The 43,598-nt window shown below is 61.9% G+C and carries 44 protein-coding genes and 1 pseudogene; 20 read left to right on the top strand and 25 right to left on the bottom strand.

Going from position 1 to position 43,598, the window contains the following annotated elements:
* Positions 1-109: 109 nt before the first annotated feature.
* The 5 genes from ACIQCS_RS22815 to ACIQCS_RS22795 all read right to left on the bottom strand — a co-directional run bounded on the left by ACIQCS_RS22815 (position 110) and on the right by ACIQCS_RS22795 (position 4,006).
* Entirely contained in the window at positions 110-373 is a 264-nt protein-coding gene (locus ACIQCS_RS22815) for a DksA/TraR family C4-type zinc finger protein (RefSeq protein ID WP_024310576.1), read from the bottom strand.
* A 127-nt stretch (positions 374-500) separates the two neighbouring features.
* The gene (locus ACIQCS_RS22810) at positions 501-1,397 is read right to left on the bottom strand and encodes a bestrophin family protein (protein ID WP_017980832.1); all 897 of its coding nucleotides are present in this window, start codon (positions 1,395-1,397) and stop codon (positions 501-503) included.
* Between the two features lie 67 nt (positions 1,398-1,464).
* Positions 1,465-1,581, bottom strand: coding sequence for a DUF2474 domain-containing protein (locus tag ACIQCS_RS22805; RefSeq protein ID WP_017980833.1), 117 nt, complete (start codon positions 1,579-1,581; stop codon positions 1,465-1,467).
* Positions 1,581-2,591 carry a cytochrome d ubiquinol oxidase subunit II gene (gene cydB / locus ACIQCS_RS22800; protein ID WP_017980834.1) on the bottom strand — a complete coding sequence of 337 codons (1,011 nt, stop codon included), beginning with the start codon at positions 2,589-2,591 and terminating at the stop codon, positions 1,581-1,583. Before cydB ends, ACIQCS_RS22805 begins: the two co-directional genes overlap by 1 nt.
* Positions 2,588-4,006 (bottom strand): cytochrome ubiquinol oxidase subunit I, encoded by a 1,419-nt coding sequence (locus ACIQCS_RS22795; RefSeq protein ID WP_017980835.1) that lies wholly within the window; start codon positions 4,004-4,006, stop codon positions 2,588-2,590. Before ACIQCS_RS22795 ends, cydB begins: the two co-directional genes overlap by 4 nt.
* A gap of 318 nt (positions 4,007-4,324) precedes the next feature.
* Between ACIQCS_RS22795 and ACIQCS_RS22790 the strand changes: the two genes are divergently transcribed.
* Both ACIQCS_RS22790 and ACIQCS_RS22785 read left to right on the top strand, forming a co-directional pair.
* A complete protein-coding gene (locus ACIQCS_RS22790) occupies positions 4,325-4,615 on the top strand; it encodes a metal/formaldehyde-sensitive transcriptional repressor (RefSeq protein WP_017980836.1) in 291 nt (96 codons plus the stop codon).
* Positions 4,616-4,880: 265 nt separating this feature from the next.
* The gene (locus ACIQCS_RS22785; protein WP_017980837.1) at positions 4,881-5,801 is read left to right on the top strand and encodes a LysR family transcriptional regulator; all 921 of its coding nucleotides are present in this window, start codon (positions 4,881-4,883) and stop codon (positions 5,799-5,801) included.
* A gap of 44 nt (positions 5,802-5,845) precedes the next feature.
* Here the strand turns inward: ACIQCS_RS22785 and ACIQCS_RS22780 are convergent, their stop codons facing one another.
* The gene (locus ACIQCS_RS22780) at positions 5,846-6,520 is read right to left on the bottom strand and encodes an SDR family NAD(P)-dependent oxidoreductase (protein ID WP_024310570.1); all 675 of its coding nucleotides are present in this window, start codon (positions 6,518-6,520) and stop codon (positions 5,846-5,848) included.
* Between the two features lie 402 nt (positions 6,521-6,922).
* On the opposite strand from ACIQCS_RS22780, the gene ACIQCS_RS22775 reads away from it, so the two are divergent.
* From ACIQCS_RS22775 to ACIQCS_RS22725, 11 genes are all read left to right on the top strand, one after another.
* Positions 6,923-8,134 (top strand): glutathione-independent formaldehyde dehydrogenase, encoded by a 1,212-nt coding sequence (locus ACIQCS_RS22775; RefSeq protein ID WP_020486678.1) that lies wholly within the window; start codon positions 6,923-6,925, stop codon positions 8,132-8,134.
* Positions 8,135-8,478: 344 nt separating this feature from the next.
* Positions 8,479-9,588, top strand: coding sequence for an S-(hydroxymethyl)glutathione dehydrogenase/class III alcohol dehydrogenase (locus tag ACIQCS_RS22770; protein ID WP_017980840.1), 1,110 nt, complete (start codon positions 8,479-8,481; stop codon positions 9,586-9,588).
* Between the two features lie 51 nt (positions 9,589-9,639).
* Entirely contained in the window at positions 9,640-10,038 is a 399-nt protein-coding gene (locus ACIQCS_RS22765; RefSeq protein WP_017980841.1) for a VOC family protein, read from the top strand.
* Positions 10,039-10,185: 147 nt separating this feature from the next.
* A complete protein-coding gene (gene fghA / locus ACIQCS_RS22760; RefSeq protein ID WP_017980842.1) occupies positions 10,186-11,016 on the top strand; it encodes an S-formylglutathione hydrolase in 831 nt (276 codons plus the stop codon).
* Complete coding sequence (locus ACIQCS_RS22755; RefSeq protein WP_017980843.1) at positions 11,013-12,368, top strand: NAD(P)/FAD-dependent oxidoreductase; 1,356 nt, start codon at positions 11,013-11,015, stop codon at positions 12,366-12,368. Before fghA ends, ACIQCS_RS22755 begins: the two co-directional genes overlap by 4 nt.
* Positions 12,365-13,687 (top strand): DUF3422 family protein, encoded by a 1,323-nt coding sequence (locus ACIQCS_RS22750; RefSeq protein WP_021233328.1) that lies wholly within the window; start codon positions 12,365-12,367, stop codon positions 13,685-13,687. The genes ACIQCS_RS22755 and ACIQCS_RS22750 overlap by 4 nt, the downstream gene beginning before the upstream one ends.
* Before the next feature lie 62 nt (positions 13,688-13,749).
* On the top strand, positions 13,750-15,726 hold the full coding sequence (uvrB, locus tag ACIQCS_RS22745; RefSeq protein WP_017980845.1) for an excinuclease ABC subunit UvrB: 1,977 nt from the start codon (positions 13,750-13,752) through the stop codon (positions 15,724-15,726).
* A 22-nt stretch (positions 15,727-15,748) separates the two neighbouring features.
* Positions 15,749-18,403 (top strand): excinuclease ABC subunit UvrA, encoded by a 2,655-nt coding sequence (locus ACIQCS_RS22740; protein ID WP_017980846.1) that lies wholly within the window; start codon positions 15,749-15,751, stop codon positions 18,401-18,403.
* 144 nt (positions 18,404-18,547) lie between these two features.
* On the top strand, positions 18,548-19,633 hold the full coding sequence (locus ACIQCS_RS22735; protein ID WP_026151879.1) for a Dyp-type peroxidase: 1,086 nt from the start codon (positions 18,548-18,550) through the stop codon (positions 19,631-19,633).
* A complete protein-coding gene (locus tag ACIQCS_RS22730) occupies positions 19,626-20,447 on the top strand; it encodes a family 1 encapsulin nanocompartment shell protein (RefSeq protein ID WP_017980848.1) in 822 nt (273 codons plus the stop codon). Before ACIQCS_RS22735 ends, ACIQCS_RS22730 begins: the two co-directional genes overlap by 8 nt.
* Before the next feature lie 52 nt (positions 20,448-20,499).
* Positions 20,500-21,081: a PRC-barrel domain-containing protein gene (locus ACIQCS_RS22725; RefSeq protein ID WP_017980849.1), complete on the top strand. Its 582-nt coding sequence runs from the start codon at positions 20,500-20,502 to the stop codon at positions 21,079-21,081.
* 11 nt (positions 21,082-21,092) lie between these two features.
* On the opposite strand, the gene ACIQCS_RS22720 is transcribed toward ACIQCS_RS22725, so the two are convergent.
* The 17 genes from ACIQCS_RS22720 to ACIQCS_RS22640 form a co-directional block, all read right to left on the bottom strand.
* Positions 21,093-21,389: a type II toxin-antitoxin system RelE/ParE family toxin gene (locus tag ACIQCS_RS22720; protein ID WP_021233331.1), complete on the bottom strand. Its 297-nt coding sequence runs from the start codon at positions 21,387-21,389 to the stop codon at positions 21,093-21,095.
* Positions 21,386-21,664 (bottom strand): type II toxin-antitoxin system ParD family antitoxin, encoded by a 279-nt coding sequence (locus ACIQCS_RS22715; protein ID WP_021233332.1) that lies wholly within the window; start codon positions 21,662-21,664, stop codon positions 21,386-21,388. The genes ACIQCS_RS22720 and ACIQCS_RS22715 overlap by 4 nt, the downstream gene beginning before the upstream one ends.
* A 116-nt stretch (positions 21,665-21,780) precedes the next feature.
* Positions 21,781-23,700, bottom strand: coding sequence for a type IV secretory system conjugative DNA transfer family protein (locus ACIQCS_RS22710; RefSeq protein ID WP_017980852.1), 1,920 nt, complete (start codon positions 23,698-23,700; stop codon positions 21,781-21,783).
* A 21-nt stretch (positions 23,701-23,721) separates the two neighbouring features.
* Entirely contained in the window at positions 23,722-24,732 is a 1,011-nt protein-coding gene (gene virB11 / locus ACIQCS_RS22705) for a P-type DNA transfer ATPase VirB11 (protein WP_024310571.1), read from the bottom strand.
* A gap of 3 nt (positions 24,733-24,735) precedes the next feature.
* Positions 24,736-26,025, bottom strand: coding sequence for a type IV secretion system protein VirB10 (virB10, locus tag ACIQCS_RS22700; RefSeq protein ID WP_017980854.1), 1,290 nt, complete (start codon positions 26,023-26,025; stop codon positions 24,736-24,738).
* Between the two features lies 1 nt (position 26,026).
* Positions 26,027-27,034 (bottom strand): TrbG/VirB9 family P-type conjugative transfer protein, encoded by a 1,008-nt coding sequence (locus ACIQCS_RS22695; protein ID WP_017980855.1) that lies wholly within the window; start codon positions 27,032-27,034, stop codon positions 26,027-26,029.
* Between the two features lies 1 nt (position 27,035).
* On the bottom strand, positions 27,036-27,713 hold the full coding sequence (locus ACIQCS_RS22690; RefSeq protein ID WP_017980856.1) for a virB8 family protein: 678 nt from the start codon (positions 27,711-27,713) through the stop codon (positions 27,036-27,038).
* A gap of 443 nt (positions 27,714-28,156) precedes the next feature.
* Positions 28,157-29,206, bottom strand: a complete 1,050-nt coding sequence (locus ACIQCS_RS22685; RefSeq protein WP_017980857.1) for a type IV secretion system protein — start codon at positions 29,204-29,206, stop codon at positions 28,157-28,159.
* Positions 29,207-29,259: 53 nt separating this feature from the next.
* Entirely contained in the window at positions 29,260-29,496 is a 237-nt protein-coding gene (locus ACIQCS_RS22680) for an EexN family lipoprotein (protein WP_020486680.1), read from the bottom strand.
* A 3-nt stretch (positions 29,497-29,499) separates the two neighbouring features.
* Entirely contained in the window at positions 29,500-30,222 is a 723-nt protein-coding gene (locus ACIQCS_RS22675; RefSeq protein ID WP_017980858.1) for a type IV secretion system protein, read from the bottom strand.
* 1 nt (position 30,223) lies between these two features.
* Positions 30,224-32,590: a VirB4 family type IV secretion/conjugal transfer ATPase gene (locus ACIQCS_RS22670; protein ID WP_017980859.1), complete on the bottom strand. Its 2,367-nt coding sequence runs from the start codon at positions 32,588-32,590 to the stop codon at positions 30,224-30,226.
* Positions 32,583-32,915 carry a type IV secretion system protein VirB3 gene (locus tag ACIQCS_RS22665; RefSeq protein WP_017980860.1) on the bottom strand — a complete coding sequence of 111 codons (333 nt, stop codon included), beginning with the start codon at positions 32,913-32,915 and terminating at the stop codon, positions 32,583-32,585. Before ACIQCS_RS22665 ends, ACIQCS_RS22670 begins: the two co-directional genes overlap by 8 nt.
* Position 32,916: 1 nt before the next feature.
* Entirely contained in the window at positions 32,917-33,240 is a 324-nt protein-coding gene (locus ACIQCS_RS22660) for a TrbC/VirB2 family protein (RefSeq protein ID WP_017980861.1), read from the bottom strand.
* 20 nt (positions 33,241-33,260) lie between these two features.
* The gene (locus ACIQCS_RS22655) at positions 33,261-34,784 is read right to left on the bottom strand and encodes an LPD7 domain-containing protein (protein WP_017980862.1); all 1,524 of its coding nucleotides are present in this window, start codon (positions 34,782-34,784) and stop codon (positions 33,261-33,263) included.
* Entirely contained in the window at positions 34,781-35,383 is a 603-nt protein-coding gene (locus tag ACIQCS_RS22650; protein ID WP_017980863.1) for a lytic transglycosylase domain-containing protein, read from the bottom strand. Before ACIQCS_RS22650 ends, ACIQCS_RS22655 begins: the two co-directional genes overlap by 4 nt.
* Positions 35,380-35,733 carry a hypothetical protein gene (locus tag ACIQCS_RS22645; protein ID WP_017980864.1) on the bottom strand — a complete coding sequence of 118 codons (354 nt, stop codon included), beginning with the start codon at positions 35,731-35,733 and terminating at the stop codon, positions 35,380-35,382. Before ACIQCS_RS22645 ends, ACIQCS_RS22650 begins: the two co-directional genes overlap by 4 nt.
* Positions 35,730-36,533 carry a muramidase gene (locus tag ACIQCS_RS22640; RefSeq protein ID WP_024310572.1) on the bottom strand — a complete coding sequence of 268 codons (804 nt, stop codon included), beginning with the start codon at positions 36,531-36,533 and terminating at the stop codon, positions 35,730-35,732. Before ACIQCS_RS22640 ends, ACIQCS_RS22645 begins: the two co-directional genes overlap by 4 nt.
* A gap of 171 nt (positions 36,534-36,704) precedes the next feature.
* Here ACIQCS_RS22640 and ACIQCS_RS22635 point away from each other — a divergent pair, with 171 nt between their 5' ends.
* Entirely contained in the window at positions 36,705-37,421 is a 717-nt protein-coding gene (locus tag ACIQCS_RS22635; RefSeq protein WP_017980865.1) for a helix-turn-helix domain-containing protein, read from the top strand.
* Here ACIQCS_RS22635 and ACIQCS_RS22630 read toward each other — a convergent pair.
* Positions 37,410-37,502, bottom strand: a pseudogene (locus tag ACIQCS_RS22630) (hypothetical protein); the annotation flags it as partial. The gene ACIQCS_RS22635 and the pseudogene ACIQCS_RS22630 sit on opposite strands and share 12 nt — an antisense overlap.
* A 200-nt stretch (positions 37,503-37,702) precedes the next feature.
* The gene (locus tag ACIQCS_RS22625; RefSeq protein WP_017980866.1) at positions 37,703-37,975 is read right to left on the bottom strand and encodes a helix-turn-helix domain-containing protein; all 273 of its coding nucleotides are present in this window, start codon (positions 37,973-37,975) and stop codon (positions 37,703-37,705) included.
* A 187-nt stretch (positions 37,976-38,162) separates the two neighbouring features.
* Between ACIQCS_RS22625 and ACIQCS_RS22620 the strand changes: the two genes are divergently transcribed.
* From ACIQCS_RS22620 to ACIQCS_RS22595, 6 genes are all read left to right on the top strand, one after another.
* Positions 38,163-38,567 (top strand): hypothetical protein, encoded by a 405-nt coding sequence (locus ACIQCS_RS22620; RefSeq protein ID WP_020486682.1) that lies wholly within the window; start codon positions 38,163-38,165, stop codon positions 38,565-38,567.
* 127 nt (positions 38,568-38,694) lie between these two features.
* Positions 38,695-39,555 carry a replication initiator protein A gene (locus ACIQCS_RS22615; protein ID WP_017980869.1) on the top strand — a complete coding sequence of 287 codons (861 nt, stop codon included), beginning with the start codon at positions 38,695-38,697 and terminating at the stop codon, positions 39,553-39,555.
* Positions 39,556-40,001: 446 nt separating this feature from the next.
* A complete protein-coding gene (locus ACIQCS_RS22610) occupies positions 40,002-41,045 on the top strand; it encodes a hypothetical protein (RefSeq protein ID WP_017980870.1) in 1,044 nt (347 codons plus the stop codon).
* Positions 41,046-41,339: 294 nt separating this feature from the next.
* On the top strand, positions 41,340-42,206 hold the full coding sequence (locus tag ACIQCS_RS22605; protein ID WP_017980872.1) for a toprim domain-containing protein: 867 nt from the start codon (positions 41,340-41,342) through the stop codon (positions 42,204-42,206).
* Between the two features lie 44 nt (positions 42,207-42,250).
* On the top strand, positions 42,251-42,853 hold the full coding sequence (locus tag ACIQCS_RS22600; RefSeq protein WP_021233334.1) for a hypothetical protein: 603 nt from the start codon (positions 42,251-42,253) through the stop codon (positions 42,851-42,853).
* 51 nt (positions 42,854-42,904) lie between these two features.
* Positions 42,905-43,237, top strand: a complete 333-nt coding sequence (locus ACIQCS_RS22595) for a single-stranded DNA-binding protein (protein WP_020486683.1) — start codon at positions 42,905-42,907, stop codon at positions 43,235-43,237.
* Positions 43,238-43,598: the final 361 nt, after the last annotated feature.

Genomic DNA, 43,598 nt, shown 5'->3' with positions numbered 1-43,598 from the left:
CCCGCGCGGAGACGGTCCAGCCCTTGTCCAGAGGGGGGCGGCGCCCCCTTCATCCCAAGCGCCGCTAAAGCGGCGCTCGAATAACGTGGTTGGCCGCCCCCTAGCGCAATTAGCGCAACTGGCTGTCCTTGCTGCCCCGGCGATTGATGCCGGTGAAGGTCGGGCGCTTATCGCGTTCGCTTTGACAGGCGACACAGGTTCTTACGCCGGGTATGGCCGTGCGGCGTTTCGCCGGGATTTCGTCGCCGCACACCTCGCAGTCGGTGCTACCCTCGCCGGAAGGCAGACGCGATCGGGCGGCGAAAACCGCGTCCATGATCGTTGCATCAATCTGGTCCTGCACCGCACTATCGGGTGCCCATCCATTTGCCATCGCCACAAGCTCCTCGATTTTGACCTTGGGGGTCAGATAGTCGGGGGCGCATGGGCCAAGCACGCGACTATCCAGCACAGCACCCGAATATAGGGTACTCCCTACCAGTATCAAGGAGTGTGCAAATTTAGCTCAGGACAGATTTATGGGGTTCCAGTGGCGGGGGTAGATCCTCTTCGCCAAGCAGCGACAACATATCCCGCTCGATTGTCCGCTTCATCGCATACAGCGGCAGACAGTTTGGCTCGACGCCGAACGGGTCTTCCAGCTCGTGACCCAGCGCATCGAGGCCGAAAAAGGTATAGGCGGTGAGGAGCACCGGCAGGAGCGTCCACCAGTCGAGTGATCCTGCGAGCGCGAAGGGAAGCATCACGCAAAAGATAAGTGCGGTGCGATGGAGCAGCAGAGAATAGGCGAACGGCACGGGCGTCGTGGATATCCGCTCACAAGCGCCCTGAACCTTGCCGAAGGATCGCATGTCTTCTGCCACGACGGCATAGTGAATCGGCGTAATGACGCCAGTCTGCTTTAGCTCGAGCAGCCTGCGCCCCATACGATCGAGCACGAGGTTCGTGACGTTCGGGCTCTTTGTCGCCGGGCCGATATCGACCCACGGCGCAATGGCGGCGATTTCATCCTCGCCGCGAAGGCGTGCGGTGAGGCCGCAGGCAAAGCCACATATGCTATGGAGCAACGCGCGCCGATCCTCGTCAGGGAGAAGCGATGTCTCGCGCGCGAACGAACGGGCCGAGATAATTAGCTCGCCCCAAAGCTGCCGCCCCTCCCACCATCGCGCATAGCAGGCATTGTTGCGGAAGCTCATGAAGATCGAGAGCGCGATACCGATCAGGGTGAAAGGGATCGTCGAAATCCGCGCGAAAATGCCGGGATGGGCTTGGGCGGCCAGGATGGCGATCACACTGACGACCGCGATCGCCGCCAGCCTCCGTGCGATGCGCGGCAGGATCGAGCCATGCACGGTGAAAATGATATCTTGGAAGCTCGGTTGCGATCGAACGATCATATTCCGTGGAATGTCCTTCGCCTGTTTGCCAGCATTTCCATCGGCAGCTCGTCGAAACGAGCTGCCGTCAGGGTTTGAGGATGAAGCGAATGACCTGCGCGACAGCCCCCAGCGCCAAAACGCTGGCCGCCCAGATTAAGACCATCCAGGCGAGCCGTCGACCGAGAGGTTTAGGCTCGTCCATCAATGATACCCATGCGTGCCGACCTTACCGCGGAACACCCAATAGGCCCACGCGGTATAGCCGAGAATGATCGGAATGATGACGGCCGCACCCGCCAGCATGAAGAGCTGGCTTTGCGGGGGAGCGGCTGCATCCCAGATCGTGACGGCGCGGGGAACAACATAGGGGTAGATACTGATCCCCAGCCCAACGAAACCGAGAAAGAACAGGCCAAGCGCCATAATGAAGGGCAGGCGCTCCGCGCCGCGCTTCAGGCTCCAGAAGAAGGTTGCAGCGCAGATCGCCACCAGCAGAGGAACCTGCGCGGTGAGAAGCACGCCGGGCATCGCAAACCAGCGTCGCCAATAGTCATAGGTCAGGAACGGCGTCGCCGCACTGACGGCGAAAAGCGCGAGTAGCGTCGCCCCGCCGAGCCAAAATGCCAGTCGACGGGCGCGTTCCTGGCCCGGCCCTTCGGTTTTCCAGACCAGCCAGGCCGCGCCTAGAAGCGCATATCCGATCACGACTGCCGCGCCGGTCAAGAGGCTGAACGCGCTCAACCAATCCAGCCATCCCCCTGCATAGGCATCGGCCTCGACCCGCACGCCTTGCAGGATCGCGCCCAGCGTGATCCCCTGCGAGAACGCCGCGAGAACGGACCCAAAGCTGAAGGCGACATCCCAGAAGGGACGATGGCGCGGATCTCGCCAGCGAAACTCGAATGCGACCCCGCGAAACACGAGACCGAGCAACATCGCGATGATGAGCGGGTAGGTCGCGGGAAGGATGATGGCGTAGGCAAGAGGAAAGGCCGCGAAGAGACCGCCTCCGCCCAGCACGAGCCATGTTTCATTGCCATCCCAGACCGGCGCGATCGAGTTCATTGCCTGATCGCGCTCTCCTCCGACCGAAAGGTTCGGAAAGAGGATGCCGATCCCCAGATCGAACCCGTCCATCACGACATAGGCGAAGACAGCAAAGCCGATGATACCGGCCCAGATTATGGTGAGATCGAGGTGCTCCACGTTCATGCCTCCCGTCCGGTTGATGCCACGACGCCGCTTGCCGGCGTGATGCCCGCCGCGCGTTGCGGCACCTTGGACGGTTCCGGTTCACCGGCTGCGGGCGGCTTTGCCATCATCCGGAGCAAATAATAGGTGCCGGCCCCGAACGCGCCGAAATAGACGAGGATGAAAGCGACGAGGGACGCCGCGACAGCCGGAGCGGCCAGGGGGGAGTGGGACTCCGCGGTTCGCAGCAGGCCGTATACGGTGAAGGGCTGTCGGCCTACTTCCGTCGTCACCCATCCTGCTATGACCGCGACAAAGCCTGACGGACCAAGCGCGAGAGCGGCGCGGTGCAGCCAGCGCCAGTCATAGAGCTTGCCGCGCCAGCGGGCGAGCAGGCTCCAGAGGCCCAACCCAAGCATGGCGAGGCCCATCGCCACCATGATCCGAAACGACCAGAAGACGATCGGCGTGGGCGGCCAGCGATCGCGCGGGAAGTCGTTGAGGCCGGGGAGGGGCGCTTTGGGATCGTGCTTGAGGATCAGCGATCCCAGATAGGGGATTTCGATCTTGCCGTGGACCACCGCATCCTTGTTGCTCGGGAGGCCGAAAAGGATGAGCGAAGCGCCCTCGGGGCTGGCCTCATAATGACCTTCCATCGCGAGAACTTTTGTCGGCTGATGCTCAAGCGTGTTGAGGCCGTGCTGATCGCCCGCGAGAATCTGGATCGGCGCCACAAGCGCCGCCATCCACATCGCCATGGAGAACATCTTGCGCGCGCCGGGATTCGCGCGGTCGCGCAGAAGGTGCCATGCTCCTACGGCCCCGACGACCATTGCCGTGGTCAGGTAGGCGCCGATGACGGTATGGACGAGGCGATAGGGAAAGCTCGCGTTGAAGATGATCGGAAGCCACGAACCTGCGGGCACGAACTGGCCCTTGGCATTGATCGCATAGCCTGCCGGCGTCTGCATCCAGCTATTCACGGAAATGATCCAGGTCGCCGAGATGAGCGTCCCGACGGCGACCATGCAGGTCGCGAAAAAATGCGGGCCCCTGCCTACCTTGTTGATGCCGAACAGCATCACGCCAAGGAAACCGGCTTCAAGGAAGAACGCGGTCAGAACCTCATAGGCCATGAGCGGGCCGATGACCGGACCGGCCTTGGCCGAAAATACCGACCAGTTCGTCCCGAACTGGTAGGACATCACCACGCCCGAGACCACACCCATGCCGAACGCGACGGCGAAGATCTTGAGCCAGTAGCGATAGAGGTTCGCATACACACCGCTGCCGGTCTTCAACCACAACCCTTCAAGCACCATGAGATAGCTTGCCGTGCCGATGGAGAAGGCCGGGAAGATGAAGTGGAATGAGACCGTGAACGCGAATTGCGCCCGGGCCAGGATTACCGGATCGAGATTCTCAATCACCAACATTCCTCCCTGTTTTGTCCCGCCGATGTTCGTCCGATTGTCCTCTGCAGAGGCTTTGCGATTCGAACACAGGGCTTGGGGGCCGGACGCGCGCCATTTCCTTTGGTGCAGCGATCCGATCGGGCCGGCAATATATCATACTCCCCACCAGTATCAAGGGGGTAGGAACCCAGGTCTGGCGTTCGATGTTTCTGGAGGCGTAGGGGAAGGTTCAGGCTCGCTTCGGCCGAAATTTGAGGTGTCAGCGCGGCGCAAGGCACAGGATAGGGTTGAAACTCCCCCCCTGTATAGTATGTGCATATCAACAGTCAGGAAAGCGCGATGCCACATTCACCAGAAGAGAAGAAGCGGGCCATAACACGCCTGCGTCGCATCAAGGGGCAGGCGGAAGCGCTTGAACGCGCGATCGAGGCCGGAACGGATTGCGCCCCTTTGCTCCAACAGATTGTGGCGATGCGGGGCGCCACCAACGGGTTGATGGCAGAAGTGATGGAAGGCCATCTCCGTGAGACCTTCGGCCCCGCCAACGGCGCGCATGGGGAAAATGGAGCCAGCCCATTCGACGACGACATGGAGGGTATAATGCGGATATTGCGAACCTATCTTAAGTAGGTCTTAGAAACCGCAGTACCTGTATATAGATTTATAAGAACAATTTTTTACCGATCGGCAATATAATGACGGTGCGCCCAATTTTCGCGTGGTACGACTTATGGGTTGGTATTTTCATAGATCGCCCTAAGCGGCGTATCTACATTTTTCCAGTTCCATGCTTTGGTATTTTCATTCAGCTTCGCGTGCCACCGGCATCATAACTTGATTGCGGGACTGCAATTTGTGGTTCCACTGGAAAATCGCAACTGGATGAGAACACGTTATGATCGTCAAGAATTTCGGATATCTGATTGCGCTCGATCAGGAAGGCCATTTCGGTAGGGCAGCCAAGAGCTGCAACGTGTCGCAGCCCACGCTTTCCGCCGGCATCAAGCAGCTCGAACAGGACTTGGGTGTGGAGATCGTGCGGCATGGCCGGCGTTATGACGGACTCACATCGGAAGGTGAGACTGTGCTGGCCTGGGCGAAGAAGATCGAGAGCAACTGCGAGGGGCTGGAGCGCGACCTTTCGGCCCAGAAACGTGGGCTGGAAGGTCAAATTCGCCTGGGCGTGCTGTCGGCCACGTCGATCATGGCATCGATCCTCAGCCTTGCCCTCGCTGAAAGGATGCCGCTCCTCGAACAGTGCATTTGCACAGCGCAAACCTCGTCGCTGACCAAAGCCTTGCTGACGCATGAAATGGACATGGCGCTGGTCTATCTCGAAGACATATCTGAGGAGGACTTTGACACGCACCTTCTCTACCGGGAGCGGATCGTCGTTTTCCAGGCATCCGGCGACCCGCTCCCGCGACAGGTTTCATGGGATCATGTCGCCGAGCTGCCTTTGTGCATCTTGGACTGCGCGCTACCCAAAGCCGCGCGTTCTAGACTCGGGCACCGTGCCGCAAAGTCGATCAGGACCAACAATGTCGATGTTCTCGCTGCCCATATCGCAAGTGGGCGATATGCCACCGTCCTTCCGCAATCTCTCGCAACCTATTTTGCTCGGATTTCCGACATTCGGGCGGTTGAAGTCGCAGGTGAGGGCGCAGATGCCGCTGTTGGATTGGCCATGCCCAGAAATGGGGTGAAATCGACACCCACAGCCGCGCTGTTCGAAATAGTCCGCGCACCCGAGACAATGGCCTCGATAGAGGCCGCTCTGGACCTGTACCGCCAGTTCCAACCCGAAGGGGGCTGACCGTTCATGCCGTGCTATCGCAGCATGAACGGTCGCGCGACCCACTATTCGACGTAGATCATTTTCTTGGTCATCCCGCCGTCGACCACAAGCGTTTGCCCGGTAACAAAGCCGGCGGACGCCAGATATAGCACGGCCTCGGCAATGTCCTGGGGGCGACCGACCCGGCCAACCGGATGCTGCGCCTCGTCCTCGGCGCGCAGATTCGTGTCATTGGTGATCCAACCAGGTGCGATTGTATTGACCCGGATTTTGGCGCCAAGTTGCACCGCCAGCGCCTGCGCGAGTGCCACCATGCCACCTTTCGCAGCGGCATAGGCAAAGTCGATGCCTTGGGACATCAACGCGCGGGTGGAAGCCATCATGACAATCGAACTGCCATCGGTGAGCAGGGGCAATGCCGCTCGCGACATCAGAAAGGCCCCGGTCAGATGGCTGCCAATGGTGCTGTTCCACTGGTCGAGCGAGGTGTCACCGAGCTGCATGAATGTGTCGTAAACAAGCCCACCATTGTTGACGAGCAAGTCCAGTCGATCCCAGCCAAGGGCACGAAAAGCCTCGGCTACGGACTCTTCGCTGGCAAGATCGCAATGGATCTGTTGACCGATCGCTCCTTCCTTCAAATCGAAGGATGCCACCTCCCAACCTTCATCCAATAAGGCGGAACATATAGCCTGACCGATTAGCCCCGATCCTCCTGTTACAATAGCGCGTTTCATAAGAACTCCTTTCTGTCAGAGGATGATAGAGAGACCGGCACCATTGCGCCAACACAACTCAAGTCCAGAGAACGGGCGCATAGGGCGTCACCCTGATAGACTTCAACTGCGCCTTGTCTTCCAGAAACATTATGCTTGCTGCAATGGAATATGATATATCATCTTGTTGCATTGCGGCAGTCATTCTCCTGTAGCTTGGTCATAGGAATTTCCGATCTTGGGATAGAATCTTCGAGTTTGCTCCGAAGGAGAAGCGCCGCCATTCTGCCAAGACGGTAATGATGAGACTGGCAACGACACTACTATGCTGCGCTGAATTAATTCGGTGCGGCATGTTGATCCGTGTCAAGTCCTACTCTCGTCAATACTTGGGGGGGCGTGAAAAAACGCAGGAGATATCTGATGGCTACAGGCAACCGGATCGTAACCTTCGAGAAACCGATGGAAATGAAGGTCAACACCTTCAAATTCCCGGAGCTGATTACTCCACAGGGCAAAAAAGCTCCCCACGGCGCCATTCTCAAGATCGTCACCACGAACATCTGCGGCAGCGACCTTCACATCTACCGAGGTTCGTTTGAAGTCCCCAAGGGGATGACGATGGGCCACGAAATGACCGGCGAGGTGATCGAGGTCGGCTCCGACGTCGAATATATCAAGGTCGGCGATATCGTGTCCGTTCCCTTTAACGTCGGCTGCGGACGCTGCTACAACTGCAAGCACATGCGCTCGGACGTGTGCGAGCACACCAACCCCGAAGTCGACTGCGGCGCCTATGGCTTTAACCTGGGTGGATGGACCGGGGGGCAGGGGGATTACCTGTTCGTGCCCTATGCAGACTTCAATCTGCTGGCTTTCCCCGACAAGGACGCGGCCATGGCGAAGATCCGTGATCTGACGCTCCTTTCGGACGTGTTGCCGACCGCGTTCCACGGGTTCGCCGCTCCCGACTGGCCGGCGCAACCGGCCTATATCGTCGGCGAGAATGTGCTGATCTTCGGCGCGGGGCCTGTCGGCCGCGCGGGCGCCGCCTGTGCGAAGCTCCTCGGTGCCGGCGCCATCATCGTCGCCGACTTCATTCAGGAGCGGCTCGATCTGCTCAAGCCGCACGGCGTCGAGACCATCAACCTGTCGGACGGCATTCCGATCGAAGATCATCTGGAGCGGATCACCGGCAAGCGCGAGGCCGATCGCGTCATCGACTATGTGGGCCTCGACTGTCGCGGGTTCGGGGCGGAGTCCGACCAGATCGTCGAGAACGCCGTCACCAACGCCCTGCTGAAATATGTCCGCTTCGGCGGGATGACCAGCACGGTCGGCGTATATTGCCCCAATCCGATCTCCAAGAATCGGGACAACAAGAAGGGCAGCATGGAAGTCGATTGGGCCAGTGGCTGGATCAAGTCGCCGCGGATGTCGGCAGGCCAGTCGCCGACGGCCAATTACAACCACGCCCTCATGCGGGCCATCCTGAACGATCGGATGCCCTATCTGACTCCGATGATGAACACGAAGATCATCAAGCTGGAGGACGCGCCGGCGGCCTACAAGGAGTTCGATGACGGATCGGCGTTCAAGTACGTCATCGATCCGCACGGCTCTGTGGCGGCCTGACCATCTAACCCGGAATGCCCCCCGGTCATGTCGGGGGGCATTCTGAGCCGTTGGGGGCGGACTGCTTGCCGCACGCACACCCCCTTCCGGCTTGTCGATCTAACACCCCCCCGGATCGGCAAGCCGCCCCCTTCTGGAACGCAGCATCAGCCATGGCGCTGCGCTTTTCCGAAGCCGTAACGCCCTGTCGGGCGCTTTCACCACCCTCAGACATTATCCCTCTTGCATACTGGCTAGGAGTATCTTATACATACTCCCAGCCAGTATGCTTGGCTCCGAATCGAGATATCGAAACGGGGACTCGCAACCGGCGGTCCGGTTCTAGAAAAGAGGGAGATCCAAACATGAAATCTCGCGCCGCCGTAGCCTTCGAGGCAGGCAAGCCGCTCGAAATCGTCGAGATCGATGTCGCACCGCCCCAGAAAGGTGAAGTGCTCATCAAAGTCACGCATACCGGGGTATGCCACACCGACGCTTTCACGCTGTCCGGCAACGATCCGGAGGGCATTTTCCCGGTCGTTCTCGGCCATGAGGGCGCGGGCATCGTCGTCGAGGTCGGCGAGGGCGTCACCAGCGTCAAGCCGGGCGATCACGTCATTCCGCTCTACACCGCCGAGTGCGGCAAGTGCGAGTTCTGCCTGTCCGGCAAGACCAACCTGTGCGTCGCGGTTCGCGAAACGCAGGGCAAGGGCCTGATGCCCGACGGCACCACGCGCTTCTCCTACAACGGCCAGCCCCTCTATCACTATATGGGCTGCTCGACGTTCAGCGAATACACCGTCGTCGCCGAAGTCTCGCTCGCCAAGATCAACCCCGAAGCGAACCCCGAGCATGTCTGCCTTCTGGGCTGCGGCGTCACCACCGGCATCGGCGCGGTCCACAACACCGCCAAGGTGCAGCCGGGTGACTCGGTTGCCGTGTTCGGTCTGGGCGGCATCGGTCTCGCCGCGATCCAGGGCGCGCGTCAGGCCAAGGCAGGACGCATCATCGCGATCGACACCAACCCGACGAAGTTCGAGCTGGCGCGTCAGTTCGGCGCGACCGACTGCATCAACCCCAAGGACTATGACAAGCCGATCCAGCAAGTGCTGATCGAGATGACCGGGTGGGGCATCGACCACACGTTCGAGTGCATCGGTAACGTCCATGTCATGCGGGCCGCGCTGGAATCCGCGCATCGTGGCTGGGGCCAGTCGATCGTCATCGGCGTCGCTGGCGCGGGCCAGGAAATCTCCACCCGTCCGTTCCAGCTCGTCACGGGCCGGGTCTGGAAGGGGTCGGCCTTTGGCGGTGTCAAGGGACGGACCCAGCTTCCCGGCATGGTCGAGGACGCCATGAAGGGTGAAATCGATCTGGCGCCCTTCGTCACCCACACCATGGGTCTCGATGAGATCAACGAAGCCTTCGATCTGATGCACGAAGGCAAGTCGATCCGCACCGTGATCCACTACTGATCCCTCAACTCTAACCTTCAATTTCAATAGTTAACCTCAAGGAAGAATATCATGGCTGATCCCGTTATCTCCGGCAACGGCGTGTTCTCGCACGTCTTCATCGGCGCGGCCGATGTCGAGCAGTCGGCAGCGTTCTACGACGCCGCTCTGGGCGCCCTGGGCGTCAAGAACCTCGGCCCCTTCGGCAATGGTTGGGTGCTCTACGGCCGCGAAAAGCCTGCTTTCATCATTGCCCGTCCCGGCAATGGCGAAGCGCCCTCCAGCAACGGCGTGACGGTCGGCTTCGCCGCCGCGACGCCCGCCGAAGTGGACGCTTTCCACGCGGCCGGCCTCGCCGCTGGTGGCACCGACGAGGGCCAGCCCGGCCCGCGGGGCCACCTGCCGGGTGCCTATGCGGCCTATCTGCGCGATCCGGCGGGCAACAAGGTCTGCTCGTACACCTTCATCTAAAGCCGGAAGGTGAGGGCGATACCGGCAACCCTATGACTGGCTGTCGCCGGCGCTGGAACAGGCGCCGGCGCTTCCCCCCGCACCACAGCCAGGAAAAGGGCGCCTATCACCACACCGTCCACCAACCGTCGAAGCAAGGAAACAAAAATGGAACGTGTCGAACATCACGCCAGCTTCGGCGGTTGGCAGGACGTCTATCAGCATGACTCGATCAGCCTGGGTTGCCCGATGAAGGTCGGCGTCTATCTGCCTCCCCAGGTGAAGGACGGTCGCGTGCCGGTGCTGTATTGGCTGTCCGGCCTGACTTGCACCGAACAGAATTTCATTACGAAGGCTGTCGCGCAGCGTTTCGCTGCCGAGCACGGGATCATCCTCGTCGCGCCGGACACGAGCCCGCGAGGCGAAGGCGTGGCCGACGATCCCAGCTATGATCTGGGACAGGGCGCCGGCTTCTACGTCAACGCGACTGAGGAACCTTGGGCTGCCCACTACCGCATGTACGATTATGTCGTCGAGGAATTGCCGGCGCTGATCGAAGCCACATTTCCGGCCGATGATCGCCGGGCGATTGCCGGTCATTCGATGGGCGGGCACGGCGCACTCGTTGCCGCTCTGCGCAATCCGGGGCGCTATCGCAGCGTATCGGCCTTTTCGCCGATCGTCGCGCCGAGCCAGGTGCCTTGGGGCGAGCGCGCTCTGACGGCCTATCTCGGAGACGATCGCGCCGGGTGGAAGCATTACGACACCATCGAACTCATCAAGTCCGCCAGCGAGCGCCTGCCGTTGCTCGTCGATCAGGGCATGGATGATGAGTTTCTGGATCGCGAGCTGCGCCCGGATCTGCTGAAGGCGGCCTGCGAGGCTGCGGGGCACCCGCTGATCCTCAACCTGCGACCCGGCTACGATCACAGCTATTATTTCATCGCTAGCTTCATCGGCGAGCATATCGGCCATCATGCCAAGGCGCTGTTCCAATGAGCGCGGCGGCATCCTCGGCCATGCGCGAAATCGCGTCCAGCAATGACCCCGCCTCCGGTCGCCATCGCGTGGTGGTCGTGGGCGCGGGCTTCGGCGGCCTCGAAACCGTCCAGCGGCTCGCGGGGAGCGGCGTTGACATCACCCTTGTCGATCGCCGCAACCACCATCTTTTTCAGCCGCTGCTCTATCAGGTCGCGGGCGCGTCGCTGTCGCCATCGGAGATCGCCTGGCCGATCCGCTCGCTCTTCGCCAAGCGCAAGGACGTTCGGACTCTGCTCGGTGAGGTCGAAGGCGTGGACACGGGCAACCGGCGCGTCGTTCTCGAAGACGGCTCGACGCTTGGCTATGACACACTCGTCATCGCGACGGGCGCGCGGCATTCCTATTTCGGGCATGACCAATGGGAGCCTTATGCTCCGGGCCTCAAATCGCTCGAAGATGCGACCACCATTCGCCGGCGCCTTCTCGTCGCGTTCGAAGAAGCCGAGCGCGAGAGCGATCCCGCGCGCCGTGCGGCCTTGCAGACCTTCGTTATCATCGGCGGCGGGCCTACCGGCGTCGAACTGGCCGGCACGATCGCGGAGCTTGCCCGTCTGACACTGGTGCGCGATTTCCGGTCGATCGATCCGCGCGCGACGCGGGTGGTGCTGGTCGAAGCCGGGCAGCGGCTCCTGCAGGTCTTCCCGGAAGATCTGTCGGCCTATACCGCTCAGGCGCTTGAAAAGCTCGGTGTCGAAATCAAGCTCGGCAAGCCGGTCACGGAATGTTCCGAGCATGGGGTCGTGGTCGACGGTGTGCCTATTCCCGCTGAAACGATTTTGTGGGCAGCAGGCGTTCAGGCCTCGCCCGCCGCGCGCTGGCTGAACGCTGAAGCCGATCGCGCGGGCCGCGTGGTCGTCGGGCCGGACCTGACAGTGCCAGGACACCCCGACATTTTCGTGATCGGCGATACCGCAGCCTCGAACGGGTATGACGGCAAGCCGGTGCCCGGTCTCGCGCCGGCTGCAAAGCAGGCCGGACAATATGTGGCCCGGCTGATCCGCCAGCGCTTTAAGGGGCAGAATGCTTCGGAACCGTTCCGTTACCGGCATCAAGGCAATCTGGCGACGATCGGCCGCAGCCTTGCGGTCGTCGATATGGGCGGGTTCAAATTGCGCGGTGTTCTGGCGTGGTGGATGTGGAAACTGATCCACATCTACTTCCTGATCGGGACGCAAAATCGGATGAGTGTTGCACTAAGCTGGATGTGGACCCACGGCATAGGATATCGTGGCTCGCGTCTGATTACTTACAGCGATCTCGCTCAGCACGATGCCGGGCAGGACCATGACAAGGGGAGGGAAGGCGATTGAGTGAAGAGGGCAGCGCCGAGAACAGCGGTTCAACTGTCTATGGAATGCCCACCTATGAGAATAGGCGGGTTGCCATCGACGAGGTTCATGCGCGCCCTTATTTGCTGATAGATGCGCCGCGTGCCCTGGTGCAGCTCGCCTTCATGAACGAGGGCAATCTGACGAAGGACAAGGCGACCCTCGCGGAAATATCGAGCCGGATGGGCGCCCCGCTGCCGGATCAGGACACACCTCTTCATGGCCTGACCTGGGATCAGGGTAAATTGCACTGTGAGAAGCACACCGAGTTCTCGACCTACTTGTGGAGTGCGCCCCTCGATCCGGGCACCGGGGAGCTGGCGGGTGAAGATCCGTTCAAGCACGGCTTTACGCCGCCCGGGCCGGTCATTTGCGGCGTCCGCCTGGACGTTGTTACGTGGACCGAAGAGACCGCGACCTATATCGATCGCTTCGACCCGATCAGCCGGTGTCATTCGCTCGTCGAGGATGGCATGGCCGATATCGTCACCGATTTCCGTCAGGACGCCGATGGGCTAACCCGCATCCTCATCCTCGATCGCGGTTTGACGCCGATCCGGCTTGGCGCGCTGGCACAGCGGCTCCTCGAAATCGAGACCTATCGGACGCTGGCCCTGCTCGGCATCCCACTGACCCAATCGCTGGGGCCGCATCTGCGCAGCATAGAGAAGCGCCTTGCCGCCATCACCAACGAGATGCGCAAATCTGCACGCCGCGACAGCGAGGGGCTACTTTCCCGGCTGACCGACCTTTCGGCCGAGCTGGAGGCGGACACGGCGTCCAGCCTCTACCGCTTCGGTGCGAGCCGTGCCTATTATGAAATCGTCGAGGAGCGGCTTGCAGCGCTCGGCGAAACCTTCGTCCCGGGCTGCTATCGCTGGCGCAACTTCCTCCATCGCAGGATCGCGCCCGCCATGCGGACCTGTCGCGTGATCGAGGAACGGCAAGCCAATCTCTCCGACAAGCTGGCGCGCGCGACCACGCTGCTGCGGTCGTGGATCGATGTGCAACTCGAACGCCAGAACAGCGATCTGCTGGCCTCGATGGACAATCGGGCGAAGCTGCAATTGCAGCTTCAACAGACCGTGGAAGGCCTGTCTGTCGCGGCGATCTCCTATTATGTGATCGGCCTGCTCTCCTATCTCATCAAGGGCATACCGGGGATTCACGACATGGTGGCGCCCGAGCTGGTGATCGCCGCTCTGGTTCCCCTTGCCGTCCTTGGTGTCTGGTGGACCGTTCGACAGATCAGGAACGCGCACAGCGACCATGGACCGCCGCCCGCAAAAAAGCAGATATGATCCCTTTATCGCCTCCGTGCGTCTAGCGCGCGCCGGGGGCGAAACCGGCAGGAGGATTTCCAGTGTCGACCGATGTTTTCATACTGCACTCGCAATACACGCCGGCAGGCGATCAGCCCGAAGCGATCGCGCGCCTGATCGCCGGCGTCGAAGAGGGGGCACATCACCAGACCCTCAAGGGCATCACGGGCTCGGGCAAGACCTTCACGATGGCGAACATCATCCATCGTCTGAAGCGCCCCACCTTGATCCTTGCCCCCAACAAGACGCTGACATCGCAGCTCTATGACGAGATGCGGCGATTTTTCCCTGAAAACGCCGTGGAGTATTTCGTCTCCTATTACGACTATTTCCAACCGGAAGTGTATCTGCCGGGCCGCGATGAGTTCATTCCGAAGGATTCCTCGATCAACGAGCATCTGGAACGGTTGCGCCTGTCGACGACAAAATCGCTGATCGAGCGCCGCGATACGATCGTCGTCGCCTCGGTATCGTCGATCTACGGCATGGGCGATCCCGACAATTATCGCGCGCTCCAGGTTCCGCTGACCGAGGGCGCGCGGTTGGGACAGGAAGAGCTTTTCCGCAGCCTGGCGCGCCTGCAATATGATCGGGCCGAGCATAAGCTGAAGCGCGGCACTTATCGCGCTGATGGCGACGCTGTTGAGATTTACCCGGCGGATTCGGAATATAAGGCGCTGCGCGTCGGTTTGGCAAACGGCGTGATCGCGTCGCTCCAATGGTTCGATGCGGCGACCGGCAAGCCGATGGAAAGCGCCGATCACTATCTTGTCTCGCCCAAGACTGTTCTGGCGGCGACCGCAGATCAGGCCCGCAAGGCCGCCACGGCGATCCTCGAAGAGTTGGAAACGCAGGTCGAACGGCTGACCAGCGAAAACCGCCTGACGGAAGCGGCGCGCCTCTATGATCGCATCACCAACGATGCCGAGATGTTGCGCGAGGTCGGATATTGCTCGGGCATGGAAAATTACGCCTGCTATCTGAGCGGTCGTGACCCTGCGCTCCCGCCCATAACCCTGCTCGACTATCTGCCCAAGGACGGGCTGCTGTTCGTCGACGAATCGCATGTGATGATCCCACAGATCTCGGCGATGTTCCGGGGCGACCAGGCCCGCAAGGATACGCTGATCGATTATGGCTTCCGCCTGCCGTCTTCGAAGGACAGCCACCCCCTGAGCTTCCACGAGTTCGAACAGGTCAAGCCGCAGACGATCTTCGTGTCCGCCACCCCCGGCGCTTATGAGGTAAAGGCCTCGCAAGGCAGGGTGGTTGAACAGATCGTGCGGCCGACCGGCCTGCTCGATCCGAAGGTGGAAGTCCGCCCGTCCCAAGGCGCGCGTGACGATTTGCTACGCGAGATCGCGCAGCGCACGCAGCGCGATGAGCGCGTGCTGGTTACGACGCTGACCAAGGTTGCGACCGAGGAGCTGCACGCTTTCCTCGAAAGCGAAGGCATTCGCGCGCGTTACATGCACTCTGACATCAAGGTCGAGGATAGGGTCGCGATCATCGAGGGCCTGCGCGTGGGCGAGTTCGACGTGCTGATCGGGATCAGTTTGCTGCGCGAAGGGCTCGACATCCCAGAAGCGTCGCTGATTGCGATCTTCGATGCAGACCGCGCGGGCTTCCTGCGCTCGGCCCAGGCGCTGATCCAGATGATCGGCCGCGTCGCGCGCAATGTGAACGGCACCGCTGTCCTCTACGCCGATATGGTGACGCCGGCGATGCGGGCCGCGATCGATGAGACCGAGAGCCGGCGACAGCGCCAGATCGCCTTCAACGAGGAGAACGACGTCACACCGCTCTCGTCGGTTCGCGGCCTGGCGTCGGCGCAGCCCTACGGGCAAGAGCCGTCGGTCCATTCGGAAGCCTTCTGCGAGAACCTGTACGAGCTTTGCGACCGGATCACGGAGAAGGAACAGGCGCTGCTCGCGGCGGTGGATCACGGCCAAGAGGATCGGGCCGAGACGATCCGGGGCGAGCTGGACGGCCTCTACCGTCAGTTCATTTATCTGTGACGCGCCGGGTGAAAGTGACCGAATGAGCAAGGATCAGGAGCCTCAAACCACCCCCGGCAAGGAACGCGCGCCGCGATCCGGCTTCGTACAAGTGCGCGGCGCGCGGCAGAACAACCTCAAGAATGTTGATGTGGACGTTCCGCGCGATGCCTTCGTGGTGTTCACCGGCATATCGGGATCGGGCAAGTCGAGCCTCGCCTTCGGCACCCTCTATGCCGAGGCACAGCGCCGCTATCTGGAATCGGTCGCGCCCTACGCCCGCCGCCTGATCGATCAGGCCGGCGTGCCGGAGGTTGACGCCATCGACGGGTTGCCGCCCGCGGTCGCGTTGCAGCAGCAGCGCGGCTCGGCCAATGCGCGGTCTTCGGTTGGCAGCGTGACGACGCTCTCCAGCCTGGTGCGGATGCTCTATTCGCGCGTCGGAGAATATCCGCGCAATCAGCCGATGCTCTATGCGGAGGACTTCTCCCCCAACACCGTGGCCGGGGCCTGCCCGACCTGCCACGGCATCGGGCGCGTCTATGACGCGACCGAAGAGACGATGGTGCCCGACGACAGTCTCACCATTCGCGATCGGGCGATCGCGGCATGGCCGCCGGCGTGGCACGGCCAGAACCTGCGCGATATCCTTGTGTCGCTCGGCTATGATGTCGACACGCCATGGCGCGATCTTCCGAAGAAGGATCGTGACTGGATACTCTTCACCGACGAGACGCCGACGGTGCCGGTCTATGCGGGTCTGACGCCCGAACAGACGCGCGTTGCCCTCAAGCGTCGTATGGAGCCGAGCTATCAGGGCACCTTCACCGGCGCCCGTCGCTACGTGCTGGAGACCTTCGCCAACACCAAAAGCGCGCTGATGAAGAAGCGTGTCTCGCAATATATCATCGGCCGCGATTGCCCGACCTGCGACGGCAAGCGCCTGAAGCGCGAGGCCCTGTCGGTGAAGTTTGCCGGCCTGGACATCGCCGAGTTTGGCGACCTGACGGTGCTGAAGCTCCGGGACTTGCTCACGCCCGTCGCCCATGGCGAGTATGGTAGCGCCTCGACGACCCTGAAGGGCCATGTTCTCGGCAAGGCGGCCCGCGATGCGGCGGTTGAACGTAGGGTCGCGGCGGGAGGCTCGGCACACAAGGCAGCGCCTGACGTGCGCCGCACGCCCAATCTTTCCGATGAGAAGCGGGTCGCCGCGCAGCGTCTCGCATCCGAGCTGCTCGAACGGCTAGGCCCGCTGATCGACCTTGGCCTTGGCTACATCTCGCTCGACCGCAGCACGCCGACGCTTTCCTCCGGCGAGCTGCAACGCCTGCGCCTTGCCACTCAATTGTCGTCACAGCTTTTCGGCGTGGTCTATGTGCTGGACGAGCCATCGGCGGGGCTGCACCCGGCAGACGGCGAAGCGTTGCTGACCATCCTTGAGCGGCTGAAGGCGGCGGGCAACTCGCTGTTCGTTGTCGAGCATGATCTTGACGTGATCCGCCATGCCGAATGGCTGGTCGATGTGGGGCCAGGTGCCGGCGAAAAGGGCGGCGAAGTGCTCTACAGCGGCCCGATCGCAGGGCTTGCCGGCGTCGAGGCGTCGATCACCCGTCGCTATCTGTTCGCAGAACCTGACGCCCATGACCGGACCCCGCGCGAAGCAAAAGCATGGCTCCGTCTTGAAGGTGTGACCCGCAACAATCTTCACGGGCTCGACGTCGCGCTACCGATTGGCTGCTTCACCGCCGTCACCGGGGTTTCAGGATCGGGCAAGTCCAGTCTTGTCAGCCAGGCACTTCCGGAGCTTGTGACGGAACAACTCGGCGGCACGCCGGCTGCCGAGGAGGAGGATACCGATCCGCTGCTCGATGTTGCGCGGGAAGAGACCGAAGGCCGCATCGTTGCGGGCATGGAGCATGTGCGCAGGCTGGTGCGGGTCGATCAGAAGCCGATCGGCCGCACTCCACGCTCGAACCTCTCCACCTACAGCGGCCTGTTCGATCATGTGCGCAAGATCTTCGCGAACACCCCACTGGCGCGCCGGCGCCACTACAGCCCGGGCAGGTTCTCCTTCAACGTCGCACAGGGCCGCTGCCCGGTGTGCGAGGGTGAGGGCTTCGTCATGGTGGAGCTGTTGTTCCTGCCCAGCGTCTATGCGCCCTGCTCGACCTGCCATGGCAGCCGCTACAATCCGCAGACGCTCGAAGTCGAATGGAACGGCCGCAACATCGCCCAGGTGCTTGAGCTGACGGTGGACGAGGCGTGCGACTTCTTCGCGAGCGAACCGTCCGTCATGCGCTCGCTCGATGTGCTGCGGGAGATTGGCCTCGGCTATCTGAGGCTTGGACAGCCGGCGACGGAACTGTCGGGCGGCGAGGCCCAGCGCATCAAGCTCGCGACCGAGCTGCAACGCGCCCAGCGTGGCAACACCATCTACATCCTCGACGAGCCGACTTCGGGGCTTCACCCTTCCGACGCTGATCGGCTGATGCGGCACCTGCAGGGCCTTGTCGATGTCGGCAATACGGTCGTCGTCGTCGAGCATGACATGCGAGCTATTTCACAGGTGGATTGGGTGATCGATCTGGGGCCTGGCGCTGGCGAAGATGGTGGCCGGATCATCGCGAGCGGCGTCCCTCACGATGTTGCCGAAGCGCAAGGCAGCCTGACCGCGCCTTATCTAAAGGCGGCGCTTTAGCCGCTTGGACGCCGGCGACAGGGGGGAGTGGGACTATGGTGAGTCTTGTCGATTGGGGTGTGGCGATCCCGATGATCGAGCACCGGCCATGTCTTGCTGGGATGTGATAGCGATGGTCCTGCCCGACCATTCAGGGAGTTGAACGTGCCTTCTACCGTCTCTCAAGATGTTACCGCTCGTTCCCAGGCCGTCGATGCCCGGCTTACCCGCGCTGCGATCTTTCTGGTCGTCTCGATGGGCGCCGGGGAGAAGCCGGAAGCGGGGGTGCGGGGTCTTTGCGCCATCCTGTCGTCGCTGGTTCGTGGCGTGGGCTTCCGGGCGGCAGACGGCGGACTTTCCTGCATCATGGGGATCGGCTCCGATGCTTGGGACCGGCTATTCGGAGCGCCGCGGCCGAAGGAACTGCATCCGTTCCGGGAAATCCGCGGCGTCCATCATGCGCCTTCGACGCCCGGCGACCTGCTGTTTCACATTCGCGCCGCGCGTCAGGATTTGTGTTTCGAGATGGCGGCGCAGATCGTGAAGCGTCTCGCCGGCTTCGCCTCGGTGACGGACGAGGTGCATGGCTTCCGCTACTTCGACGATCGCGACCTGCTGGGATTTGTCGACGGGACGGAAAACCCCGTCGAGCAGGGAGCCAGAGATGCCACGGTGATCGGGGCGGCGGACGATCCGGTCTTCGCTGGCGGCAGCTATGTGATCGTCCAGAAATACCTCCACGACCTCGACAAGTGGAACGCGATTCCCGTGGAGCAGCAGGAGAAGATCGTAGGGCGCGAGAAGCTGTCGGACATCGAGCTGGACGAGGCGGCCAAGCCGAGCTTCGCGCATAACGTGCTCACCAACATCGAGGAGGACGGCGAGCAACTCCAGATCCTGCGCGATAACATGCCGTTCGGCGATGTTGGTAAGGGCGAGTTCGGCACCTATTTCATCGGTTACGCCCGCTCGCCGACCCGCATCGAGCGGATGCTCGACAATATGTTCATCGGTTTGCCACCCGGCAATTACGATCGCTTGCTCGATGTTAGCCGGGCCGTGACCGGCTCGCTTTATTTCGTGCCGTCGGCTGATTTTCTGGACGAGGTAACGCCGGAGCCAGCCACGGCCGATGGCGATGAGGCGGTAGCCGAGGCGCCCGCATCCACGGCGCCGGCACCGGAGCCCTCGTCAGCATCGGATGGATCGCTGCGCATTGGATCACTCAAAGATGAGGCAGGACATGAATAACCTCCATCGCGAACTCGCCCCCATCTCCGACGCCGCTTGGGCGCAAATCGACCAAGAAGCGACCCGAACTCTCAAGCGCTATCTGGCCGCGCGCCGCGTCGTGGACGTGCCGGAACCGAAGGGGGCCACGCTCGCGGCCGTGGGAACGGGCCACACCAAGCCGATCGATGCGCCCAGCGATGGCGTCCAAGCCGTGCGGCGTGCGGTCAACGCCGTGGTCGAACTGCGCGTGCCCTTCACGCTGACCCGCGCGGCGATCGACGATGTGGAGCGCGGCTCCGAGGATTCGGACTGGCAACCGCTCAAGGAAGCCGCCCGCACGATCGCCTTTGCCGAAAATCGCGCGATCTTTGATGGCTATGCCGCTGCCGATATCGGCGGCATCCGTCCCGGCGCGAGCAACGAGCCGGTGCCGCTGCCCACGGCCGTCGCCGGATATCCCGCCATCGTCGCCCAAGCCGTCGATCGGTTGCGCCTTGCCGGGGTCGAGGGGCCTTATCGACTGGTGCTGGGCGATGATCCGTTCACCGCGATCAGCGGCGGCAGCGAGGAGGGCTATCCGGTGCTCCAGCACATCAATCGTCTGGTGGACGGCGATATCATCTGGGCGCCGGGCATCATGGGCGGCGTCGTCCTGACAACGCGGGGCGGCGATTTCGAACTCGATCTCGGACAGGATTTGTCGATCGGCTATCTCAGCCACACCGCCGAGGCGGTCGAGCTGTACCTGCAAGAGAGCTTCACCTTCCGGCTGTTGACGAGCGAGGCGGCTGTTTCGCTCCCGACAACGGAAGCGTCGGCGCAGCCGGCGTGAAGGCGTTGCCGGTTGCGCCGCCCGCACGCGGGCCGCAGCGAGGGGTGGGACAATGATAAGTCTCGTCGGTTGGATCGCCACGATCGCGACGATGATCGCGGCGATGATGACGGCTTCCAACCTGGGCGCGCGCGTGACGGGCTGGGGCTTCGTGGTGTTCAGCATCAGCTCGGTTTGCTGGACCACATTGGGCTACGCCACAGGACAGACAGCCTTGGTTGCCACCAATGGATTCCTGATGCTGACGAACCTAGTTGGTATCTGGCGATGGTTGGGGCAGCAGACCAAATATGAGGATGGCGGCCGATCGGCCGAAACAGCCAGCCAAAGATCCGATACGCCGAACCTGTTCACCGCGACCGGCCTGATCGGCATGGCGGTTGATGACAAGAGCGGGATGAATCTGGGCCGGGTTGTCGAGGCCCTTATCGAATGTTCGACCGGCAGGATAAACTATGTGGTGATCTCGGACGAGCGATATGCCGGTCTTGAAGAGACATTGCGAGCGGTGCCGCTCGAATCCCTCAGGATCGGCTACACGCGCATGACGCTGTTGCTGGACGGCCCGAGCTTCCTGTCACAGCCCGGCCTCAAAAGTCGTGACTGGCCCGCCTTCGCTCCGATCAATCCCTAGCAAGCGATCGCTCACACCAATTGGAGCGCGCGATCATGATCTTGACCGGGGCCAAGAAAGCGCAGGATCAGGATACGGTGGGCTTCTGGCCGGTAGAGGATGCCATAGCGGCGATAGGAACGGCGACGGATACCGTAGCGCTCATAGCGAGGCACCAGAGGATAGCCTTGGGGCAGATCGGCAAGGCGACGGGCCGCCTCACGCAATTCCTCAACAAAGCTGATGGCTCTCGCGGGATTGTCCTTTTCGATATGCTCGGCGATGTGATCGAGGTCGGCCAGCGCATCCGGCGTCAGGATGACTTTCATTGCGGCTGAGCGCTTGCCCGTGTCCGAATCCTGTCGATGATAGCATCGCAGGCGTCGTCGAGGTCGTGGGTGCGCCCCGCCTCGGCATCGGCAAGGCCGCGTTCGATCGAGGCGTCAAGATCATGCAGCCACCGTTCGACATCCTGCGTCTCGCCCTGATCGCGCCGAATGAGATCGCGAACATAATCACTCACGCTGGCATAATGCCCGCTGTCGATGCGGCGCTGGACGTAATCCCGCATAGGGTCCGGAAGGGAGACGTTCATCGAAGCCATAAATCACCTCACTACCATTATGGCAAAAACTGCCATCGGTTTCAAGGCGCCTGCCTCTCTTGTGCAGCCGATCCGCCTTCGCGTCACCGCACCGACGAGGGTAAGATCACATAACGCTAAGCGACCTTTGGCTCGCCTACCATGACAATATGTTGGAAAAGCTTGCTGGTGCGTTCCCCGGCAGGCGCGGCCATGGCGGCGGCGATCGCGGCTTGGTTCAAGCGATGGTGGGTCGGGGCCGTGCCTCCGCCTCCGGATTGCGGCCCAGGACCATGAGCAGGCGGGGCCGAGCCAAGGGCGCCATTATCATCCGCCTCGGCCGCGGCGATCACCCGCAGGCTGTTTATCGGTGCGGTGGGATCGGGTCGAATGTTCGGCATTTGCGGTGCGGGGATCTTGGTCAGCGCGACCATGGCCTTCTCCGTATAATAGCGGATTTTCTTGCCATAGACGGGCGGGATGCCGAGGCGCAGGACGATCATGTCCTTTTCGGGGAGCTGCATCAGCTCTTGAGGAAGCATCAGGGGCCGGCGCTGATCGGATTCCGATACCGAGCCGCCCCCACGGCCCCACATGCCGAAGGAGCGCGACTTGGCGCGAAACGTATAAGTGCCAAGCCGTTCGGAAATATCCTTCGCATCATCGTTGGTCGCGGGGCGCATGACCATTTGGACGCCGCAGTTGGATTCAATCTCCGTGGCGACTTTCGGCCCATAGACGTTCTCGAGCTGCGCTCCGCTCTGGATGACGGGGAGGAGGCGAATGCCATAGCCGGCGACATAGCTGAAGCCATTGGCGATCACCGACGCGCGGCCGAGGCGCGAGAACTCGTCGAGCAAGAGCAGCAAGCGAACCTGGTGCTTGTTGCCCGAGGGCAGCTCGCGGACATTGAGGTCAATGAGCTGCTGGAAAAGCAGGCCATAGATCGGTGCCACGCGATCCAGATCATCCGGCGAGACGCCGAGATAGAGCGAGATCCGCTTGTCGCGGAACTCGCGCAGATCGAAATCGCTGACAGCCGTTGCCGCATCGACATAGGGGTTCAGCCACAGATTGATCTTGGCGGTGACGGACTGGCGGGTTGACGTGAAGGTATTGGCCGAGGCCATGATCCAATCCCGCAGCGCCGACACGCACGCCCCTGATAGCGGTTTGCCCTCCCGCTCGCGCTGCGAGATGATTTTGGGAAATCGCTTTTGTGCATCGCCGGCGGCGAATTGGCGGTAGATTTCGCCGATGGTGAAGGGGAGCGCATCGTCGCCATCATCCACCGTGGCGGCGACATAGGCCGCGACACCGAGAAACGCCGTCCTTGCGCTTTCCGCCCAAAACGTCTCGCCCTGCAGGGGCAGGGGAAAAAGCATGACGCTGATTTTTTGCAGCTCGTTGACGACTTCGACCTGATCGCGTCGGTTGATGTACGCGAGCGGGTTGTAGCGGCATGTGCGACCGTGGGCATCGAGCGGGTTGAACAAGAGTGTTTGCTGGCGAAGGTTCGTCATCCGAAAGCCTGCTGTCGCCGCCCAATTCTCTTGCTTCACATCGAGGACGACAACCGAATCCGGCCATTGGAGAAGGTTCGGGATCACGACGCCGACGCCCTTGCCGGCGCGGGTGGGTGCTTCGAGCAAGACATGCTCGGTTCCCCCAAAGCGCATGAACTTGCCATTGATGCGGCCGAGGAGAATGCCGGCATCCTCCAAGAGCTTGGCCTTGCGGACCTCGCCGATCCGCGCCCAGCGGGCTTCGCCGTGGAGCTTCTGGCCCGTGAAAAGCGACGACACGATACCGATCAGGCAGACCGCGAAGGCGATGAAGAAACCGGCGAGAAACGGCTTCCACACGATCGGCAAGTGGCGCATCGACCATAATGCACCCGGAACGCGCGCCCAGGGCGTGTGCGCCGAGAGGAGATGCGCCTTCCAAAGGACCACCACGGCGCCGATCGCGGCGCTTATCATCAAGCCTATGATGACGAGGAACGCGATGGCGGCCGGCTCGGACGCCCCTTGGTTGCGAACCATTTTGCCGCTCATAATGCGATCCTCCGCTCGAATCTAATCGCGAGGCTTGCCCGCAGGATCGAACCACACTTCCGTCATACGATAGCGCGCCGGCTTCCCGTCACCTGGGGGAAGGCGGTGCATCTGCACGACGATATCAACCAGCGAGCGCAACAGGGCGCGGATGTCGTGCCGATCGAGATCGTTGCCGCCTTCCGATTCCTTGACCAGCAGCGTAAGCTGTTCCAGCGCACCTTCGGCCGTATTGGCATGGACCGTGGTTATCGAGCCTGGATGGCCGCTATTGACGTTGCGCAGATAGAAGAAGGCGGTGCCGTCGCGTAGCTCTTGGAGCAGGATGCGATCGGGTCGCATACGCAACGCCGATTCCAGCAATTCCTTTGCGCCAGCTTTTTGAAGGCCCTTTCCGTCCTTAGAATACATCATGTGGACGTGGTTGCGCTGTGGCACCACCAGCTCGCGGGTGTCTTCGATCGTCAGGATGCGCTCGTAATCGGGAATGAGCCTAATCAGGCCCTTGGAGAAGCTCGTCTTGCCGGAACCCGTGGCGCCGGAGATCAGGATATTTTTGCGGGATTCGACCGCGAGCCGGAAGAAGCCCTTCCAGTCGCCGGCCTCGCGAAATCGCATCAGCGCGGAGTCGACCTCTTCATGCAGGCCATGAGCGCGGACCTCACTGAAAAGCCCGGCGCGGTCGAAATCGTCGATGTCCATAGAGACGCCCGACGCTTTCCGGATCGTGATCGAGACGAAGCCCCGCTCCACGGCAGGGGGGACGACGACCTGCGCGCGCTCGCCTCCCGGAAGAACCGAGGAGACGATCGGATATTCGGCGGTGACATCCTGTTTGGTCAGACCTGCGATGAGCTTCGCGAGCGTCATGAGGGCCGCATTGTCCAATGCCGGCTCCTTATGCCATTCCCAACCGTTGCGCGTCTCCAAGCCGATCAGGCCCGGCTCATTGATGACCAGCTCCGTCACGTCCTCGCGGGCTAGGTGACGCTCTATCGGCGCCGCATTGTGCTGGTATATCGACGACGCCACAAATCAGCGCCTCAGTCGCACGTCATAGACGGACCGGAAATCGAAATCCTTGGCGACGAAGATTGCAGCCGTATCGCCCTGATTCTTCTTCAGGATCGGCTTGATCTGCATGGTTTGGTTGAGGACCGTCTGTGCAGTATTGCCCGGAACCTGTGTCGAGTAGGTGCCTTCGCCGGCGACGGCGCGACTGGCGATGTTCGACGCATCTTCCAGCACCGAGATCACAAGCCCCATGCCGAAGCGCGCCCAAAACTGCGTATCGACGCCTCCCGGCAGGCCGGCGCGGCCAAGGCTATCAGCCGCAGGCGATCCCAAGTCGATCGCCACACCGCGCGGCGTGAGTGCGCGCGTCCATAGGACGAACAAGCGAGCCTGCCCCTGTGTGATGCCGCCCGAATATTGCCCCAGCACCTTCGTCCCTTTGTCGAGCAGGACGATGCGACCATTTTCCGAATAGACGTCATGATTGATGACGCAGTTCACGAAGCCCGCCTGCGTCGAGTTGATGGCCGTCTGCAGAGTGCAGGGTATGACCGTGCCAGCGCTCAACAGAAGGCTCCGATCGGGGATCACGCTCGCCCGTACTGTCTGGATCGCCGCATGGTTGAGCTGATCGCTGAAATCGGTCGATCCCTTACCCGACGGGCCGGCATCATCATTCTGCCCGAAGCCGCTGGCCCCGAAGTTGCGCGGGCCGCCTGGCTGGCCTTGCCCTTGGCCCTGCCCATCGCCTTGAGGCTGGCCATTCCCTTGCGGTTGCTCGGCCGAGACGAGGCTTGTCCCCGGTGATCCGGCGGATGCGATACCCGTGCTGCCGAACGCCATGATCGGCGATCGGCGCGCAGCATCCGCCATCGAGCGTGCCTGTTCGGCTCGCTTCTGCTCTGGCGTCTCCTGACCATTCGCCGACACCGGCGCCGGATTCCCGTTCGCATCGGTAGCCTGGTTAGGCGTCGCCGCGATCGGGCGGCCGAACATATCGGTTTGCGGGGCATTGGGTTGGCCGAGCTGGCCGGCGAGCTGCGCGCGCTGCGCGTTCGGTGATCCCATCACATCGGCCACGGCCCGATCGCTGGCTTTTGCCGGCTGCTCGGCGGGCTTTGCGGAGCCGGAATGGTGGAATGCACCATAGCCGATCGCAATGCCGCCCATGGTGCCGATCAGTGCGAGGCCGGCGCCGAGGAAAGCGATATTTCCCCAACCGCCGCTGCGCGCAATGGGGCTGCTCTGCTCGCTGGGGGGGACGGTATCGGCGCCGACTTCGCCGCCGCGGTCAATGAGGTTATCGGCCATCTTACTGCCCCTTCACTTTACGTTCGACGATGTTGGAGACGGTCCCCGTCCGATCGCCGCGATCGTTGCGAGGGGGCGCTTCATTGTAGATGCACAGCACCACGTTGCCGCGACGGAGCCGAAGCTGCCGATAGACCGCATGGATCACGACAAAATCCTCGCGCACGTCGTAGGGAACGATCGTCTCGGTCCCGTCCACGTCAACGGCAAAAATTGAAGGTATGTCGGCGTGGCCTGGGTAGCGCAGCACCGTGAACTCGCCATTGTCGGAGATCTCGGTGGGCTGGAGCGAGGAGTCGCCCTGCACCGTGTAATTCATGTTTCGCGTTCCTTCGATCACGGCATGATCGAGCGCGGCTGTGGTGATGTTGTTTTCGACCGCGCGCGCGGCCTGTACCTCGGCGAGCTGGGTCTGAAGCGTCGCCATAGCTCGCTCCTCGCGCGGGTAATGGAACCGGATGCCATACATTGCCTCGCCGGCGCCGAGAGTGAGATTGAAATGATAGGTGCGCGGCGCGCCGTTGACGTTGGTGACGACGATCAGGTTGGTTCCGCCAGCCTTCTCGCGCGGCTTGAGGAACACGATGTTGCCGACGGGCGCGATTTGCCATGAGATCGTGTCGCCCAACGCCGCCTGCGTCACGGTTTCATTGGGGCCGAACTGGATTTCGATCGCATGGCGAAAACTGCCCACGATCGTCACGACCTGATCGGGATCGTAGTTGACGTTGCGGACCCGCGCATCCTTTGGGCCAGGAACGGGCGTCTCGGATGCGATAGCCGGATGCGGAGCGAGCGTGACGGCCACGGCCCCAACGACCGAGAAGACGACGAGCCGGTGCCACACCGCCCCGACACCACGCCAGAAACGGCTTTTGGCGCCGCTATCCGTCACCACCAGCTTGCTTGCCGGAGGCGAGAGGCGCTCGCCCAGCTTCTTGCGGAGCGCGGGGAGGAAGGGGATCACGACGCGATCGGCGCCGTCCATGGTCTTCGGCTGTTCGGTCATGTCACGCCTCCGGGTCAGAGCGATAATTCACGACCTGGAAGCCGAGAGGATTCAGGTTGCGATCCTTCTCATGCTCGGGGGCCGTGGTGAACTTGAAGGTCATGATCGCGTTCCAGTTCTGCGCGACCGGCGTGTTCTGCCCCATCGTGATGATCTTCGTGTAGCGGACTTGCGCCACGGTCGGGCTCAGGAAGCTGATCGTGCGGATTGCGATCGAGACGAAGCCTTTGTCGCCGTAGATGTTCGACGGGGCATTGCTGTTGCCAGATTGAACGCCGTTGAGATAACGGCCGCCTTCAGCCTGGTCGCTCATTAGCATCACCGTATAGGCGTTCTCACGAGCTGCATCGTTCAACCAGCCCTCGCGCAGCCGCACATATTGCGAAATGAAATAGCGATTGACCGCATCGTCGTAGGTGCGGGGCTGAGGCCCCTTGAGGGCCGTCACGATCTCTGCCTCGCCCGAGGTCTTATCAACCCGGATCACATAGGGCTGTACGGTCTTGAGAGGTGTGAGCATGACGACAGCCGCCACAGACGCGACCGCGAGCGCACATGCCCCTCCCGCGACGGTCCACGCCACGCGCCGGGACTGGATCGCCGCGCGCATTCGGTCGTATTCCCACGTCCTCGCGCTTTCGAGGTATTTTTCCTTATCTTCTGCCTTCACCGTAGCCATGGCGTCGATCCCTTCGTCAGCAGGGGAGGTAGGACAGCGCAACGGCCCGCTGGGACGTCCCCGGCGCTGACGGTAGAGTGTTCATGGCGCCTCGCTTCGGAGGCGTGGCGGGTTCCTGGCCGGCGTCGGGGGCTGATGCTGGCGGCGCCGGCAGCGGCGCCGGGCCGGGGACATCAGGTGCGGGCGAGGCTGCCGGTGGAGCCACCATGGACTGTCCGCCTCCACCTTGCGATGCGGGCAGCGGGACAGGGAGTGTCGGCAGAATCGTGCCGTAGAGATTGGCGGGGCGGCGATGCTTGCCGTCGCATACCGGAGCGGGCTTGATGTGAGTCCCGGTGCATCCGCTAAGTGCGAGGGCACCTAACGCCACGATAGTCAGCCTTTTCATAGAATCTCCGTCCGTCTTTTCCGCGATGTTCCCAAGGTTCATGAGTGGAGAGCGGTCAGCCGCCCCCGGAAGCAGATCGAGCGACGGAGCCGCCAGTCGCGGGGGCTCCACCAGCGCGGGGCGTGTTCGCGGCCAAGCGTCGGAACATCAGGCGATTGGCCGCCATGTTCATGCCGGTTTGCAGGAAGCCATGGCCACCCGAGGACGCTCCGCCCGCGATGCCCGAAGCGATCGAAGGCGCTTGGAAGAAGAAGATCGTGCCGACGATGTAAATCGCGCAGCACGCGACGGTCGCCACAATCATCAGGTCGGTGTTGAGGACCGCGTAGGTATCCTCCATCTGGACAAAGTTGGACGCATCGCCGATCGACCCCATGATGCCGTCCATGGAGGCTTCCTGAAGGCCGGTGATGAACTTCGTCATGATCGCCATGACGACCATCAGGAGGATGTAATTCGCGGTCTGTTTGAGCCAGCCATCAAAGAGCCAGCGCGAGGAGTTGAATAAGAGGCAGGCGAGCGCGAGCGGCGCGAGCGCAACGCAGATCGACACAGCCAGCTTCGCGAAGATGACGATGCAGAACCCGACGGCGGCCGACAGGAAGGCGAACACATAGAGGACGCCGATGCAACCATAGGTCACAAGCGCGGACTGCAACTGGATCAGCGGCGTGCGGAAATCGGTGATTCCCTGTGAAGGCATCTGCTGGATGGTCGCGTTCGCCTGTTCCATCCGCGACGCCAATTTGCCGGTATCGGAGACGTAGGTATCGAAAGTGGTGCCGGGGTTAGTGACAGGCGTTCCCGATCCCGCCGAAATGATGTCGGACGGGAGCTGCGTGGCGACGTTCACGACGAGCGCCGAGTAGCCGACGGCGCTGGCTGCTGCTATCGCGAAGCCGACCTTGCCGGCTTGGAATACCAGCTCGCGCAAGGGGGCCTGGATTGCGCCGCGAAGAACCGCGAAACCCAGAAGCAGGAAGTAGATTGTCGCGGCGACGCCGAGTGGCGCAGCCACGAAGCTGACAAGACCGGACCCGAAGCTCGCCACGGCCGATGTAATTGCGCTTTCTACATAGCCATACATGGTCGTGAAAAGGACCATGAGATTGGGCGAACTTCCTGCCATCGGTTTATACCTTGTTCAAAGTGGCTGGATCATTTCGAGTTGATCTTTTGCATGGCGATCGAGCGCCGCGCTTCTCGCGTCGTGAAACAAAGATTATCCTTCTGATCGGCAGGGAGATTGCTGTATTCCCCGCTGTCACATTTCGTTTTCCATTCCGCGAGAAGCTGCGGATTCTTTATCAGCTCGTCCGTTGTCGGGACCGCAGGGGGTTGTTGTTGACAGCCGGCAGCGGCCAGGGCGAAGCACAAGACGAGCAGCTTTCGCATGGGTTACTTCCTGAGAGTGTTGGCGTCGTAGAATGAGGCCGCATTGCGGGCAGCCGAGGTTTGCGCCGTCGCGATCGCAAGGTTCGCGTGTCCAAACTGAGCCGTCTGGATCGCCTGCAACTTCAGCATGTCGTTCTGGAGCTGCGCCTGCTCGACCGAGATACGGGCGTTCAGGTCCATCACGTCCTTGGGGTCTTTGGCGCTCGACAGTTGCTCGCGGAGCTGATCGAGGAGCTGCATCCGCTGCTGCGTCACGTTCAACGTGTTCTCGCCGAAGGCGGCCGTAGCAGCGGCAGAGCCGGTCGCATCCTTGAGCGCCTGGTTGTAGGCGGTGTCCGCGTCCGACCCGGAGGACGAAATCGTGTAGCGGGACTGGATGCTGCTGGCGAGCGAGCCCAGCGAGCCGATCTTGGTCAGATCGCCGCCTAACAGCGTTTGTGCGTCGATGGTCGTGTTTGGCAGGAGGTTGCGCGTCTGAGAATTGAAGAGACTCGATGCGATGCTGTTCACGTTCGTCAGCTTTTGCAGCGAGTTGAGCGTGTTGGTGGCGGTCGAGATTTGCTGCTCGCCCTGTTCGATCATCTTGATCGTGTTCTGAACGGTCGCGAGGGCTTGTATGTAGCCCGTGGAATCGAAAACCGGGATACCCTGCGCCGAGGCCGGGGCGGCGGTCGCAGCGAGCGCCAAGGGCGCCGCTGCGAACATGATGATGTGCTTGAGCGACATATCAGCTTCTCCTTTCATGTGCGTAGAAGAGCGGCAGCCACGCCGCAGGATCGTTGCCCGCTCGGGCAATGGCATCTTCCATGACCGCCAGAGTTTCGGCGCGGCCAGAAAGCACGGATAATTCATCGCCCATTCCGCCGAGATCGAGCTTCGCAACGATGGACGTGTGGCCCTGCTTGACGAGGAAGCAGCGGCTCTCCGGTGTCAGATCCTCGCGGATCAGGCGGTATTCCGCTTCCGTTAGGCCCAAACCGTCGCAATAGTCGGATTTCTTGGCATCGGAATTGGGCAGGAGGATCTTCGTCGCGGTCTGTTCGATGATCGAATGCGCAATCGGCGAGCGCAGGGCGTCAGCCGGGGATTGGGTGCCGAAGACCATGAACGCATTGCGCTTGCGGAAGGTCTTGAGACCGTCCTGTGCGAAGGCCCGGAAAGCGTCGTCCTGTAATGCCTTCCAGAACTCGTCGATGTCCACCACGACACGCTGGCCGTCCAGCAGCTCGTCGACCCGATGGAAAAGGTAGAGCATCATCGGCGTGCGGATTTCCGGGTTTTCGAGGAAGTCCGTCATGTCAAAACCGACGAAGCGGGCCGCCAGCGACACTTCATCGACCGGGCCATCGAACGCCCAGCCCAATGGGCCGCCCGAACACCAGCGTTCGAGCCGCGCACCGATGCCCTCCGCGTCCGAGTAGCTTAGCAACTCACGCAGATCGTGGAATGATCGCTTCTCGGCAGGGAGCTTCATCACCGCATCAAGGCCATCGTCGATCAGCTTCTCTTCGCCGACCGTGAGCGGCCGCCCTTCGCGCCGCACCAGCACGCGGATGAACTGGCGGAGAAACGCCATGTTTTCGTGTGTCGGCGAGAGACCCTTCAACGGGGCAAAACCCGTCGGTTCGCCGTTCCTCAAGGCCAGATAGGTGCCGCCACAGGCACGCACGAAGATCTCCGCGCCCCGGTCCTTGTCGAAAAAGACCTGCTTGGCCCCTGTCTTTTCAAGCTGTGCTTGCAGGAAGTTTTGCAGCACCGTCTTGCCTGCGCCGGTGGGGCCGATGATAAGCGTGTGGCCGATGTCCTGCCGGTGGAAATTAAACCAGAAGGACGAGCCGGCGCGCGTCTTGAGAAGCGTCACCGCCTCGCCCCAATGGTTCCCCGACTTGCGACCCGCAGGGAAGGTGTAGAACGGGCTGAGGGCTGCGAAATTGCGGCTGTTGATGACCGCAGGCCGCGCCCGCATTTTGAAATTGCCGGGAAGCTGCGCCCAAAACGCCGCTTCCAGCGCCACGTCCTCGCGGGCCATCACCATGCCGGTATCGGCCGCGGCGGAACGCGCAATGGAGAGTCGATCGAGCAGGCGCCGCTTGTCATCGTCCATCACCGCGATCGACAAATGATGCTCGCCCAGGACGAAGCGGTTCGCCATCAGATCATCGACGCCATCCAGCAGCTCCATGGCCTGACTGACGCCGGCATCGTCGGACGACACCATTTGCTTGTATTTTTTCGTGAAGCGCTCGCTCGCCACGGACTTTACCAGCGGCGCGAAGCTCTGCGTCAGCACGAACGGGAAATCGAGCGTCAGCAGGCTATTGAACTGCCCCGTCCGCGTCGTGGCGACATATTCGCGGACGCCGAACATACCGAGCCAGTGCGACTTGTCGGGGAGCCGAATTTCAGCGGCCTCGCGCCCGAAGATCACCCGCGACGTATAGAGGGCCTGCCCGAGCCGCCCGTTCAACAGCGGCACGCGGATGCGGTCGCCGGTCAGGATGAAGTGCAGCACCTCCATGGGTTGCGAGAAAAGGTTGCCGTTATGCTCGTAGAGCGAGAGCGGCGTCGGGCTTGTGTCCGCCAGCAGCGATTCAAAATCGCGGCATTTGTCTGCCATGATCGCGAGAGCGCGATCGTCAATCTCCGCACCGGGTTGGCGCTTGGCGAAAAGGCGTGTCACCTGGTCGCCGGCCATGTTCGAGGGCCGCACGATGATCGTGACGTAAAACTCGTTGTGGTAGAGAACCTTTTCCTTCAGCCGCTCCGCGTAACGCTCCTGTAGCGTGCGGGCGAAATCGGAATGGAACTCGCCTTCAAGGATAGGGTCCGTCGCCGTGCGGACGAGGTGCGTCCAGAGGGCAACCCGATCGTCACCGATCGAGCGCCACGCGATGTTGAGCTTGTTATGCCATGTGTTGAGATCGGCGATGTCGCTCGTCTCGAACGGCCGCCCGTCGACGCGATACATCCGCATGAGTGAGCCGTCTTCCAGCGCGACGATCGTGTCATCGACATGCCGCGTGTAGGGGATGAATTTGATGTCATCCGCTTCGCGAAGGGCGACCTGTTTGTGCTTCAGGGTGAATTTAGCCATTGCCGAATTGCTTCCGCTTCACGCCTTGGGACAGGCGGACGGGAGAGTAGCTCCCGCCCCCCCAGAATTTGCGGTTTTTGGAGAGAAATACGGTCTGAAACCAAAGGCCCCACAGCCGAAACGCATTGTAGTCGTAGTGGACTATCATGCGGGCCGGGAAGTAGAGCGCTCCGAACATGGCCAGGGGGAAGAAGGGATTGTGCATGATCCCCCAAAAAACCATGCAGACCATGATGATCGGCAGGATCGCCTCCAGCGGCAATCCCATGAACACCGATGGCCTGGTCAGGGCGAGAAAGACCTTATCCTCGGCCAGCTTGTCCATGTTAGCTGCCCGATCCGCCCATCCAGCCCACGATGGTCGCGGCCGAGAAGATGATGCCGATCCCGATCAGCACGGTGACGGCCCGCCCCCAATCCATGCGGCCGGTCAGCTTTGCATAGCCGACGGCCATCACGGCGATGATGCCGACCACGGACGCGATCGTGGTCATCCATGTCTTGATGGTCGTAAGGCCGCTCTCGATGGCGGTGCCGTCCGCAAGGGCCGGCTGCGCGATCGAGATGAGGGCCAGGGCGCCGGCGAAGCCGACGAGTTGGCGGGCGCGGCGATCGGACATCATCCGGCCCAACTTCGATGTGAATTTCATACGGTACTCCATGGCTGGAATTACCTCTCCAATGTTGGGGAGGACTGGACCGGCTCTATTCGCCGAACGGGAGCCGGTTCGCGGACCGACACATCAAGGCCGCGCCGAAGCACGTCCGAGATCATCTGCCGACTGTCACGGGTCTCCGACGCAACCTGCATCGCATCCCCTTTGAAGACCTCGGCGATATGCTGTTCCATGGCCGCCTGCGCCTGGAGCGCGTTGGCAAGGCGCGGTTCGGCCGCGATCGTGTCGGCAGCACCGTGGAGAAATAAGTCAGCCAGTTCCTCGCTATCGCGATGCCGCTTGGCCTCTTCTGATCGCTGGCGCTCCTCGCGAACGACCTGGGCGTCCCGCTCGGGCTGGGGCTGGCGATCCTGATCGCGTGTCGAACGCGCGACCGCCCGCTCCTCCTGAGCCCCATAGATCTGATCGACCAGCGCCGATGCCGTCTCGCGGACCGCGCGCGCACGCGGATCGCCGCTCGTCTCCAGCTCCCGGATTCCCCGCTCGAACACGCGCTCGACGATCGCCCGCTCGTCGAGCGCGGCCCTCTCGCCGGCTTCGCGAGCTGCGGCCGGAGAAGGTCTGCGCTGGGCGCTCGCATCGACTTCCGGGGAGCCGACGGCGCCATCGCTTTCCGATGCGGCGCTCGCGACCGTTTCCATGGCCTGCACGGCCCGCTCGGCGGTTTGGGCGGCGTTGGCCGGCGCTCCACGCGTCGCCGCTTCCTGCCTGCGCTCCTCTTCCCGGCTCCGCAGGCCCGCCATCCGCTCGGCTTCGGCGAACGACGGCTCGTAACCTTTGACCGTCAAACCGGCGCGGGAGCCGGCCTCCCATACCGCCTTGGTAAACTCGGGCGTCCCATGAACGTCAATCGTTTCCCAGCCATTATGCTGCGCGAGTCTGACCAGCGCAGCTATCGTTTCGGGATCTTCGTCGCGGGCGATGATCCGGTCATCGATGATTTCGAGCGACGGGTTCAACCGATCCCCGGCAAAGAACACGCCGAGGCGTCGATTGCCACCATCGGGGGATTCGACAACCCGCATGGAGTACCGCTTCGCCATATCGGGCGGGATCTCGAACGTGGACCGTTCGGGAGCGGCCTGCGCAAGCGCCGATTGGATGGACGCGCTTTGGGCGAGGCTTTCGGCAAGGTCTTTGCCGTGATCGGCCCCATGTTCGGCAATCACCACATCGGGAGCGCCTTCCGAACCGGGCCGGCTCAGCGCTGACATTTGCTCGGGCAGGCGAACGCCGCCCTGTCCGTCTATATGCGTGCCGACGCCCAGAGCCTCTTTGGCTTCCGGCGCCCTCGATTCCACCAGACGCTTGAAATCCGGGTCCGCCACCAGCTTCCGGGCGCGATCTTCGGCGAGCGGATCGCGGCTGTTGCCCGTGGTGGCAATCAAAGTCGCATCCTTCCCAGCATAGATCGCGACTTGCTCTTGGTCGCGATAGTCGGCGCTGGGAGAAAAGCTGCTGACCACGAGCCGCGTATCGGCGCGCGTGCTGGGCGCGATGGAATTGGTCTCGCTCATTTGAAGACCTCGATATCGTTGGAAGCAATTTGGCCGACCACCCAGCTATCGCGATCGTTCGCTGGCCCGTTATTCGAGGCCGGCGTGTCGCTCGCGGGCGTGGAAGGAACGGGGAGAGCTGGCGGCGCCTGGACGGAACCCAGCGCGGCCGCGGCCGACCACACGCGGCCGACATAGCCGTTGCGAAATCCCCGCGTCAGCGTTCCGGTATTGTAGAGCGAATAGGTCGCGGAGATCGCATCGAGGCCCGTGTAATGCCGGGTTGCCAGACCATAGCCTTCTTGCAGCACAGCGGAAGCGAGCCGCAGATTGGTGCAAGGATCGAACACCTCTTCGACCGAGACCCCGAGGCGCGCGAAATTGGCCGAATTGACCTGGGCCAAGCCGACATCGACGGTGTAGCCAGCAGCGACATAGCGACGGACGATCGCTGCGCCTTCAGCGACGGAGCCGGCACGAACGCGCGGCCCCTTGTTGACGTTGATCTTGAGGGAGTCGCCGCTACTCTCCGTCATGACGAGCGGCACAACCGCTTCGGTCGCGATTTCCGGCGCGCATTGCTGCGCCAGCGTGGCAATGGCGGCGACCGCGTAGATCATTGCTGTGTCACCGTCTGGTATCGCGTGTCGAGCGCGTAGCTCGACACGGCACCGTCTGACTGCGTGACCGTCAGATTATAGCCGTGCTTCACCTTCTTGGTGCGAATGCCGACGCCCGTGCATGTCGGGAACGAGCCGCCCATGGCGAGGACATTCCAGAGCTTCGTGATAGGCGGGACGCACTGCGCATATTTCGTGGGGGAGCCGGGGGTGGCGAGGCAGAGAACCACCTGGCAACCCCAATCCGACGCATAGGCCGGTTGCGGCGCGGCGACCGCCACAATCCCAGCGCCGCACAAGGAAAGCGCCCCCGAGGCGCCCCCCAGCTTGTTCAACAATCGCCCGATCATGAACCACCTCCATGAGATACGCGCCACTCTTCCGCCGCGAATACGTCCCATCGGGGCGGCGCTTTCTCGGTGGGTTGCAGGGCCGACACGGGCGCGGAGGGCGCATCGGTTCCAGAGATTGCAGATGGACGGCGAACGTCGGCACTGGCGACATTGACGATCCAGTCCTCGTCCTCTTCGACGGGCCGGATGCGGTCGATGACCTGTCCAGGGCGCGCGAACGCGATATGCCAATGATTGGAGTGACCCCGATCCCCCGGCCCAAGCAGCTCTATGAGCCGGATGCCGCTTTGCCCCATAAGGGCGCGGATTTGGTCGCGCGTGATCGAGTTGACGCCGGCAGCAGGGACGAAATCCACGGCTTGCCCGAATTTGTGCCAGCTATAACGCGCCCCGTATGTCGCGTTCATGGGCCTGATTGTGTCGGTGATGCGGGCGGCAAACGCCCGCCGTAGCAGCGCTGTTACCCCCGATACCGTAGCCGTGGTGGGGATGGAGGCCCGTTGCGAACCATCATCGACCTGCGCCAGCGCGCACGGGTCGAACACGGATGCCGGAGTGATGCCGTATGTCGCGAAGTCCCGGCCCTTGATCGCAAGCGGTCCGGCATCGAAGTCCGCGCCGAGCGCAAGCAGATCACGCACTGTCGCTTCTGCGTCGGCCTCATTGTCGGGCTGACGGGTCAGCGAGGCGCCCGTGTGAACGATGATCGCGTAGGGCGGTGCCGGGGTGGTCACGGCAGCGCCCAACCCTGCTGCGCAGAGCTGAATCGCCTTTGCCGTAAGCACCGCTGGAAGCATGAACGCCTGCTCCGTCAGATACAGTCCATAAAAAATAGTGGACGATACTGACGATCATGGCAACACTCAATCGCATCCGGGGAATTGGATTTTGAGCCGTTACGAAGGTGTGTTCATCTCCCCTCCCCTCGTTCACCATGTTGCCGAGACAGCAAGCCTAGCATAGAAAACATGGCTTTTAGGGGAGCCGGAGCCTTTGGGCTGACGGCCCCTTTCGGTGAGGCGTATCGCGCAAAGGGCAGAAGATTGAGAACAACCGTCGCTTTCCTTGCGGAAACACCCGGTTCGGCGACCCTGGAAGATCAAAAGGCGGTCCTAAGCCCTGATGACATCGTTGTGGAGGCGGGGAAAAAGAGTTTCAACCAGCTCGGCGAACTGCTCGCACGCAACGGCATCAAGCTCGCCTCTGGAGATCGGATCAAGGTCTTCGACCTATCATGCCTGGCGCTTTCAACGAACATGCTCATTCGCGTGCTGGCTAAGACGTTGCGTGCCGGCATCAGCGTTGAGATCGTGTCACAAAAGCTTGTCATCGAACCCGGTGCGACAAGCGAGATGCACGTTTTGCTTGATACCCTGGACGGCCATTACAGGCATATCCATGGTATCAAGACCCACCCGGCAGACACCGCGCCCCAGGGTCGCAAACGCCTTCTCGATCCCGACAAACTTCCCGAGATAAGGGCAAAGCTCGACAAGCCGGGAGCGACCGCGACCGACGTGGCGCAGGAGCTAGGAGTCGCGAGATCCACGCTTTTCAACTACCTCGAACGATACGACAGGGAGCGGCGCATCAGTCGGGGCAAGAAGGTTGTAAAGGGGGGTGTTGAGGGCCGCGGCGATGATGCTCATGTCCCGAAGCGTGATGCGGATAAAAGACCCGTTTAGCATATTCTGGATACGCTTGGCCGGGATTGCGCTACGCTCGGCCAGTTCTTCAGTCGAAATCCCGGTCTCATTAAGCAACACTTTCACACGATCCCCGAATCGGGACCGCAAAACGACGCCTTTAGCCACACAAACTCCCTCGGTTCCCCCCCGATAGGCCCCTGTGGTTCGGTCGCGACCTCTTCTTCCGTGGCGTCTCGTGAGGTGGCGCCGATTGATCTATGTGTGTCTAATTCATGTCGCGACCGCAGTGCAATGATATTCCGTCGCAATAAGTATGTTCATTTTGGAGGGTTTTTGGCGCTTTCCTCGTCACATGGGCGGATCATATCCCATGCCTCAGCGCCTACGGCTTCCGCCAGCTTGACCATCATGTCGAGGGTAGGATTGGCTCTTCCGCGCTCGATGAAGGAAATATATGCAGCCGTGATGCCGGTCTGCTCGAACAGTTGCGCTTGCGTATAGCCGAGCGAGAGTCGGCGTTCCTTCAGCCGCTTCCCGAAAAGCTGCGCAGCAGGTGTTCCAACCTCCTCCAGTTGGAGATACTTCGGCATCCAAAAGGTCTCTATCGGTGCGACATCACGGCCGATTGGCCGTGTTCTCAATGCTACAGCTTATATCGGGAACGGTTCGTCGCGCGAGAAAAATTAATTTACAGCATCGCGTGCGGGAGCGTTTGACAGAATCGTCATTCGCTCATTAATTGGACTCATGGCACGCCCGCGCACCAAGACTCGGAGAATGACCGTAAAGGAGCTTGTCCGGCAACAGCGGGGCGAGCTTTATGCGACAGGGCACCAGAATCTCAACATGGCGCTGCCTTCGGGGCTGATCGACGAGATCGACACCTTGAAGAAGCGGTATCGGCTGCGCTCTCGCGATGCCGTCGTCGCCCGGATCATCCGCAAGTGCATGGCGACCGTCAGTCCCGACGACTTCGTGCAGCGTGCGGCCGATGGCGATGCGACGCTGCGCCGCATTTCGCCGATCGTCGCGAACGAACTGGCTGACTATGTGCAGCAGGTTCAACGCCGCTTTCGGAATATGCCTTATGGCCCTGTCTTCGAAATGATTTTCGCCGAGATTGGCAGCGACCTTTCCAACCCTGCTGTCCAGCTTGAACTCATCCAAGGCGGTGAGCAGTGATGGTGAGCCGCTCGGCCTCGATCGCGGCCGAGCGCGTGCAGTTAGAGTCGGCCGGAATGGTTCTCGAAAGCACGAAGATCGCCTCCCCGTTCGTGCTTTCGGGGACCATTAGAAAGGCGGCGCCGGCATGACGACGCTCCCTACGACTCAGGGCGAGCTTTTCAGCCTTGATAGCCCGTTGCTCACCGAGGTCCGCGGCGAGCGATCATTGATGGCCTATCCATTCTTTGCGCTGACTAAAACGGCGTGGATGAAGCCGCTGGCCTATAGGACGGACGCCGTTTCCATCGAGATTGGGCCGGGTCCGCGCGGTGTCGCGACTATCTACGACAAGGAAGTCCTGCTTTATATTGCGAGTCTGCTTGTAGCAAAGCTCGACTCGGGCGAGAAAGTCTCGCAGGACTTCTACTTTACCGCGCACGACCTGTTTCGCGTAACCGGGGTCAACAGCTCAGCCCGATCCTACGCCCGCCTATCGGACGCGCTTGAGCGTCTGCAAGGCACGCAGATCAAGACCAACATCGAGGCTGGTGGCGAGGGCGAGGCGGGTTTCTTCTCCTGGCTCTCCGAAGCGCGGTTGACCTATACCAAGACGCGCACCGGCGATCGGCGTCTCAAGGCGGTCCGCGTCCGGCTCTGCGACTGGCTCTATCGCGCGATCTTGCGTGACCGGGAAGTTCTCGATTACTCGCCGAATTACTTTCAGATCGGGCCTGTTGAACGCCGTCTTTATGAAGTCGCGCGCGCTTCGTGCGCAAATGGCGCTATTGACGTCGATATCGAAGACCTACGTCTGCAAATTGGGTATCAAAATCCCGTAAAGAATTTTCGCCATGCTTTGAAGGGCATAGCGGAAGAGGACTCTATACCCGATTATCGCATCGTATTAGGTGATAATACCAACGAGGACGTTAAGAGAAAGCGCGGCCCTCGCGCCGGCTCCGCCAAGGTGACGATCATCCCGAGGACCACCGCACCCCCATGCTGATCGCGGTGCGCCTGGCTAGTGATTCGGTCAAACCCGATAGCCGCGCACAGAATGGTTCTCGAAAGCACGAACAAACGGTTCTCGAAAGCACGAAGGGGGCGCCTTTCGGTTTCCGAAAGCACGAGTTTTTGTGCCTTCGGTTCTCGAAAGCACGAGTTTCCGATGCTTCCGCGCTCCCGCGCGGGCTGTCATTCATTGTCATGAAATTGCGGGGCCGAAGGGCGGCCCCCGCCAATCCAAGGGGTATGTGGGCCGTGAGCACATAAACGAATGCCCGGCACGAAGGCCGGGCACCCGATGAACTAGGAGCATCGTCGCCAAACGATGCCAAGGGCCATCAGACAGCCCCTCTCCTAGAGCATTTCGAGCGCAGGCTCAAGGGATGCGCGATTCGCGCCACGCATCTGCTTTGTTCGCTGACGGCCCCTTGCACGAGGGGACGAACGATGGACTTTACCCTGCGACAATCGACGGTGCCGGCTGACTCCGTGGTGGACGAGCTGCGCGCCGAAGGGATTTCCTACGAAGACATTCGCACCGCACTGGACTTGCAGGCTACCCAGCGGCAGTCCGGCGTGCCGGTTCTGCCCCTGCGCGTGATATGTGGGCTTGAGCAGCACAAGAGCACCAGCAGCAATGTCCTCCTCAACGCGACCCGCGCGATCGTCGGCACCCCCAAGGGGGGGCGGCCGACTGGCGGGCTCCACATCACGCGCCGCAAAATATGGGCGAACAGCGTCCGGACCGAAAGCGCCGAGGAGGCCGACTTCGCCCAGCGCCTCGGGAACGATCTTCGCAAGCGGCTCTATGTCGCCGGCGAGCTGACCTTCAACCTTGGTCGCAAGCTGGCGAGCGAAGCCCGCGCTGGCCTGCGTACCCTTACGGAGAGGGAGGAGGCCCTGGTTCAATTCACGCAGTCGTGTCAGCGCGTCCTCACGGCCATGCTGCGGCGTGAGCAGGGCCGAAAAGGCTGGCTGACCCCCGATTATGAGGCGATCATGTCGTGGACCGGCCTCTCGCGTTCGACCGTGCATCGCTCGCTCGGCATCCTGAAGGCGATCGGCCTGGTCGACTGGATCAGGCGCTTCATCTACTCGCGTGACGACACGAACGGCGCGCGCTCCGAGCAGACCTCCAACCTTTATCGCTTCGCGCTTCCCCAATGGCTGGCGAAGCTGATCGGCCTTCACGTCCCCATCCCTGACGACGAGGAGGTGCGCCGCGAAACCGTTCTGGAGGATCATGCGGCGATGCTCGCCAATACGTCGGGCGGCGAACGGCGTCGGCTGATGCCTGAAGATCCCAAGGCCCGCACCGACCTCGCCAATGCCGCCTTCCGGCTCGATCAGCGTCAACGTCTCGAACTCGCAGCCCGTGAGTGTCAGAAAAACACTGCTCCTCTTAGGAAGTCTATATATTCTAAGAAGGGAGAAGCGGAATCGGCCTGGACGGCCGATACGTTTAGCCCTGACGGGCCCCGCCTAGCCTAACCGCATCGCCAAAACCGCAACCTCACCGACTGGATCAACTGTCGGACCGTCGCCTGCGGCGCCGGAATGCTCCCCAGCGGGAGCAAGCGGCTTGACCTGCGCTCAAATGGCGACCGTCGTGGCTCCCGATCGTCGAAATCGGGATCGAAGGCGACGAGATCGCGCGTTTGATAGGCCAGAGGGAAATACTGGCGCTCAATTTCGCGCTCGGACGCGCCTCGGCGGATCGCCATCCCATCACCCGTCGGCGAAAAATCTCTGTCCATTTTCGTCCTATATTGTTATTTGGACACCATGACGCACACGCCGGAAACAGCAGCGCGTAAGATCGTCGCGGACCTGAAGGGCACATGGCATCGCAAGCATGGCATGGTCCGGTGCCCCGCGCACGCTGACAAGACGGCTTCGCTGTCCGTCACGCCGGGCCGCAAGGCAGTCCTTTTCCATTGTTTCGCCGGCTGCACCCAGGACGAGATCATCTCGGCGCTGCGCGACCAGCGTATCAATCCGGCGATCGACGCGCCCAGCTCGGCGCCGGAAGCCCCCGCGCGCGACCTCACTCCGCTCGCCGAGGATATTTGGACCCGCGCCATGCCGATCGCCGGCACCCCGGCCCAGCTCTACGCGGACGGGCGCGGCATCGGCCACACCACGATCGCCCGATATTCGCCAAGCGTCATGACCTATGAGCGAGGCCGCAGATTGCTCCTGCCGGCGCTGCTCGTACCGATGCACGAGGGCCGGAGATTTCGGGCGCTCCTGCGCATATTCATCGATCGCGATGGCCAGAAGGCCCGCGCCCTGGAGGAGCCCAAGCGCACGCTCGCCGACCCGCGCGGCAGTGTCGTCCAGATCGGCGCCCCGCCCGATGATACGATGAACCTGGCCGAAGGCTATGAGGACGCCGAATCCGCGATCGTGCTCAACGACCTTTCCGGCTGCGCGGCCGTGTGCGGCGTCGAACGCTATCGCGAGATCTACATTCCCGACCATGTGCGTCGCATCGTGATTTACTCGCAGCACGGAAAGGCCGCGGCCGAGGGGATCGAGCGCGGCCGGGAAAACCTCACCCGCAATGGCCGATCGGTGGTCATCGTCCCCCCTCCCCCCCGTTGCGACTGGAACGACGCCTTGATGGCGAAGCTGGCTGCCCGCGCTTGAGAGCGCGGGCGCTTCTCGGCGGCTTCGCGATACTCGTGGCCGTTATGCTTTGGCACCGGCCTTCGGCCGATCACCGTGCCCCACGGCCGAACGATCCGACCGGCTGCGCCGCGACAGGAGCGACGCAATTTTGTGATGCCGTCGCCGGCTTCTCAAAATCGCTCCGCAGTCCGATCTTGCCCTTCAATCGCGCGAGCATCCTTCCGCCCCCCGAAGTCACCGGCGCCGTCGATCCGGCCATCAATCAGGCCAATATCGACGCCACGATTTGCCGGCCCGGATATGCGAAAGCGGCGCGGCCTCCCTATTCGATCACCGGGCCGATGAAGCGCCGCCTTATGGATCAGCAGCATCCTGGCGAAAGCATGGCTAACTATGAGCTTGACCACCTGATCCCCATTTCCATCGGCGGCGCTCCGCTCGACATGAAGGATTTGTGGCTGCAACCGCGTCTCGGGCAGGCGAACGCGGCGGACAAGAACGTCCTGGCGTATGTGCTTTGGCGGTTGGTCTGCACGCATCAGGTGCCACTCGAAACCGCGCAACAGGCAATTAGCCGGGATTGGACGAAGGCGTATCAGACCTACGCAACGCCGGAAAACATCGCGAAATACCATTTCCGTCATGATGAACAGCGAGCGGATTAGCTCAATTATTTCCCGTTTTCTTCGTGTCATTTGTTGAAGGAGGAGAAGACTATGCCGAGGAACATCGCAGAATTTCGGGTTATCGGGAATGTGGGCAATAAGCGCGAGCGCGACAAGGTGACGTATGTAAGCGTCGGCGCGACCTACAATCGCCGGGATGGTGAGGAGTGGAAGAGCGAGACGCTCTGGAATAGCGTGGTGTGCTTCTCAAATGTCGCCCAGCAGGCCGCAAATGCGGAGAAGGGAGACCTGGTGCATGTGACGGGCCGCGTGCGCGAAAGCAGCCATGGTGAGCCCGACAATCTGCAATATCGGACGGAATTGATCGCCGATACCTTCTCGATCCTGGCAAAGTCCGACAAGCAGGATCAGGATCAGCAATAAGATGCAAGGGCGGGGGCGGCCTTCGGCACGGCTCTATCTACGCTGCGCTCCGACCGAACCCGCAAGCGGTTTCGTCCCATCCGGGTGACGATCCTCGCCTGAAACGGACGGCAAGCCTTCGGGCTTGCCGGCTCCCTATTCCCGCCTGCCCAGAGAGTGCAGCGGTTCTCGAAAGCACGAACGAGGTGAAGCGAGATCCGCGTCGCGGATCGCGGCGCTGATGTGCGCGGCCCCAAGTTGGCCGCGGCCGTGACGCTGCGCGGCAGAATGCCGCAATACCGACGGCACCGCTTTGGCGGCGCTGAGGATGAAGGGGGCGCCGCCCCCCTCTGTGCAAGGGCTGGACCGTCTCCGCGCGTGA

Origin of the sequence: Sphingomonas sp. NPDC092440, assembly GCF_044754985.1 — a bacterium.
Classification (GTDB): Bacteria; Pseudomonadota; Alphaproteobacteria; order Sphingomonadales; family Sphingomonadaceae; genus Sphingomonas.
This window is presented reverse-complemented; position numbering and strand designations above follow the sequence as displayed.

Bases quoted from the DNA above. Each gene is read 5' to 3' on its own strand.
- ACIQCS_RS22815 (WP_024310576.1), bottom strand. From the start codon at position 373: ATGGCAAATGGATGGGCACCCGATAGTGCGGTGCAGGACCAGATTGAT.
- ACIQCS_RS22810 (WP_017980832.1), bottom strand. From the start codon at position 1,397: ATGATCGTTCGATCGCAACCGAGCTTCCAAGATATCATTTTCACCGTG.
- ACIQCS_RS22805 (WP_017980833.1), bottom strand. From the start codon at position 1,581: ATGGACGAGCCTAAACCTCTCGGTCGACGGCTCGCCTGGATGGTCTTA.
- cydB (WP_017980834.1), bottom strand. From the start codon at position 2,591: ATGAACGTGGAGCACCTCGATCTCACCATAATCTGGGCCGGTATCATC.
- ACIQCS_RS22795 (WP_017980835.1), bottom strand. From the start codon at position 4,006: ATGTTGGTGATTGAGAATCTCGATCCGGTAATCCTGGCCCGGGCGCAA.
- ACIQCS_RS22790 (WP_017980836.1), top strand. From the start codon at position 4,325: ATGCCACATTCACCAGAAGAGAAGAAGCGGGCCATAACACGCCTGCGT.
- ACIQCS_RS22785 (WP_017980837.1), top strand. From the start codon at position 4,881: ATGATCGTCAAGAATTTCGGATATCTGATTGCGCTCGATCAGGAAGGC.
- ACIQCS_RS22780 (WP_024310570.1), bottom strand. From the start codon at position 6,520: ATGAAACGCGCTATTGTAACAGGAGGATCGGGGCTAATCGGTCAGGCT.
- ACIQCS_RS22775 (WP_020486678.1), top strand. From the start codon at position 6,923: ATGGCTACAGGCAACCGGATCGTAACCTTCGAGAAACCGATGGAAATG.
- ACIQCS_RS22770 (WP_017980840.1), top strand. From the start codon at position 8,479: ATGAAATCTCGCGCCGCCGTAGCCTTCGAGGCAGGCAAGCCGCTCGAA.
- ACIQCS_RS22765 (WP_017980841.1), top strand. From the start codon at position 9,640: ATGGCTGATCCCGTTATCTCCGGCAACGGCGTGTTCTCGCACGTCTTC.
- fghA (WP_017980842.1), top strand. From the start codon at position 10,186: ATGGAACGTGTCGAACATCACGCCAGCTTCGGCGGTTGGCAGGACGTC.
- ACIQCS_RS22755 (WP_017980843.1), top strand. From the start codon at position 11,013: ATGAGCGCGGCGGCATCCTCGGCCATGCGCGAAATCGCGTCCAGCAAT.
- ACIQCS_RS22740 (WP_017980846.1), top strand. From the start codon at position 15,749: ATGAGCAAGGATCAGGAGCCTCAAACCACCCCCGGCAAGGAACGCGCG.
- ACIQCS_RS22730 (WP_017980848.1), top strand. From the start codon at position 19,626: ATGAATAACCTCCATCGCGAACTCGCCCCCATCTCCGACGCCGCTTGG.
- ACIQCS_RS22725 (WP_017980849.1), top strand. From the start codon at position 20,500: ATGATAAGTCTCGTCGGTTGGATCGCCACGATCGCGACGATGATCGCG.
- ACIQCS_RS22720 (WP_021233331.1), bottom strand. From the start codon at position 21,389: ATGAAAGTCATCCTGACGCCGGATGCGCTGGCCGACCTCGATCACATC.
- ACIQCS_RS22715 (WP_021233332.1), bottom strand. From the start codon at position 21,664: ATGGCTTCGATGAACGTCTCCCTTCCGGACCCTATGCGGGATTACGTC.
- ACIQCS_RS22710 (WP_017980852.1), bottom strand. From the start codon at position 23,700: ATGAGCGGCAAAATGGTTCGCAACCAAGGGGCGTCCGAGCCGGCCGCC.
- virB10 (WP_017980854.1), bottom strand. From the start codon at position 26,025: ATGGCCGATAACCTCATTGACCGCGGCGGCGAAGTCGGCGCCGATACC.
- ACIQCS_RS22695 (WP_017980855.1), bottom strand. From the start codon at position 27,034: ATGACCGAACAGCCGAAGACCATGGACGGCGCCGATCGCGTCGTGATC.
- ACIQCS_RS22690 (WP_017980856.1), bottom strand. From the start codon at position 27,713: ATGGCTACGGTGAAGGCAGAAGATAAGGAAAAATACCTCGAAAGCGCG.
- ACIQCS_RS22685 (WP_017980857.1), bottom strand. From the start codon at position 29,206: ATGGTCCTTTTCACGACCATGTATGGCTATGTAGAAAGCGCAATTACA.
- ACIQCS_RS22680 (WP_020486680.1), bottom strand. From the start codon at position 29,496: ATGCGAAAGCTGCTCGTCTTGTGCTTCGCCCTGGCCGCTGCCGGCTGT.
- ACIQCS_RS22675 (WP_017980858.1), bottom strand. From the start codon at position 30,222: ATGTCGCTCAAGCACATCATCATGTTCGCAGCGGCGCCCTTGGCGCTC.
- ACIQCS_RS22670 (WP_017980859.1), bottom strand. From the start codon at position 32,590: ATGGCTAAATTCACCCTGAAGCACAAACAGGTCGCCCTTCGCGAAGCG.
- ACIQCS_RS22665 (WP_017980860.1), bottom strand. From the start codon at position 32,915: ATGGACAAGCTGGCCGAGGATAAGGTCTTTCTCGCCCTGACCAGGCCA.
- ACIQCS_RS22660 (WP_017980861.1), bottom strand. From the start codon at position 33,240: ATGAAATTCACATCGAAGTTGGGCCGGATGATGTCCGATCGCCGCGCC.
- ACIQCS_RS22655 (WP_017980862.1), bottom strand. From the start codon at position 34,784: ATGAGCGAGACCAATTCCATCGCGCCCAGCACGCGCGCCGATACGCGG.
- ACIQCS_RS22650 (WP_017980863.1), bottom strand. From the start codon at position 35,383: ATGATCTACGCGGTCGCCGCCATTGCCACGCTGGCGCAGCAATGCGCG.
- ACIQCS_RS22645 (WP_017980864.1), bottom strand. From the start codon at position 35,733: ATGATCGGGCGATTGTTGAACAAGCTGGGGGGCGCCTCGGGGGCGCTT.
- ACIQCS_RS22640 (WP_024310572.1), bottom strand. From the start codon at position 36,533: ATGCTTCCAGCGGTGCTTACGGCAAAGGCGATTCAGCTCTGCGCAGCA.
- ACIQCS_RS22635 (WP_017980865.1), top strand. From the start codon at position 36,705: ATGGCTTTTAGGGGAGCCGGAGCCTTTGGGCTGACGGCCCCTTTCGGT.
- ACIQCS_RS22625 (WP_017980866.1), bottom strand. From the start codon at position 37,975: ATGCCGAAGTATCTCCAACTGGAGGAGGTTGGAACACCTGCTGCGCAG.
- ACIQCS_RS22620 (WP_020486682.1), top strand. From the start codon at position 38,163: ATGACCGTAAAGGAGCTTGTCCGGCAACAGCGGGGCGAGCTTTATGCG.
- ACIQCS_RS22615 (WP_017980869.1), top strand. From the start codon at position 38,695: ATGACGACGCTCCCTACGACTCAGGGCGAGCTTTTCAGCCTTGATAGC.
- ACIQCS_RS22610 (WP_017980870.1), top strand. From the start codon at position 40,002: ATGGACTTTACCCTGCGACAATCGACGGTGCCGGCTGACTCCGTGGTG.
- ACIQCS_RS22605 (WP_017980872.1), top strand. From the start codon at position 41,340: ATGACGCACACGCCGGAAACAGCAGCGCGTAAGATCGTCGCGGACCTG.
- ACIQCS_RS22600 (WP_021233334.1), top strand. From the start codon at position 42,251: ATGCTTTGGCACCGGCCTTCGGCCGATCACCGTGCCCCACGGCCGAAC.
- ACIQCS_RS22595 (WP_020486683.1), top strand. From the start codon at position 42,905: ATGCCGAGGAACATCGCAGAATTTCGGGTTATCGGGAATGTGGGCAAT.